At 64.5% G+C, this 55982-nt stretch carries 56 protein-coding genes (1 of these 56 running past the window's edge); 23 read left to right on the top strand and 33 right to left on the bottom strand.

Going from position 1 to position 55982, the window contains the following annotated elements; translation table 11 throughout:
• The 3 genes from NKI67_RS29040 to NKI67_RS29030 all read left to right on the top strand — a co-directional run.
• Window positions 1–164, top strand: partial view of a YggT family protein gene (locus tag NKI67_RS29040; protein ID WP_023678162.1) — the 3' portion only. 127 nt of this gene lie to the left of the window's left edge; the window shows 164 of its 291 coding nt (coding positions 128–291); its start codon lies off the left edge, out of view; it ends in the stop codon at window positions 162–164.
• Between the two features lie 13 nt (window positions 165–177).
• Window positions 178–498 carry a DUF167 family protein gene (locus NKI67_RS29035; protein ID WP_352470731.1) on the top strand — a complete coding sequence of 107 codons (321 nt, stop codon included), beginning with the start codon at window positions 178–180 and terminating at the stop codon, window positions 496–498.
• A 151-nt stretch (window positions 499–649) separates the two neighbouring features.
• Entirely contained in the window at window positions 650–1384 is a 735-nt protein-coding gene (locus NKI67_RS29030) for a haloacid dehalogenase type II (RefSeq protein WP_352648140.1), read from the top strand.
• Between the two features lie 16 nt (window positions 1385–1400).
• On the opposite strand, the gene NKI67_RS29025 is transcribed toward NKI67_RS29030, so the two are convergent.
• The 7 genes from NKI67_RS29025 to NKI67_RS28995 form a co-directional block, all read right to left on the bottom strand.
• A complete protein-coding gene (locus NKI67_RS29025) occupies window positions 1401–2369 on the bottom strand; it encodes an ABC transporter ATP-binding protein (RefSeq protein ID WP_352648137.1) in 969 nt (322 codons plus the stop codon).
• A complete protein-coding gene (locus NKI67_RS29020; protein ID WP_352648149.1) occupies window positions 2369–3379 on the bottom strand; it encodes an ABC transporter ATP-binding protein in 1011 nt (336 codons plus the stop codon). The genes NKI67_RS29025 and NKI67_RS29020 overlap by 1 nt, the downstream gene beginning before the upstream one ends.
• Complete coding sequence (locus tag NKI67_RS29015; protein ID WP_352451273.1) at window positions 3376–4293, bottom strand: dihydrodipicolinate synthase family protein; 918 nt, start codon at window positions 4291–4293, stop codon at window positions 3376–3378. Before NKI67_RS29015 ends, NKI67_RS29020 begins: the two co-directional genes overlap by 4 nt.
• An 18-nt stretch (window positions 4294–4311) precedes the next feature.
• Window positions 4312–5217, bottom strand: a complete 906-nt coding sequence (locus tag NKI67_RS29010; protein ID WP_023678168.1) for an ABC transporter permease — start codon at window positions 5215–5217, stop codon at window positions 4312–4314.
• Window positions 5214–6173 (bottom strand): ABC transporter permease, encoded by a 960-nt coding sequence (locus NKI67_RS29005; RefSeq protein ID WP_023678169.1) that lies wholly within the window; start codon window positions 6171–6173, stop codon window positions 5214–5216. Before NKI67_RS29005 ends, NKI67_RS29010 begins: the two co-directional genes overlap by 4 nt.
• Window positions 6174–6239: 66 nt before the next feature.
• A complete protein-coding gene (locus NKI67_RS29000; RefSeq protein WP_023678170.1) occupies window positions 6240–7820 on the bottom strand; it encodes an ABC transporter substrate-binding protein in 1581 nt (526 codons plus the stop codon).
• Window positions 7821–7852: 32 nt separating this feature from the next.
• On the bottom strand, window positions 7853–8566 hold the full coding sequence (locus NKI67_RS28995; RefSeq protein WP_031212077.1) for a FadR/GntR family transcriptional regulator: 714 nt from the start codon (window positions 8564–8566) through the stop codon (window positions 7853–7855).
• A gap of 97 nt (window positions 8567–8663) precedes the next feature.
• On the opposite strand from NKI67_RS28995, the gene NKI67_RS28990 reads away from it, so the two are divergent.
• The 3 genes from NKI67_RS28990 to NKI67_RS28980 are packed head-to-tail and all read left to right on the top strand — an operon-like array spanning window position 8664 to window position 11567.
• Window positions 8664–9635: a Gfo/Idh/MocA family protein gene (locus NKI67_RS28990; protein ID WP_031212079.1), complete on the top strand. Its 972-nt coding sequence runs from the start codon at window positions 8664–8666 to the stop codon at window positions 9633–9635.
• Complete coding sequence (locus tag NKI67_RS28985) at window positions 9632–10627, top strand: Gfo/Idh/MocA family protein (RefSeq protein ID WP_352648135.1); 996 nt, start codon at window positions 9632–9634, stop codon at window positions 10625–10627. Before NKI67_RS28990 ends, NKI67_RS28985 begins: the two co-directional genes overlap by 4 nt.
• Window positions 10617–11567 carry a dihydrodipicolinate synthase family protein gene (locus NKI67_RS28980; protein WP_352648133.1) on the top strand — a complete coding sequence of 317 codons (951 nt, stop codon included), beginning with the start codon at window positions 10617–10619 and terminating at the stop codon, window positions 11565–11567. Before NKI67_RS28985 ends, NKI67_RS28980 begins: the two co-directional genes overlap by 11 nt.
• A 33-nt stretch (window positions 11568–11600) precedes the next feature.
• Here the strand turns inward: NKI67_RS28980 and NKI67_RS28975 are convergent, their stop codons facing one another.
• Window positions 11601–12548 (bottom strand): LLM class flavin-dependent oxidoreductase, encoded by a 948-nt coding sequence (locus NKI67_RS28975; RefSeq protein ID WP_352648131.1) that lies wholly within the window; start codon window positions 12546–12548, stop codon window positions 11601–11603.
• A 130-nt stretch (window positions 12549–12678) separates the two neighbouring features.
• Window positions 12679–12834 carry a hypothetical protein gene (locus tag NKI67_RS28970; protein ID WP_023678176.1) on the bottom strand — a complete coding sequence of 52 codons (156 nt, stop codon included), beginning with the start codon at window positions 12832–12834 and terminating at the stop codon, window positions 12679–12681.
• Window positions 12835–13098: 264 nt separating this feature from the next.
• Between NKI67_RS28970 and NKI67_RS28965 the strand changes: the two genes are divergently transcribed.
• Window positions 13099–13866, top strand: a complete 768-nt coding sequence (locus NKI67_RS28965) for an SDR family NAD(P)-dependent oxidoreductase (RefSeq protein ID WP_352470743.1) — start codon at window positions 13099–13101, stop codon at window positions 13864–13866.
• 14 nt (window positions 13867–13880) lie between these two features.
• Here the strand turns inward: NKI67_RS28965 and NKI67_RS28960 are convergent, their stop codons facing one another.
• The 10 genes from NKI67_RS28960 to NKI67_RS28915 form a co-directional block, all read right to left on the bottom strand.
• Complete coding sequence (locus NKI67_RS28960) at window positions 13881–14825, bottom strand: ABC transporter permease (protein WP_352574549.1); 945 nt, start codon at window positions 14823–14825, stop codon at window positions 13881–13883.
• Window positions 14822–15877, bottom strand: a complete 1056-nt coding sequence (locus NKI67_RS28955) for an ABC transporter permease (RefSeq protein ID WP_352636941.1) — start codon at window positions 15875–15877, stop codon at window positions 14822–14824. Before NKI67_RS28955 ends, NKI67_RS28960 begins: the two co-directional genes overlap by 4 nt.
• Window positions 15877–17367: an ABC transporter ATP-binding protein gene (locus NKI67_RS28950; protein WP_502897353.1), complete on the bottom strand. Its 1491-nt coding sequence runs from the start codon at window positions 17365–17367 to the stop codon at window positions 15877–15879. The genes NKI67_RS28955 and NKI67_RS28950 overlap by 1 nt, the downstream gene beginning before the upstream one ends.
• A 277-nt stretch (window positions 17368–17644) precedes the next feature.
• Entirely contained in the window at window positions 17645–18676 is a 1032-nt protein-coding gene (locus NKI67_RS28945) for a BMP family protein (RefSeq protein WP_352648129.1), read from the bottom strand.
• 152 nt (window positions 18677–18828) lie between these two features.
• On the bottom strand, window positions 18829–20034 hold the full coding sequence (gene pcaF, locus NKI67_RS28940) for a 3-oxoadipyl-CoA thiolase (RefSeq protein WP_352574544.1): 1206 nt from the start codon (window positions 20032–20034) through the stop codon (window positions 18829–18831).
• Between the two features lie 140 nt (window positions 20035–20174).
• Window positions 20175–20936, bottom strand: coding sequence for an SDR family NAD(P)-dependent oxidoreductase (locus NKI67_RS28935; protein ID WP_352574542.1), 762 nt, complete (start codon window positions 20934–20936; stop codon window positions 20175–20177).
• A gap of 11 nt (window positions 20937–20947) precedes the next feature.
• Window positions 20948–21760 (bottom strand): ABC transporter permease, encoded by an 813-nt coding sequence (locus tag NKI67_RS28930; protein WP_352648125.1) that lies wholly within the window; start codon window positions 21758–21760, stop codon window positions 20948–20950.
• A complete protein-coding gene (locus NKI67_RS28925; RefSeq protein WP_352648122.1) occupies window positions 21760–22623 on the bottom strand; it encodes an ABC transporter permease in 864 nt (287 codons plus the stop codon). Before NKI67_RS28925 ends, NKI67_RS28930 begins: the two co-directional genes overlap by 1 nt.
• A gap of 76 nt (window positions 22624–22699) precedes the next feature.
• Window positions 22700–23863 carry an ABC transporter substrate-binding protein gene (locus tag NKI67_RS28920; protein ID WP_352470751.1) on the bottom strand — a complete coding sequence of 388 codons (1164 nt, stop codon included), beginning with the start codon at window positions 23861–23863 and terminating at the stop codon, window positions 22700–22702.
• Window positions 23844–24974 (bottom strand): ABC transporter ATP-binding protein, encoded by a 1131-nt coding sequence (locus NKI67_RS28915; RefSeq protein WP_352648120.1) that lies wholly within the window; start codon window positions 24972–24974, stop codon window positions 23844–23846. Before NKI67_RS28915 ends, NKI67_RS28920 begins: the two co-directional genes overlap by 20 nt.
• Before the next feature lie 114 nt (window positions 24975–25088).
• Here NKI67_RS28915 and NKI67_RS28910 point away from each other — a divergent pair, with 114 nt between their 5' ends.
• Complete coding sequence (locus NKI67_RS28910; RefSeq protein ID WP_292657193.1) at window positions 25089–25901, top strand: helix-turn-helix domain-containing protein; 813 nt, start codon at window positions 25089–25091, stop codon at window positions 25899–25901.
• A gap of 8 nt (window positions 25902–25909) precedes the next feature.
• On the opposite strand, the gene NKI67_RS28905 is transcribed toward NKI67_RS28910, so the two are convergent.
• The 5 genes from NKI67_RS28905 to NKI67_RS28885 form a co-directional block, all read right to left on the bottom strand.
• Window positions 25910–27979 (bottom strand): 3-hydroxyacyl-CoA dehydrogenase NAD-binding domain-containing protein, encoded by a 2070-nt coding sequence (locus tag NKI67_RS28905; protein ID WP_352648118.1) that lies wholly within the window; start codon window positions 27977–27979, stop codon window positions 25910–25912.
• Between the two features lie 121 nt (window positions 27980–28100).
• Entirely contained in the window at window positions 28101–29048 is a 948-nt protein-coding gene (locus tag NKI67_RS28900) for an ABC transporter permease (protein WP_352456288.1), read from the bottom strand.
• Between the two features lie 2 nt (window positions 29049–29050).
• Window positions 29051–30025 (bottom strand): ABC transporter permease, encoded by a 975-nt coding sequence (locus NKI67_RS28895; protein ID WP_023678190.1) that lies wholly within the window; start codon window positions 30023–30025, stop codon window positions 29051–29053.
• Window position 30026: 1 nt separating this feature from the next.
• On the bottom strand, window positions 30027–31520 hold the full coding sequence (locus NKI67_RS28890; protein WP_352456362.1) for a sugar ABC transporter ATP-binding protein: 1494 nt from the start codon (window positions 31518–31520) through the stop codon (window positions 30027–30029).
• 74 nt (window positions 31521–31594) lie between these two features.
• Window positions 31595–32608, bottom strand: coding sequence for an ABC transporter substrate-binding protein (locus NKI67_RS28885; RefSeq protein WP_023678192.1), 1014 nt, complete (start codon window positions 32606–32608; stop codon window positions 31595–31597).
• Window positions 32609–32826: 218 nt separating this feature from the next.
• On the opposite strand from NKI67_RS28885, the gene NKI67_RS28880 reads away from it, so the two are divergent.
• The 6 genes from NKI67_RS28880 to NKI67_RS28855 all read left to right on the top strand — a co-directional run bounded on the left by NKI67_RS28880 (window position 32827) and on the right by NKI67_RS28855 (window position 40806).
• Window positions 32827–35238 carry a glucan 1,4-alpha-glucosidase gene (locus NKI67_RS28880; RefSeq protein ID WP_352648115.1) on the top strand — a complete coding sequence of 804 codons (2412 nt, stop codon included), beginning with the start codon at window positions 32827–32829 and terminating at the stop codon, window positions 35236–35238.
• Window positions 35239–35338: 100 nt separating this feature from the next.
• On the top strand, window positions 35339–36355 hold the full coding sequence (gnd, locus tag NKI67_RS28875) for a phosphogluconate dehydrogenase (NAD(+)-dependent, decarboxylating) (protein WP_352648112.1): 1017 nt from the start codon (window positions 35339–35341) through the stop codon (window positions 36353–36355).
• A 22-nt stretch (window positions 36356–36377) separates the two neighbouring features.
• Complete coding sequence (gene zwf, locus NKI67_RS28870) at window positions 36378–37754, top strand: glucose-6-phosphate dehydrogenase (protein ID WP_352451309.1); 1377 nt, start codon at window positions 36378–36380, stop codon at window positions 37752–37754.
• A gap of 19 nt (window positions 37755–37773) precedes the next feature.
• Entirely contained in the window at window positions 37774–38478 is a 705-nt protein-coding gene (locus NKI67_RS28865; RefSeq protein ID WP_352623014.1) for an ROK family protein, read from the top strand.
• Window positions 38479–38642: 164 nt separating this feature from the next.
• Entirely contained in the window at window positions 38643–39107 is a 465-nt protein-coding gene (locus NKI67_RS28860; protein ID WP_023678197.1) for a Ros/MucR family transcriptional regulator, read from the top strand.
• A 457-nt stretch (window positions 39108–39564) separates the two neighbouring features.
• A complete protein-coding gene (locus tag NKI67_RS28855; RefSeq protein ID WP_023678198.1) occupies window positions 39565–40806 on the top strand; it encodes an MFS transporter in 1242 nt (413 codons plus the stop codon).
• On the opposite strand, the gene NKI67_RS28850 is transcribed toward NKI67_RS28855, so the two are convergent.
• The 6 genes from NKI67_RS28850 to hemC form a co-directional block, all read right to left on the bottom strand.
• Window positions 40807–41523 carry a glutamine amidotransferase gene (locus NKI67_RS28850; RefSeq protein ID WP_352648109.1) on the bottom strand — a complete coding sequence of 239 codons (717 nt, stop codon included), beginning with the start codon at window positions 41521–41523 and terminating at the stop codon, window positions 40807–40809. It lies immediately after the preceding gene.
• Window positions 41524–41541: 18 nt separating this feature from the next.
• Window positions 41542–42021 carry a tellurite resistance TerB family protein gene (locus tag NKI67_RS28845; RefSeq protein WP_023678200.1) on the bottom strand — a complete coding sequence of 160 codons (480 nt, stop codon included), beginning with the start codon at window positions 42019–42021 and terminating at the stop codon, window positions 41542–41544.
• A 39-nt stretch (window positions 42022–42060) separates the two neighbouring features.
• Window positions 42061–43668, bottom strand: coding sequence for a heme biosynthesis protein HemY (locus NKI67_RS28840; protein WP_023678201.1), 1608 nt, complete (start codon window positions 43666–43668; stop codon window positions 42061–42063).
• Between the two features lie 8 nt (window positions 43669–43676).
• Window positions 43677–45167: a COG4223 family protein gene (locus NKI67_RS28835; RefSeq protein ID WP_023678202.1), complete on the bottom strand. Its 1491-nt coding sequence runs from the start codon at window positions 45165–45167 to the stop codon at window positions 43677–43679.
• 502 nt (window positions 45168–45669) lie between these two features.
• Window positions 45670–46377: a uroporphyrinogen-III synthase gene (locus tag NKI67_RS28830; protein ID WP_023678203.1), complete on the bottom strand. Its 708-nt coding sequence runs from the start codon at window positions 46375–46377 to the stop codon at window positions 45670–45672.
• A gap of 1 nt (window position 46378) precedes the next feature.
• On the bottom strand, window positions 46379–47305 hold the full coding sequence (gene hemC, locus NKI67_RS28825; protein ID WP_023678204.1) for a hydroxymethylbilane synthase: 927 nt from the start codon (window positions 47303–47305) through the stop codon (window positions 46379–46381).
• Window positions 47306–47406: 101 nt separating this feature from the next.
• Between hemC and tsaD the strand changes: the two genes are divergently transcribed.
• From tsaD to NKI67_RS28795, 6 genes are all read left to right on the top strand, one after another.
• Entirely contained in the window at window positions 47407–48492 is a 1086-nt protein-coding gene (tsaD, locus tag NKI67_RS28820; RefSeq protein ID WP_031212083.1) for a tRNA (adenosine(37)-N6)-threonylcarbamoyltransferase complex transferase subunit TsaD, read from the top strand.
• Window positions 48489–49499: an NAD(P)H-dependent glycerol-3-phosphate dehydrogenase gene (locus NKI67_RS28815; RefSeq protein WP_352569453.1), complete on the top strand. Its 1011-nt coding sequence runs from the start codon at window positions 48489–48491 to the stop codon at window positions 49497–49499. Before tsaD ends, NKI67_RS28815 begins: the two co-directional genes overlap by 4 nt.
• A gap of 26 nt (window positions 49500–49525) precedes the next feature.
• The gene (locus tag NKI67_RS28810; RefSeq protein WP_023680472.1) at window positions 49526–49822 is read left to right on the top strand and encodes a YciI-like protein; all 297 of its coding nucleotides are present in this window, start codon (window positions 49526–49528) and stop codon (window positions 49820–49822) included.
• 135 nt (window positions 49823–49957) lie between these two features.
• Window positions 49958–50383 (top strand): EVE domain-containing protein, encoded by a 426-nt coding sequence (locus NKI67_RS28805; RefSeq protein WP_023680473.1) that lies wholly within the window; start codon window positions 49958–49960, stop codon window positions 50381–50383.
• Entirely contained in the window at window positions 50380–51036 is a 657-nt protein-coding gene (locus NKI67_RS28800; RefSeq protein ID WP_023680474.1) for a class I SAM-dependent methyltransferase, read from the top strand. Before NKI67_RS28805 ends, NKI67_RS28800 begins: the two co-directional genes overlap by 4 nt.
• A gap of 48 nt (window positions 51037–51084) precedes the next feature.
• Window positions 51085–51501: a DUF1761 domain-containing protein gene (locus NKI67_RS28795; RefSeq protein ID WP_023680475.1), complete on the top strand. Its 417-nt coding sequence runs from the start codon at window positions 51085–51087 to the stop codon at window positions 51499–51501.
• A 3-nt stretch (window positions 51502–51504) separates the two neighbouring features.
• Here NKI67_RS28795 and gcvA read toward each other — a convergent pair whose 3' ends face one another.
• Window positions 51505–52425 (bottom strand): transcriptional regulator GcvA, encoded by a 921-nt coding sequence (gene gcvA / locus NKI67_RS28790; RefSeq protein WP_023680476.1) that lies wholly within the window; start codon window positions 52423–52425, stop codon window positions 51505–51507.
• A 162-nt stretch (window positions 52426–52587) separates the two neighbouring features.
• On the opposite strand from gcvA, the gene NKI67_RS28785 reads away from it, so the two are divergent.
• Window positions 52588–52836 (top strand): hypothetical protein, encoded by a 249-nt coding sequence (locus NKI67_RS28785; protein WP_031213166.1) that lies wholly within the window; start codon window positions 52588–52590, stop codon window positions 52834–52836.
• 102 nt (window positions 52837–52938) lie between these two features.
• On the opposite strand, the gene NKI67_RS28780 is transcribed toward NKI67_RS28785, so the two are convergent.
• A complete protein-coding gene (locus NKI67_RS28780; RefSeq protein WP_245274862.1) occupies window positions 52939–53475 on the bottom strand; it encodes a L,D-transpeptidase family protein in 537 nt (178 codons plus the stop codon).
• A gap of 144 nt (window positions 53476–53619) precedes the next feature.
• Here NKI67_RS28780 and NKI67_RS28775 point away from each other — a divergent pair, with 144 nt between their 5' ends.
• Both NKI67_RS28775 and NKI67_RS28770 read left to right on the top strand, forming a co-directional pair.
• Window positions 53620–54303: a response regulator transcription factor gene (locus NKI67_RS28775; RefSeq protein ID WP_023680479.1), complete on the top strand. Its 684-nt coding sequence runs from the start codon at window positions 53620–53622 to the stop codon at window positions 54301–54303.
• Window positions 54304–54428: 125 nt separating this feature from the next.
• Complete coding sequence (locus tag NKI67_RS28770) at window positions 54429–54884, top strand: Crp/Fnr family transcriptional regulator (RefSeq protein ID WP_023680480.1); 456 nt, start codon at window positions 54429–54431, stop codon at window positions 54882–54884.
• Between the two features lie 15 nt (window positions 54885–54899).
• Here NKI67_RS28770 and NKI67_RS28765 read toward each other — a convergent pair whose 3' ends face one another.
• On the bottom strand, window positions 54900–55811 hold the full coding sequence (locus tag NKI67_RS28765) for a sugar phosphate isomerase/epimerase family protein (RefSeq protein WP_023680481.1): 912 nt from the start codon (window positions 55809–55811) through the stop codon (window positions 54900–54902).
• Between the last annotated feature and the right edge of the window lie 171 nt (window positions 55812–55982).

Here is a 55982-nt window from a genome sequence, read left to right as displayed (position 1 = left end):
CCATCAGCAACATGCTCTATCGGCTGACCGAGCCGGCGCTGCGGCCGATCCGCCGCTTCATGCCCGACCTCGGCGGCATCGACATCTCGCCGATCATCCTGCTGCTGATCCTGTTCTTCATCCGGCAGTTCCTGCTCACCACCGTGCTTTCGCTGGTCGTCTGAGCCCAGGGCGTCGATGAGTGCGCCGTTCCGCACGCGCGCCGACGGCATCGACCTGTTTGTCCGGCTGACGCCGAAATCAGCGATGGACAGGCTGGAAGGCATCGAAACATCGGCGGATGGACGAAGCCATCTGAAGGCTCGCGTCCGCGCCGTGCCGGAAAACGGAGCCGCCAATCGAGCGCTGGAAAGGCTGGTAGCCAAGGCGCTTGGCGTGCCGGCATCGGGCGTCTCGATCGCTGCCGGCGGCACAGCTCGGCTGAAGACGCTGCGCGTGCTTGGCGATCCCGCGGCGCTGGCGAAACGCATCGATACGCTGGGCACACCTGCGCCATGATCTCGGCTGGCTCACTTACCCGCAAAAAAAGGCCGGGCTGCAAAGCCCGGCCAGATGTGAAGGTCGAAAACCTTCAGAGGGGAACGCGCCGGACGAATGGGAGGAAACATCCGACGCGCATTGCATATGGGTTGGCGTCGGCGACGTTTCAATGAGGTCGGAGGAAAGCTCAATGACCACTACTCGAGTTCTATTCTTCGATGTTCTGGGAACCGTCGTTGACTGGCGCAGCGGTATCGCAAGAGAGGCCGGCGCCTTCCTCGCGCGAGTTGGTGCAGAGCAGGTCGATCCCGGTGAATTCGCCGATGCGTGGGCGTCGCGCTATGACGCCTCGACCGAGGCGGTGCGGACGGGGCACCGGCCTTTCGTGTCACTTGACGTGATCAACAGGGAGAATCTGGACGCCACCCTCGTCCAGTTCGGGCTGGCCCCGTCCGAGCTGCCGACCGCCGAACTTGAGGAACTCAACCTCGCCTGGCACCGGCTGGAGCCGTGGCCCGATTCGCTGAAAGGCCTTGCGAGGCTAAGGGAGCGCTTCATCATCGCGCCCTTGTCGGGAGGCAATACCCGGCTGTTGCTGGATATGGCCAAGCGCGCCGGCCTGCCTTGGGACACCGTCCTTGGCTCGGATGTGTTCGGCACCTACAAGCCTGCGCCGCAGGCTTATCTCCGCGCAGTGGAGATCCTGGGGGTGCGACCTGCGGAGGCCGTGTTAATCGCCGCGCACAATGACGACCTGGCCGCGGCACGAAGGTGCGGTATCGGAACCGCCTTTGTTGCTCGGCCAAAAGAGCATGGCCCGGCGCAGACGACCGATCTCTCGCCTCTTGAGAGCTGGGACTTTGTGGCCGACGACCTTGTCCATCTCGCCCAAGTTCTCCCGTAGGCCGAGGGCAGAAAACCTAAGCGATGTCGTCGCGAATGCAGGCCTTCAGATGGCCCTCGGCTGTCGCCCTCAGCGGCGGTACAGCCCCGGCGCAAGCTTCCAGCGCGAACGGGCAACGGGTTCGGAAAACGCAGCCCGACGGCGGGTTTGCCGGGCTTGGAATATCGCCTTTGAGCACCTGCCGGCTTTGCCTGGCCAGCGGATCGAGCGACGAAATGGCTGACAGCAGCGCGCGCGTGTAGGGATGCTGCGGCCGGGCATAAAGCTCGGCCGCCGGCGCAACCTCCATGATGCGCCCGAGATAGAGCACGATGACCATGTCGCAGATGTACTCGACGACAGCCAGATCGTGCGAAATGAACAGCATGGTCAGGCCGAGCCGGAGCTGCAGGTCGCGCAACAGATTGATGATTTGCGCCTGGATCGAGACGTCGAGTGCCGAGACCGGCTCGTCGGCAACGATGAATTCCGGCTCGAGCGTCAGCGCCCGGGCGATGCCGATGCGCTGGCGCTGGCCGCCCGAAAATTCATGGGCGTAGCGGTCATAGGCGTCGACCGGCAACTCGACCGCGGCAAGTGCCTTCTCGGCCTTCGCCCGCCGCTCGGACTTCTTGCCGATGCCTTGAATGTCCAGGCCTTCGGTGAGGATCTGCCCGATCGTCATGCGCGGCGACAGGCTGGCGAAGGGATCCTGGAAAATATACTGCATCTTGCGGCGCTGGCGGCGCAACTGGGCGGCACCCAGCCTGGTGATGTCGGTGCCGTCATAGTTGATTTGGCCGGATGTCGGCTCGATCAGACGCAGCACCGAGCGGCCGATCGTCGTCTTGCCGGAGCCGGATTCGCCGACCAGGCCGACCACCTGGCCACGCCCGATATCGAAAGAAATATCCTCCAACGCCCTTACGACGGGTCCGCGCGAGAACGCTGTCGGCGCAAAATGCTTGGTCAGGTTTTTGACAGCGAGGAAAGGGGCGTCGGCCATCAGAGTTCCTCCCAGCGCAGGCAGCGGCTTTGCTGGGTCGGCGTCGCCCCAAACAATGGAGGGACCGCAGCGCGGCAGGCAGCGATAGCCATCGGGCAACGCGGCGCGAAGGAACAGCCCTTGGGCAGCAAGGCGAGCGACGGAACATTTCCGGCAATGGTCGGCAGCGGCGTTCCCGCCGCCTTCAGCGCCGTGGCCTGGCCGAGCCGCGGCACCGAGCGCATCAACCCTGCCGTATAGGGATGACGCGGACGGGCGAACACTTCGCTCACCGGACCTGTTTCGACGATACGCCCGGCATACATCACCGCCACCCGGTCGGCGATTTCGGCGACGACGCCGAGATTGTGGGTGACGAACAGGATGCCCATGCCGCGCTGCGCCTGCAGGTCGGCCAAAAGATCGAGGATCTGGGCCTGGATGGTGACGTCCAATGCGGTTGTCGGCTCGTCGGCGATCAGCAAACCAGGATCGCAGGACAGGGCCATGGCAATGGTGGCGCGCTGGCGCATCCCGCCCGAAAGTTCGTGTGGATATTGCCGCGCCCGCTGCTTCGGATCGGGAATGCCGACCTGTTCCAGCAGCCGCACCGCGTCCGCTGCTGCCTCGCGGTGCGATTTGCCGAGATGGATGCGGATCGGTTCGGCGATCTGCTCGCCGATCGTGTAGACCGGGTTGAGGCTGGTCATCGGCTCCTGGAACACCATGCCGATCTCATTGCCGCGTATCTTGCGCAGCGACTCGGCATCGAGGCTGGTCAGCTCGGTGACCGTGCCGTTCTTGCGCCGCAGCGCGATCGATCCCTCGGCAATATGTCCGACCCTTTTCGGCAACAGGCCGATGATCGACAGGCTGGTGACGGATTTGCCGGATCCGGATTCGCCGACGAGCGCCACCGTCTCGCCGGAGCCGATCGTCAGGTCGACATCCGTTACCGCCGCGATGTCGCGCCCCGCGATGCGGAACACCGAGCGGAGGCCGGAAATCGAGAGGATCGGCGCGGCACTCAGCGGAGCAGCCCCACATCGCGAAGGATCATGTCGATCTTTGCGGTTTCCTCGTCGTTCAGGCTGCGCTGCGGCCGCGCCATGGTGTTCGAGGCGATGATGCCGAGGCTCTTCATCGCCGCCTTGAAGGCGCCGACGCCGGCCGAGCCGGCGCTGGTCCTGCCGAGCGAGATCCAGACGATCTCGAACAGTTTCAACAACCGCTCCTGCTCCAGGCGGGCTTCGGCATGCTGGCCCGCCTGCGTCAGCTTCCACAGCCTGACATAACCATGCGGGTCGACATTGGCGAGCCCCGGCACGACGCCATGCGCACCCATCGCCAGCACGCTATCGACCAGTATCTCGGAGCCGGTCATGCCGAAGAAGCCGGGGTCGTCGGCCATGTCCTTGAGCACGTAACGCAGATTGCCGTCATCGCCGCTGGAATCCTTGATGCCCGCGATGGCGCCTTCCCTGGCGAGGCCGACCGTGGTCTTGCGCTCCAGCTTGACGTGGACGCAGACCGGGATGTCGTAGGCGATGACCGGAATGTCGATCGCATCCTTGATATAGCGGAAGTGGTCGCCGATCTCCGGCTGGCTGGTGCGGGTATAAAACGGCGCGGTGACGACGATGGCGTCGGCGCCGGCCGATCTGGCGATCCGGGCGTGGTTGATGACGCGGTCGGTCGTCGGGTCGATGACCCCGGCGAAGATCGGAACCCGGCCGTTATTGACCTTGACCGCGTGCTCGAGGACGGCCCTGCGGCCCGCCTCGTCGTGGAAGACCACCTCGCTGGTCGAGCCGAGCACGAACAGCCCGTGAACGCCGCCGTCGAGCAGGTTCTCGATGGTGCGGGTGAACGACGGAAAGTCGATGCTGAAATCGGCATTGAGCGGGGTGACGACAGGTGGCACGACGCCGGTAAACAGGGGCATTTTGATGAACCTTTGAGGTCAGTTGAGATCGGAGCGGGGGTCGAATGCGTCGCGCAAGCCGTCGCCGATGAAGTTGATGGCGAGCACGGTGAGCACCAGTGCGGCGCCCGGGAACATCCATTGCCAGGGGTAATTTTCAAGCACAACGGTGGAGCGGGCGAGATTGAGCATGTTGCCCCAGCTGGCTTCGGGCGGTGCGATGCCGAGGCCGAGGAAGGACAGGCCGGCCTCGAGCAGGATGGCGTTGGCGATCTGCAAGGTGGCGTAGACGACCAGGATATCGATGCAATTGGGCAGGCCGTGCCGGAACAGCAGATGCGGCAGCCCTGCCCCCATGCCGCGGGCGGCAACGACGAAATCGCGCTCGCGCAGTTCGAGCAGCCGGGCGCGCACCATGCGCGACAGCACCGGCCAGGAGAGCAGCGAGATCACCAGTATGGTCGGCGCGATGCCGGTGCCGGCGATCGAAGCCAGCACCAGCAGGAAGATCACCGGCGGCAGCGTCATCGCCAGATCGACCAGGCGCATCACCGTGCCGTCGACGAGGCGCCCGCCAAAGCTGGCGACGGCGCCGACCAGGAAGCCGATGACGGTGGAGATGGCGACCGAGCTGACGGCAACCAGCAATGAGATCCGCCCGCCTTGCAGCAACCGGGCCATGACGTCGCGCCCGACGCCGTCGCTGCCCAGCCAATGAATGGCCGACGGCGCCTTGTTCATTGCTCGGAGGTCGATGGTGTTAGGACCGAACGGCCACCACAAAGGATACGTCGAAACCGCCAGCAGGATCGGGATGACGATCAAAAGCCCGGCACGCGCCGCGCGGTTTTCAAAAAAGCGGTCGAGCGCGCGGCGAAGCGGGCCTTTGGTTTGCGGCACGGCTGTCGGGTCAACTGTAGGATCTGGCGCCGTGATTGCCATCATGCCACCTGAATGCGCGGGTCGACGACGGCATAGACGACGTCGGTCAAGAGGTTGACCAGGATGACGCAAACGCCGATCACCAGGGTAGCGCCCATGATCACCGGGTAATCGCGGGTGCCGACGGCGTTGACCAGAAGCAGTCCCATGCCCGGCCAGTTGAACACGCTTTCCAGGAAGATGGCGCCGCCGATGGCGATGCCGACAGTCGAGCCGATCAAGGTAATGACCGGCAAGAGCGCATTGCGGGTTGCATGCTTGATGATCACCCAGAACTCGCGCACGCCCTTGGCACGCGCCGTCCGCACGTAATCCTGGTTGAGCACTTCCAGCAGCGAGGCGCGCATGTAACGCATGATCAGCGCGGCATGGCCGACGGACAGCAGGCAGGCGGGCAGGACGAGGTGCGCAAGCACATCCGTCGCCGAGAACGGCGCACCCGCGGTCTGCATGCCGCCGGACGGCGCCCAGCGCAGCAGCACCGAGAAGAAATAGAGACCGAGCAGCGCTGTCAGAAAAGCCGGGCTGGAGATACCGATAAACGACAGCACCGACAGCGCGATGTCGGATGGTTCGTTACGGCGCACCGCGCTGAAAATGCCGGCGGAAATGCCGAGCACGATGGCGATCGCCAGGCCCGTACCCATCAGCAGCGCCGTCGGGCCGATGCGTTCCATGACCAGTGGCAGCACGGCAACGCCGCTGCGCTGAATCGAATAGCCGAAGTCACCGCTCAGCGCCGCGCGCAGCCAGGCGAGATATTGCACGGGAAGCGGCCGATCGAGCCCGAGCCGTTCGCGCAGGCCCTCGAGGTCGGAAGCCGACATGGGGACCGATGGGTTGATATAGGCGTCGATCGGATCGCCCGGCGCCAGCCGCAACAGGATGAAGATGAGGACGCTGAGCGCGACCAGCATCAGCAATCCTGTGGCGCTGCGGCGGGCGATGAAGCTCAACATGGGCTTTCCGTGGCGGTGGCAGGCGGCGCCAAAGTGGTCCCGCCTGCTCGCTTGGTTGCGGGTTTCTTACTGGATGTCCCAGCGCTCGGGGTGAGCTGCGTAGGGGCCGCCGCCCGGCGCCGGCGTCCAGACGAAGTCATGCAGCTTGTTGGAGGCTACGCCATAGCGGTTGGCCACCCACAACGTGGCCCAGGGTAGCTCCTTGTTCATCACCTTGCAGACCCCCTGCCAGGATTGATCGAGCTTGGCCGGATCGGTTTGGCCTAGCGCGGCGTCCAATGCGGTGCTCAGATCGTCGAACTCGATGCGCATGGTGTTGAAGCCTGCCGGCGGGATCTGCGACTTGTTGAGGCCGGGATTGAGGCCGGCCGGGTTGGGGCCGTTCTGCAGGCCGGCATAGACCATCGGAAAGGCGTTCCAGTCCGGCGTGCCTTGCTTGTAGACGATGCCGTTGTAGGTCGGCGTATCGACGACCCGCGGCACCACATTGATGCCGACCTCGGCCAGCATCGACTGGACAGCGGCCATCACATTGGCCGCTTGCGGCGAGCCGTAATAGGTCAGCAAGGTGATCGGCTTGTCGCCGTTGATCTTGTCCCAGCCGGCCTCGCTCAGCAGCGCCTTGGCCTTTGCCGGATCGTAGGCATAGGGTTCGAGGCCTGCGGGAACGAGATGCGGCGCGACATAGCCGCAATTGGCTGGCTCGGCGGCACCGCCGTAGAGGCTGTCGATGATTGCGTTGCGATCGATCGCGTACATGATCGCCTGGCGGACACGGATATCCCTAAACAGGTCGACCTTCTGGTTCAGGCCGATATAGTTGACCACGTACGAGGCACCTTCGATCACCTTGAAATTGCTGTCGCTCTTGAACGATGCCGCATCGTCGGGCTCGACATAGGTGAACTGGATTTCGCCGGCACGGAGCGCGGCAACGGCCGCCGCCGGCGACTCGAAATAGCGGTTGATGAGCACGTCTACCTTCGGCTTGCCGCCGCGATAATCGTCATCGGCTGCCAGTTCGACATATTGGTCGGTCACGTAGCGCTTGAACTTGAACGGGCCGGTGCCGACCGGAGTGGTCGACCACCAGGTGCTTGTCGCCAGCGATTCCGGCGGCAGAGCGGCCAGGGCATGCTCCGGCAGGATCATCAGCTGCGAGAGGATGGATAGAAACGAGCCGTTCGGTTTCGATAGCTTCACCACTGCGGTGTGGTCATCCGGGGCATCGACCGAGGCGATGTTGGCGAGGCGGGCGGCAAACAGGCTGCCGGAGGCCTTGTTCTTGGCAAGCTCGAGGGTGAACTTGACGTCCTTCGAGGTGAACGGTTTGCCGTCATGCCAGGTCTCGTTGACCAGGTTGAACGTATAGCTCAGCTGGTCGTCGCTGATCTTGTAGTCCTTGGCGAGGTCGCCTTCGATATCGGCCAGCCCGGCATTGTAGATGACCAGCGGTTCAAAATAGGTGCTGAGCCAGGTGTAGCCGCCGGTCGCCACCAGCGGGTTGAAGTTCTTGGGAAAACCGCCGGGACCGACGTCGAAGCCGCCCGCAATGGTCTTGGCGCTTTGTGCCTGGACACTGGTCAATGGGGCAATGCTGGCGAGCAGCAGCCCGGCGACTGAGAATGCGATGGTCCTGATACGCATGGTTTCCTCCCTTGGCATAGTCAGGTTGTTCTTCAGCTTGTTCGGTTTTTTGCGATAACCTGCTGGATCCCCCGGTAATGGTCGTCGAGCCGCCGACGCGCCTGGTCGACGTCCTTGGCGGCGACAGCCTCGACGATCTCGTGATGGTCGCGCCATGTCGCCAGCGGCGTCGGATTATCGAGATTGGTGAAATTCGAGGCCTTGTTGAACGCCGTCCAGAAGATGTCGATCAGCGCGCTCAGCATGTGATTGTTCTGGCAGCGGAACAGCAGCTGATGGAATTGCTGGTCCTCTTCGGCGAAGCTCTCATGGCGCTCGGCACGTTGCCGCATGCGCTCGGTCAACTGGCGCAGCGCCTCGATGTCCTCGGCACTGATCATCTCGATCGTCTTGGCGATGAGGCCGGTTTCCAGCACGCGACGGATTTCGCGCAGCTCTTCGACATCGCGCAGCGAATCCTGCAAACCGTAGGCCAGGTTATCCAGCAGCGGCTTGAACGAGAACTCCTTGACGAACACGCCGATGCCGCGTCGCGTCTCCAGGATGCCGATCGATTCCAGCGCCTTGATGGCTTCCCGCACGGAGTTGCGGCCGACGCCGAGCCGCTGCGCCAGGAACGTCTCCGGCGGCAGGGGATCGCCTGCCTTGAGCTGGTTGCTTTCGATATAGGCCCTGAGGCTTTCCTGCACGGTGACGTGAAGCAGCGGCGGTCTGCTCAACGGTTCGATCGACTTCAGTTCCGCCATCCCACTGCCTTCATCATCCGCTGAAGCTTGCCCGCCGCTTGTCGTATAGCCACTTGTAGGATATCCTGCAAGCCCATAACAAAGCTGCTGCCTCCGAATGAAGATTACCCTCGCCGGCTCGAGCCATTGGCACGCCGAAATACACCTCGACGCCGCACGCTTTTACGGCACGGAGATCACCGGTATCTGGGACGAGGATCCTGGCCAAGCGCAAGCGTTCGCCGCGCATCACGACCTGCCGTTTATCGAAGATTTCAAGGAGATACTCTCCAGCCCGCCGGATGTGATCCTGTTGATGGGGCACCCTTCGATGGTGCCGGCGCGGGCACGTGCGATCATCGCGGCAAGGATACCGCTGATCCTGGAGAAGCCGGCGGCCAGCCATACGAGGGAACTGATGGCGCTGCGCGACCTTGCCAGGCAGCACCAGGCTTTTGTCGCTGTTCCCCTGCCCAACCGTTTCGGGCCGGCCGTTGCCGGCCTTGAACGGCTGCGCCGGCAAGGTCGCGCCGGCCCCGTGGCGCATTGCCAGTTCCGGCTGGTCAACGGCCCGCCGCAACGCTACATCGCCGACGGTGTCGCCTGGGTGCTCGACCCGGCGGTTGGTGGCGGGGGTGCGTTGAGGAATCTCGGCATACACGGCGTCGACGCGGCACTCAGCCTCGCAACCGGCAAGCTCGGCCTGAAAAGCGTTTCGATCGCGAACCGCATCCATCCCGGCCCGGTCGAGGATCACGCACTTCTGGTGCTGGAAGACGAGGCCGGCGCGCTGTTCATCGTCGAGGCCGGTTACACCTTTGCTTCGATGCGCCCCGGCGGTGACTTCGAGTGGCGCATCGTCAGTGCCAATGCCACCCTCATCGATCATGGCGACCATGTTATCTGCGCAACGCTCGACGACGCGGCAATCGTCGACTTGCCGGTCGAACTGCCGGCAACGCGCTATCGTCTGTTCATGCGCGATACGCTTGACCGGCTGGCCAGAAAGGCGCCTCCGCCGGTGTCCATCGAAGATTATGTTGCGGCGATGTCGCTGATCGACGCCGCTTATCAAAAGGCAGGACCATGATTGGAATAGGAATTATCGGCGCCGGCGATTTCGGCGCAGCCCATGCGCGGGCAATCCGCGAGGTTGGAAATATTCGCCTCGTCGCGTCCTGCCGGGGAAATACCGATGCGTTGGAGCGATTCACCGCCGAATATGGCGGCCGCGGCTACACTGATTGGCGCAAGCTGCTGGACGACAAGGAGGTGGATGCGGTCCTCATTGCCAGCCCGCACCATCTCCATGCCGAAATGGCCATCGGCGCGGCAAAGGCCGGCAAGCATATCCTGCTCGAAAAACCGATGGCGCCGACGGTGGCCGCCTGCGATGCGATCAACGCCGCCGTGGCCGATAGCGGCGTCAAGCTGATGGTCGCCCACCTTATGCATTTCGCCCTGCCCTGCATGGCGGCCAGGCAAATTCTGGAGGAAGGAGCGCTCGGCCGGCCGCTCGCCGGATCGAGCTGGATCATCAAGCTGTGGATGGAGCACAATCGCCGCGACTGGCATCTGCGCAAGGCGACCGGCGGCGGCATGCTGTTGACGGCCGGCATCCACGCGGTCGATCGCCTGGTCTGGCTGATGGATGACGATGTCGTGTCAGTGAGCGGCATGCTCGGCGCCAAGTTCCATGACCAGGAAGCAGACGACAGCGCTCTGCTCGGATTGCGCTTCGCCGGCGGCGGCATCGGCCAGGTGCAGAGCGTCGGCTATCGCACCGGCGCCACCACCTATGCCATGGATCTGGTCTGCGAGCGGGGAACGCTGCGCATCGACATGGACCGCGGCACCATGCTTGGCCGCGAGACGGTCTGGACCGAGCTGCCCGGTTCCTTTGAGCCGAACTGGATGCATAACGCGCTGGTGCGCGAATGGAGCGCAATGCGCGATGCCATTGCCGATGACACGCCGGTGCCGGTCGACGGCATCTATGCGCGCAAGATCGTCGCCATTATCGAGGCTGCCTTCGCGTCGAACGAAACCCGCCGCGAACACGAGATCGCCGGTGGACGCTGACCTCGACGACCATCTGGCCCGCTTGCCCGCACACGCACCGCGCGGCATCTGGGGCGCGGTGATGCTGGCCATCGACGATCGCGGAGCGATCGACTGGCAGGCGACGGAAGAGACGATCGCCCGGCTCTGCGCCTCAGGCGTCGACGGCGTCTATTCCAATGGAACGGCCTGCGAATTCCATTGCCAGACCGAGCCCGAATTTGACCGGCTTTGTGAGTTGGTCGCAACCATAGCCGGCCGCGCGCGCCTTCCTTTCCAGATCGGCATCAGCCAGTCCAATCCGCGCGTCGCGCTGGAGCGACTGACGCGGGTCGCCGGACTTCGCCCGGCGGCGGTGCAGTTCACGCTGCCCGACTGGTGGCCGCCCAGCGACGACGAGGTCATGCGCTTTGCCGGCGGCATGTGCGACGCCGCGCCTGAAACGCCGCTGGTGCTCTACAATCCGCCGCACGCCAAGCGCCACCTGACGCTCGACGGCATCGCCAGTCTGCGTGCGGCCGTGCCATCGCTGGTCGGCGCCAAGCTGCCGGGCGGCGACGCCGGCTGGTATGCCGACATGCGCCGCAAACTGGACGGATTTTCCGTCTTCGTCCCCGGCCACACGCTGGCAACAGGCTATGCTGGAGGGGCCCATGGCAGCTATTCCAACGTTGCCTGCCTCAACCCGAAGGGCGCGATGATGTGGTGGCAGATAATCCGCACCGACATGGCCGCCGCTGCCGAGGTCGAGGCCCGCATACAGGCCTTCCTCGCCGCAAATGTCCTACCGTTTCGCACCCGTTACAATGTCGGTGATGCAGCACTCGACAAGGCGATGGCGGCAGCCGGCGGCTGGGCGCCGCTCGGCCCGCGACTGCTCTGGCCCTACAGCTCCGTTCCCGATCAGGAAATACCGGCGCTGGCCAGGGCGGCTCACGCGGCTTTCCCGGAATGGTGGTAGACCCGTCACCAAGGCGCGGACGACGGAGGCGCTTCAGCAGCCGGCGCGTGCTCCCTGTATCGAGCGTGACGCAAACGCCCCCGGCTGAGGGACATCGGCCTCGCGCCGTGCCAGCGAATTGCGCAAGAGCGCGATCGCCTCGCGGCCGGCGGTCGCAATCTCGCGCGGCCTGTCGACGCCGACGATCATGAACTCCTTGATCCCCAAAGCGGCGTAAGAAAGCAGCGAAAGCGCGACCTGCGCCGGCGGCCCGGCAAGTTCGAGCGCCTTCTGGCAGGAAGCGGCCGGTTTGTCTTCCGTACGGATTTGGACCGGAAGCGCGAAACGCAGCTTGCCGGCCCGGCCGTGTTCGGCAGCAGCGCCGCGTACGCGCTCCATTGACTGGCGGATTTCTGCAAGCGAGCCAGGCGCCAGCTCGAACACGTCCGCATGCCTGCCCGCGACCCTGAGCGCAGTGCCCGACTGCCCGCCCATGCGGATGGTCACATCGGCACCATGCGGCCCCTTGCGCGGCACATAGCCGCCTTTGATGCTGTAAAAGGTGCCTTCATGGTCGAACGGCCTGTCGTTCGACCACAACCGCTTCAGCAGCACCAGATATTCGTCGATGCGTTGCCAGACCACCGTATGGCCGGCCGGACGTGCCTCGGCATCGTCGTCGCTCAGCGGCTCGCTGAGCATCCTGAGCGACAGCCGGCCACCGCTTCTCGCGTCGAGGGCAGCGAGCTGCCGCGCCGCCACGGTTGGTTCGATCACGCCTGCCCAATGCGTGAGCACGACCTCCAGGGACGAGGTCCGGTCCAGCGTCTGGGCGGCAAGGTCCATATTGGTCAGCAGCCCGGCCTGGTCGTCGATGACGATCTTCCGGAATCCGGCATCCTCGATCAGTGACAGCTTCGTCGCGGTCTCGACAAAGTCGTAGAAAAAGCTGGCGTTGGTGGCGTGGATCTTACCGGGAACATGCGTGAACTCGATTGGCATTGCCATCTCCTCCATCACGTTGGAATCAGGGCGCGCAAAAGCGCACCGACATTCGGTTCATCAACTCCGGAATTTCTGCAAACGGCAGGCCGCTATCCCGAGGAAGCCTCGATGATCAGAGCCTTGACAATCAGGGGATCAGCCCCAGTACCACTGCCCCGGTGAATACAAACGCAAGGGCAAAGACGAGATAGGCGAAAGCGCCGGCATAGGCCGGCCGCCACACCTGGTCGGAACCCAGCCTTTGGCCTTTGCGGGCAGTCTGAGCGTTCTGGCTATAGGACATATCGACCTCCGTCTCGGCGCTTAATCTATAAAATCAGTAGACTTTGTCGAGTGCTATTTTCGCGCGATCCTTAGAACAATTTTCTCCAAATGATAGACACATTAGTGCTTTTACTGCTTAGCGCTGCCTTTCGAGGCATGCCAGGGTGACGGCAGGAAACGTCAGGTCCATGTGTCTGTGGCTCCTTGGCCATCCAATGGATGAGGGATAGCATCGCTTCAGCGGAAAGCCGCGACGTCACGGCAAGGCAGCAGGGAGCAAACCATGGGCACAAGACTGGCCGGCAAGGTCGCCATCATTTCGGGCGGCGCGACGGGAATGGGCGGTGCGGCCTCGGAGCTTTTCGCGGCCGAGGGCGCCAAGGTGGCGATCGTCGACCGCAACGGCGAAGCGGCGGCGGCCACCGCAGCGGCGATCAGGCAACGCGGCCATGTCGCCGAGCACTGGGTCGCCGACGTATCGGATGAGGCGCAGGTCGAAGCGGCGGTGAAGGGCGCGACGGAAAAATTCGGCCCGGTCACGGTTCTGTTCAACCACGCCGGCACCCTCGTCATCAAACCCTTCCTGGAGACCACGCTGCAGGAATGGGACTGGCTGCATGCCGTCAATGTGCGTTCGATGTTCCTGATGACGCGTGCCGTGCTGCCCGGCATGATCGCCGCCGGCGGCGGTTCCATCGTCTGCACCTCGTCGATCTCGGCGGTGGCGGCGACGCCGATGGAGGTGCTTTACGACACCACCAAGGGCGCCTGCCATATGTTCGCGCGTGCCATCGCCGTCGAGTTCCGCGACCGCAACATCCGCTGCAATGCGGTCTGTCCAGGCTTCATCAGGACACCGCATGGCCTGCGCGAGGTCGCCGATCTCGACAAACTCGGCGTCGATGTCTCCGACGCGGCAATGGCGGCGCAACAAGGGCGGATCGGCGAGCCGGAAGAGGTCGCGAAGGCAGCCCTGTTCCTGGCCAGCGACGAGGCCAGCTTCGTCAACGGCGCCCATCTGTTCGTCGATAACGGCTTCACCGCGATGTGAAAGGCGAAGCGCCGCTACCGCTCTTCGCGCCGGAACGGCTTGAGCAGCGCCGACGGGGCCACCGCATTGCGCGACATCACCGCCATAGCGACGATGGTGAAGATGAACGGCAGCATCAGGAAGGCCTCGTAGGGGATATGGCCAAGCCCGCTCGCCTGCATGCGCAACTGCAGGGCATCGACGAAGGCAAACAGCAGTGCCGCGCCTGCCGATCGCCACGGATCCCAGCGGCCGAAAACGACGAGCGCGATTGCCACCCAGCCACGCCCCGAAACCACGCCGAAGGTGAAGGCGTTGAATTGCGCCATCGACAGGAAGGCACCGGCCAACCCCATCAAGGCACCGCCGAGGATCACCGCCTGGAAGCGTGTTGCAATGACGCTGACGCCGGCAGAATCGGCGGCACGCGGGTTTTCGCCGACCATGCGCACCGACAGGCCCCAAGGCGTGCGGTAGAGCACGAAGGCGGCCAGCGGTATGGCCAGCATCGCCATGTAGACCAGCGAGAACTGGTTGAACACCGCCGGCCCAAGCACCGGAATGCCGGACAGGATCGGGATCGGCAGCGTCTCGAATCCCTTGATGTTCGGCGGTACCGATTGCTGGCCGAAGATCAGCCGGTAGAGGAAATAGGCAAGGCCGGAGCTAAACAGCGTCACGCCGATGCCGCAGACATGCTGGCTGAGGCCGAGCGCTACAGTGAACAGCGCGTGCACGGCGCCCATCAGCGCCCCGGTCAGCACCGCCGCTAGCACGCCAAGCCAGAGGCTGCCGCTGAGGCTCGCCGCGGTGAAGCCGGTCATCGCCGACAAAAGCATGATGCCTTCGATGCCGAGATTGAGCACCCCGGCGCGCTCGGAGAACATCTCGCCCAGCGTCGCGAAGGCTAGCGGCGTGGCGATGCGGATGATCGCGGCAAGGAAGCCGACCTGGAAGATCTGTTCCAGCACCACGCTCATTTGGCTATTCCCACGCGACGGATGCGATAGGCGGTGAACAGCAGCGCCACCAGCATGGCGAGCAGCGCAGTTCCCTGGATGACATCGCTGAGGAAGGCCGGAACGCCGGTCGCCCGCGACATCGCCTCGGCGCCGGTCATGACGGCGGCAAGGAAGATCGCCGCCGGCACCACGCCGAGCGGATTGAGCCTCGCCAGCATGGCGACGACGATGCCGGAATAGCCATAGCCCGGCGAGATGTCGCTCATCACCTGGAAATGCACGCCGCCGACCTCGCCGACGCCCGCAAGGCCGGCCAATGCGCCAGACAGCAGCGCCGTCGAAATCAGCACCCGCTCGACATTGATGCCGCCATAGCGCGCCGCCTCGGGGTTTTCGCCGGTGACCCTGATGCGGAAGCCGAGCGTGGTGCGCGCGACCACGAACCAGATGACCGGTGCGGCGACCAGCGCCGCGACGACCCCGAGATGCAGCCGCGTGCCTTCGAGCAGCACTGGAAAATTGGCCGTATCCTCGATCGGCGGCGAGATCGGGTAGCCGCTGAAACTGTCCTTCCATGGCCCTTCGATCAGCGCCATCAGTGCGTAGAAAATGACCGAGTTGAGCAGCAGCGAGCTGACCACGTCATCGACCCTGAATTTTACCCGCAGCGTGGCGGGGATCAGGGCGACGGCCGCGCCGGCGGCGGCACCCGCCAGCGCCATCAGCAGCATGGCGAGCGGCCCCGGCATCTGGATTGCACCGACGGCACAGCTCGCCACCGCACCAGCCAGCAATTGCCCTTCGGCGCCGATATTCCAGAATTTGGCGCGGAAGGCGACTGCCACGGCAAGTCCCGTGAAGATCATCGGGGTGGCACGCACCAGCGTTTCGGTGACGGCGTAGCTGTCGCCCAGCGACGCCGAAAACATAACGCCATAAGCCTCGACGACGCCGGCGCCAGCCAGTGCAATGAGGCCGCTGCACAGGATCAGCGTCGCGCCGATGGCGAGCAGCGGCAGCGCCAGATTGAACCAGGCGGGCGTTGAGGTGCGGGCCTCGAGACGGAACATCAGGCATGGCCCTCCGCTCCGGTCATCATCAACCCGAGTCTGGCGATGCTGGCGTCGGCGCTGTTCAGCGTGCCGACGATGCGGCCCTCATACATCACCGCGATACGATCCGAGAGCATCAGCAACTCTTCCAGATCCTCGCCGATGACGACGATGCCGCAGCCCTTGGCGCGCATGTCGAGGAATTTTTCGTGGATGAAACGCGCGGCGCCGATGTCGAGGCCGCGAGTCGGCTGCGAAACGATCAGCACCTTCGGATCGAAGGCGAGTTCGCGCGCCAAAAGCGCCTTTTGCAGATTGCCGCCGGAAAGCGCCCCGGCGCGCGTCATCGGCCCGGGGCAACGTATATCGTAGGCTTTGATCTGTGCCTCGGCGAAGGCGCGGATCGCATCCGGCTTGAGCAGGCCGTTGCGGCTGAACGCCGCCGTGCCGATGCGCGGCAGCACCATCGAATCGGCGAGCGGCAGATTGGTGACCAGCCCTGTCGTCATACGGTCTTCCGGGATGCGGCCGAGGCCGAGCGCCTGCACTGTGCTCGGCGAGAACCGCGAAACCGTTTTGCCGGCTATGGTCATCTTCCCGGCATCGGGCGCACGCACGCCGGAGATGACCTCGGCAAGCGCGCGCTGGCCATTGCCGGAGACGCCGGCGATGCCAAGGATCTCGCCGCCACGAACCGACAGCGAAACATCGCGCAGCGCCATGCCGGAATGATGAGATGTCGAGATACCGTCGAGGGTCAGCACGGCCGCACCGGGCATCGACGGTCCTCTGGCCGGAGGCACGATCTCGTGGCCGCACATCAGCCGCGCCATCTCCGAGGACGTGGTGCTGGCCGGCGCATCGACGCGGCCGGCAACGCGCCCATGCCGGAGCACGACGCAGCGATGCGTCAGCGCTCGCACCTCGTTGAGCTTATGCGAGATGAAGATGATGCCGAGCCCTTGTGCCGCCATCGAGCGCAGCGCCGAAAACAGCCCGTCGACCTCGGTTGGTGCCAACACCGCCGTCGGCTCGTCGAGGATCAGCAGCCTTGCGCCGCGAAACAGCGCCTTGACGATTTCGAGCCGCTGTTGCTCGCCGACCGACAGCGCCGAGACGGGGAGGTCCGGGTCGAGCGTCAGCCCGTGCTGGCGGCCGATCTCGGCGAGCCGCGCCAGCCCGCCGGCGCGGTCGATCCGGCCCGATCTGCCGGGAATGCCGATCAAGAGGTTCTCCAGCACCGAAAGCCGCGGTGCGAGATGAAAATGCTGGTGCACCATGCCGATGCCGGCGGCCAGCGCATCGGCCGAACTGTTGATCGCCACCGACCGGCCCTGCACCAGGATCTCGCCGGCATCGGGCGCATAGGCGCCGAACAGCACGTTCATCAGCGTCGTCTTGCCGGCACCGTTTTCGCCGAGCAGCCCGAGGATTTCACCCGGCGCGACGCTGAGATCGACGGCTTCGTTCGCCTTGACGGCGCCAAAGCTCTTGGAGATGCCGCGCATTTCGATGAGAGGGGCAGGCGTTGACAAGGGTGCTCCCGATCGGAATTGGCTTACGATTCAGCTTGGACCTGCGGGTGGCGCTCGTCGCACCCCCCTCTGGCCTGCCGGCCATCTCCCCCTCAAGGGGGGAGATCGGATGTCACTTCTGCTTTCGCAAATCGTCAACGCTGAAGAGGAGGGCGCTGTCGGCGAAGCTGCTAATCTCCCCCCTTGAGGGGGAGATGGCCGGCAGGCCAGAGGGGGGGTGCGACAAGCACCAACCCCAAAAGACAGAGCCCTAATCCGAGACCGGCGTATTCTCATCGACGTCGACGCGGAAATTGCCGTCGAGGATCTCTGCCTTCTTCTTCTCGACCAGTTCCTTGACCTCGGCCGGCAGCGTCTTGTCGAACTTGTGGTAGGGCGCGAGGTAGGAGCCGCCCTTGGCCATGCGCGAGAAATCGCCGTAATCCTGCGCGGTGAAGACGCCGGCCTTGACCAGCTTGATCGCCTGCTCGACGGTCGGATACATGTCCCAGACCGGCCCGGTGATCACCGTGTCGGGGCCGAGGCTCGACTGGTCCGACATGTTGGAGATGGCGAGGATCTTCTTCTCCGCCGCCGCTTCGATGACGCCGAAGCGCTCGGCATAGATGACGTCGACGCCGGCATCGATCTGGGCGACGGCCGCTTCCTTTGCTTTTGGCGGATCGAAGAACGAGCCGATGAAGGCGACCTTCTTCTTGATGTCGGGATTGACCTCCCTGGCGCCGGCAAAGAAGGCGTTGACCAGCCGGTTCACTTCCGGAATGCCCATCGCCGCGACGGCGCCGACCGTGCCTGACTTCGACATTTTTCCGGCGATCATCCCGGACAGATAGGCCGGCTCGTGAATCCAGTTGTCGAAAACGCCGAAATTCGGCTCGGCCGGCCCGGCGCCGGAGCCGAACAGGAAGGCGGTCTTCGGGAACTGCTTGGCGGTCCTACGCGATTCGCGCTCGGCGGCGAAGGCATCGCCCAGCACCAGCTCATAGCCGCCCTGCGCATATTCGCGCATGACGCGGCTGAAATCGGCCGTCTGCACCTTCTCCGACCATTTGTATTCGATGCCGAGTTCCTTCTCGGCCTTCTGCAGGGCAACGTGGATCTGGTTGTCCCACGGCTCCTCGATCGGCGTGGCGAAGATCGCCGCCACTTTCAGCTTCTTGGTCTTGGCAAAGGCGCTGCCCGGCAGCATCGCCGCCGCCAGGCCGAGCGCGCCCAGCTCCAGCACGTTGCGTCGCGAAAGCCCTTCGCGTTTCGATTGGATTCTGCTCTTCCCGTTGTCCATTGCATGCCCCTCTGATTGGCGCCGTGTCGAGCCGGCTCTCTTCTCCGGAATATCGGCGAAGGAACTATGGAGCGGTGCCCGGCTTTTGTCCACATGGTCAAATTTGAGTGGGCGGAACGCGCCATTAGATGGCCCGGCAAATCGACGCTTGCTCACAATCTCTCCAGCGCCACCGCGATCCCCTGGCCGACCCCGATGCACATGGTGGCAAGTGCATAGCGGGCGCTACGTTCGCGCAGCTCCAGCGCCGCCGTGCCGGTGATGCGCGCGCCGGACATGCCGAGCGGATGGCCGAGCGCGATGGCGCCACCATTCGGGTTGACGTGCTCCGCATCCTCGGCAATGCCGAGCTGGCGCAGCACGGCGATGCCTTGCGAGGCGAAGGCCTCGTTGAGCTCGACGACGTCGAATTGCTGCGGCGTCAGGCCGAGCCGGGCACACAGCTTTTGCGTGGCCGGCACAGGGCCGATACCCATGATGTGCGGCGCCACGCCGGCGGTGGCACCGCCCAGAACACGGGCGATCGGCGTCAGCCCATATCTTTTCGCGGCTGCTTCCGAGGCGACGATCAGCGCCGCCGCGCCGTCATTGACGCCCGAGGCATTGCCGGCCGTAACCGTGCCGCCTTGTCGGAACGGCGTCGGCAACTTGGCCAACGCTTCGATCGACGTGCCCCCGCGGGGATGCTCATCTCTGTCGACAACGACCGGATCGCCCTTGCGCTGCGCGATCGTCACCGGCGTGATTTCCTTTGCCAGCCGGCCATTGGCTTGTGCGGCTACAGCCTTGTCCTGGCTGCGCACGGCAAATGCGTCCTGGTCGGCGCGGGAGACAGCGAACTCTTCCGCCACGTTCTCGCCGGTCTCCGGCATCGAATCGACGCCGTATTGCTTCTTCATCAGCGGATTGATGAAGCGCCAGCCGATCGTGGTGTCGTAAATCTCGGCATTGCGCGAAAAGGCGGTCTCTGCCTTCGGCAGCACGAACGGAGCGCGGCTCATCGATTCGACGCCGCCTGATATCATCAGCTCCGCCTCGCCGGCCTTGATGGCGCGGGCAGCAATTATCACCGCATCCATGCCCGAACCGCAGAGACGGTTGACGGTCGAGCCCGAAACCTCCTTGGGCAGGCCGGCCAGCAGCAGCGCCATGCGCGCCAAATTACGATTGTCCTCGCCGGCCTGGTTGGCGCAGCCATAGACGACATCGTCGATAGCAGCCCAATCAATGCCTGGATTACGCTCGACCAGCGCCCTCAGAGGTATCGCGCCGAGATCGTCGGCACGGACCGCCGACAGCGAGCCGCCGAAGCGCCCGATCGGCGTGCGGATGTAGTCGCAGATATACGCCTCGGCCATTATGCCGCCTCTCTCTTGCACTGACGATTTCTGCTCCCGGCCCGCCATCTTGGCCGCATTCTCCTTGAGACGAAAGCACATCTCGCTGCCGGCCGTTAGGCCAACGAGAATTTCAGCTGCCGCCCGCCGGGAGCGGCGGATCAGCCGATGCTTTCTCCACCGTCGATCACCAGCGCCTGACCGGTCATGAAGGACGAGCGGTCGGAGACGAGGAACAGGATCGCTTCGGCGATTTCCTCCGCGCTGGCCCAGCGCTGCATGGGAATTTTGGTGCGGACATAGTTCTCGATCGCCGCCCGCCCGCCCATCTGCGCGATGAACGGCTCGTTGAAGGGCGTATCGACCCAGCCGGGGCACAGCGCGTTGATGCGGACATTGTGTTTGGCATAGTCGAGCGACATCTGCCGGGTCATCGCCACCACTGCATGTTTTGACGTTGCGTAGGCGATCATTTCGCGGTCGTAGAACACACCCGAATTCGAGGCGGTATTCAGGATCACCCCGCCGCCTTGCGCGATCATCGACGGCATGACCAGCCTGGCCGCGAGGAACTGCGCCCGCACATTGATCCGCCAGGAGGCATCCATGCCGTCGGCGCCGACTTCGGTCAGCGTGCCGCCGACCTGGATCCCGGCATGATTGTGCAGGATGTCGATCCGCCGATGCCGCCCCAGCGTTCCCGCAATGAGCTGCTCGACCGCCGCATCCTCGCCGACGTCGGTGGCGACGGCCTCGGCCCGACCGCCGGCCGCACGAACGTCGGAAGCGGTTGCTTCCCCCGCCGCCTGGTCCCTGTCGGCGATCACCACGAGCGCGCCTTCCCTGGCCATCATCATGGCGCCGGCACGCCCGATCCCCGACCCGGCACCCGTCACCACGGCGATGCGATCTCTCAGAATCATGTTTTTGTCTTTCAGTGTGATGGTTTTCGTTGCCGCAGTTGCCATTGGGCAAGCACAACGAGCAGAACGGAGGCGACGAGCACGATCGTCGCGACGGCATTGATCTCCGGCGTGACCCCGCGCCGGATCGAGGCGAAGACATAGATCGGCAATGTCGTCTGTGCGCCGGCGACGAAGAAAGCGACGATGAAATCGTCGAAGGAGAATGTGAAGGCGAGCAGGAAGCCGGCGATCACCGCCGGCATGATCTGCGGCAACACGATGCTGCGGAACGTCGTCAGCGGGGTAGCGTAAAGATCGCTCGAGGCCTCGACCAGATTGCGGTCGAGGCTGCCGAGGCGCGTGCCGACAATCATCGCCACCAGCGCCATCGAAAACAGCCCGTGCGCGGCGATGATCGAGCCATAGCCGAGCGCCAGGCGCGGTGGCTGGTCGTTCGGCCACAGCGAAGCGACAAACGGGTTGACCACCCCGAATAGCTGGACCAGCGCGACCAGCGTCGAGATGCCGATGACGACGCCAGGAACGACGATCGCAGCACCCAAAAGCGCATCGAAGACGGCTCGCGTCCGCGCGCCGACACGCGCCAGGCCAAGCGCGGCCGCCATGCCGCACAGCGCCGCCAGCAAGGCGCTGGTCGTGGCGATGAACAGGCTGTTCTTCAGCGCTTCGACCAGGAACGGGTTTGCCAGGGCCTTGCCGTACCATTGCATCGAGAAGCCAGTGAACTCGCTGGCGTGGTGGCCGGCGTTGAACGAAAACAGCACCACCAGCGTGATCGGCAGGTAGAGAAAGGCAAAGACCGCAACGACGAAGGCACGCATCAGATCAGGTCCACCCGGCGGGCACCCGAAAGCCGGGTCGAAATGCGGTTCGCGGCAAGCAGCACGACCACTGAAACCGCCACAAGTGTGATGGCGATTGCCGATCCGAATGGCCAGTTGCGCGATTGCAGGAACAGATCGACCAGCGCGTTGCCGATGAAGAAGACCTTGCCGCCGCCGAGTAGCGTCGGGATCAGATATTCGCCGAGCAGCAGGATCATGACCAGCGAGAAGCCGGTCATCACACCTGGCAGCGACAGCCGCAGCGTCACGCCGAGGAATGTCGAGATCGGCGTCGCGCCGAGATCGGCGGAGGCCTCCAGCAGCCGGCGGTCGAGCCGCTCGAGGCTGACATAGATCGGCAGGATCATCAGCGGCAGATAACCATAGACGATGCCGAGCAGAACCGCTCCCGGCGTGTTGATCAGCCGCACGTCCTCCAGCCCGACATAGGCCAGCAGAGCTGGGATGCCGCGCCCGCCAAGCACATACATCCAGGCATAGGTTCGCATCAGCAGGCTGGTCCAGAACGGGATGACGACAAGCGCCAGCAGGATCAGCCGCCACCGTTCCGGCGCGCGCAAAGCGAGGTAATAGGCGACCGGATAGGCAACGAGAAGACAGGCCAGTGCGCCCGCCGGCGCCAGCATCATGGTGTTCCAGAAGGCGGTCGCCCGCGCCGGAAGATTGGCATACTGCGCCAAGGTGAAAGCGGCCTGATAGCCGCCTTCCGGCGCCCGCTCGCCGACGCTGAAAACGGCGATCGCCACGAACGGCAAAACTAAAAACACCACCAGCCACGCCGTTGCTGGACCGAGCAGCAGGGCGGTCAGGAGATTGTGACGAAGGACGTTGCTGCGCATTGAAAAAACCGCCCCGGTGCCGGCGGACATCTGTCCGCCGGGGAGTTGCCTGCATCGAGCCTGTGGCCTGCCCGGTTCAAGCCGACTTGAAGCGTGCCATCAATTCGGCCCGGCCCGGATCGGTTAGCGTCGCAGCCGCACCGAATTCGAGCGGCTTCAGCAGATCCGCCGCCGGATAGAGGATCGGATTGTCCAGCACCTCCTTGGGCAGCAGCGCATTGACCCGCGCATCGGTGGAAGGCGCACCGTTGGCCAGGTGCTCCTTGACGGCGACTTTCGGGTTCATCAAATAGTTGAGCAAGGCATAGCCGGCAGGCTTGTTCGGCGCATCCTTGGGTATTGCGTAGAAGTCGGTCCAGATCTCGCCGCCTTCCTTGCCAAGCACGTAGGCGATTTCGGGGATGTCGCGGTGGAGCTGCGCCCCGTCATTGGTCCAGCACATTGTCATCCAGGCGTCACCGGCACGCATCGACGGCTGGTAGTCGCTGGAGACCGCGAACAGATGCGGCTTGACCTTCAGCAGCAATTCCTCCGCCTTGGCGAGTTCGTCCGGCTTCAGCGAGTTGAACGAGAAGCCGAAATATTTCAGCGCGTTGCCGATCGTGGTCAGCTGGTAATCATGAACCATGGTCCGGCCGTCGCCCTCCGCCATGGCCGTGTCCCAGAATTCCTTCCAGCTCGTCATCGGCTTGGTCAGTTTCTTGGTGTTGACGGCAAATCCGGTGGTGCCCCAATTCTTCGGCACCGCGTAGGTCACCCCGTCGATGGTGCCTTCCCCAGTGAAGCGCGGGTCTTCTTGCGAGCCGTCATAATTGGCAAGCTTGGCCATATCCAGCGCTTCGATGATGCCAAGCTTCTTGTAAGTCGAGATCGTGTAGTTGGTCGGAACGAAAAGGCTCCAGCCCGAGGCGCCGGCCTGCAGCTTGGCCAGCATCTCCTCGTTTGACCCAAACACGTTCACCTCGACGGCAACGCCGGTTTCGGCCTTGAAATTCTCGAACGTCGCCGGATCGTGATAATTGGGCCAGGTGGCAATCGACATGCGGTCGCCAAGCCCCTCCTGGGCGAAGGCTGGCGAGGGCATGATGCCGAGTTCGCGGGCCATTACTGCCGTTGCGATGCCTAGGCCGGTGAGGCCAAGGAACTCGCGGCGGCCGATGGAACCGCGCTTGAGGCGCATCAACTGGTCGACGAATTTTTCAGGGCTTATCGGCAGTCCGTCACGATACGATTTCGACATTTTTGTTTTCCCTCTGGTTGGTCCCGTTATTCTCCGGAAACGCCAGCGGCGTTCCGGTTGTAAAGCCGACGGCGACGGGTTCACCCGGCTTGAAGAGATTTCCACCGCCAACCAGATGATCGGCCTTGGCGAGCAGTGTCCCGATGCCCTGGACCTCGATTGCATATTCCGCGGTGGAACCGAGAAAGATCCGGTTGCGGACAAGCCCGTTCAGCCGGCCGCTTCCGGGCGCGCCGAGACTTAGGGATTCTGGACGCAGGCTGACCGAGACGGCTTCGCCCTGGGCTAGCGAAGTGCGCTTGCGCGCGGCGATGACGGTGCCGTCGGCAAGCGCTACCTCGACGAGCTTGCCCGAGAGCCCGACGACCTTGCCGCTCAAGAGATTGGTCTTGCCGACGAAATCGGCGACGAAGAGGTCGGCGGGTTCGTCGTAGATTTCGCTCGGCTGCCCAAGCTGGACGATGCGCCCGCCATTCATGACGCAGACGAAATCGCTCATCGACAGTGCCTCTTCCTGATCGTGGGTGACCAGGACGAAGGTGATGCCGATCTCGCGCTGCAGGTTCTGCAGCTCTATCTGCATGTCGGTGCGCAGCTTCTTGTCGAGCGCCGCCAGGGGCTCGTCGAGCAGCAGCACCGCCGGCTTGTTGACCAGCGCGCGCGCCAGGGCGACACGCTGCTGCTGGCCGCCGGAAAGCTCATGGATCTTGCGGCGTCCATAGCCGGCAAGCCGAACCATGGCGAGCGCCTCGCCTGCCTTCAGGCTGATCTCCCGCGACGACAGGCGCGGCCGCGCCTGGCGTAGGCCATAGGCGACGTTGTCCGCCACATCCAGATGCGGAAACAACGCATATTGCTGGAACACCATGTTGACCGGCCGCCGATAGGTCGGCGTGCCGGCCATGTCGCGGCCACGGATGAATACCACACCTTCGCTCGGCTGTTCGAAGCCGCCGATCATGCGCAAACAGGTTGTCTTGCCGCAGCCGGACGGCCCGAGCAACGCAACAAAGGCAGACGGCGGGATGGCAAGATCGATGCCGCTGACCGCGATCACGCTGCCGTAGCGTTTGGTGACCCCGCGAAACTCGATGTCGGGCACTGCGGTCAAAGCTGCGGGCTCCAGCGGCTAGTTGGTCTCGAAACGCTATCAGAGCCAATGGCGGCTAGTATATACCTCCCAGGTGGTATATTTCGTCTATTTTCTCGTTTGGAGGGGTATGAATTGGGCGTTTCACGCAGCGATGAATACAGCCGGCTCGCTGCGCTCATCGCAGCGACGCGGGAGACGAGCGGCGAGCTTTTCGGCAAGGCGATGGTCGCCTGGCTCCGCCAGCATGTCAGCTTCGATCATTGCGTGATCTTCGGCTATCGCGGCGCCTCACGCCCGCCGCTGCTGTTCGAGACATTCTCGCCGGCCGAAAGCCACGTCTTCGTCGCGCTCTATCAGGAAGGGCCTTATCTGCTCGATCCGTTCCACCATGCGGCAGTCGAGCGCAAGGAAGGCTTTTGGCGCATGCGCGAATTGGCGCCGGATCGCTTCTATGCCAGCGAATATTACCGCTCCTATTACAGCCAGACCAGGCTTGCGGAGGAGGTCGGCTTTTTCGTGCCGCTGCCGGGAAAGGACGCGCTGGTGGTCTCGCTAATGCGATTGCGCGCTTCGGGGCCGTTCGGAACCGCCGATGCCAGGTTGCTGCGCGACATGGCGCCTGCGGTGATCAGCCTCGTCAGGCTGCGCTGGCCTACCCTTCCGGCTGACGGACCGGTTGGGACGAAGCAAGACGAGGCGATTGCTCCGGTCAGTGAGTTCGAACGTGCTCACATCTGGAAGAGCCTTTCGCTCACGCCGCGCGAACAGCATGTTGTCGATCTGGTGCTTCAGGGCCATTCCACGGAATCGATTGCCAGGGCGATGCGCATCGTGCCGGGAACCGTAAAAGTTCATCGCCGCAACATTTACCGCAAGCTCAAGATAAAGTCGCAGGCGGGTCTGTTCGCGCGTTTTGTCGAGATCATGGACGCACGGATTCGGTAGTCCCGAGTTCAGCCGGCAGCGCCGTCCCAGGAACCGGTTTCGGCCATCTGCCTGAGCCCGGGTGCCACTCGAAAGACACCCTTGCCGGTCTGCTGGTGCCAGTGATCCAGCCGCCGGATGATCTTGTCCACGCCTTCGAGGCTCGCCCAGAACATCGGCCCGCCCTTGCCGACCGGGAAGCCGTAGCCGTTGACCCAGACGACGTCGATATCGGAGGCGCGGGCGGCAATCTTTTCCTTGAGGATTTTGGCGCCCTCGTTGATCATCGGATAGAGCGTCCGCTCGATGATCTCCTCGGCGCCGATCGCGCGCGGTGCAATACCGCGCTCGGCAGCCTTGTTGCGGATCAGCGCCTCGACATCGGGATCGGGCAGCGGCGTGCGCGAACCGCCTTCGTAGCGATAGAAGCCGCTGCCGGTCTTCTGGCCGAAATGTCCCTGTTCGCACAACGCATCGGCGATCACGGCCGTCTGGCCACGCGCCTTGCGGTTGCGCCAGCCTATGTCGAGGCCGGCGAGATCGCTCATCTCGAACGGCCCCATCGGCCAGCCGAAATCGGTGAACACCTGGTCGACCTGGCGCGGCATTGCGCCTTCCAGCAGAAGCGTCTCCAGCTCCGCACCGCGCGCCGCCAGCATGCGGTTGCCGACGAAGCCGTGGCAGACGCCGACAACGACCGGCACCTTGCCGATCCGCCGTGCCAGATCGACGATGGTCGCCAGCACGTCGGGCGAAGTCTTGTCGGCGCGGACGATTTCCAAAAGCTTCATGACGTTAGCCGGCGAAAAGAAATGCATGCCGAGGATATCTTGCGGCCGCGACGTCGAAGCGGAGATTTCGTTGACGTCGAGATAGGAGGTGTTGGTGGCGAGGATCGCGCCCGGTTTGGCCACGGCATCGAGCCTGCCGAAGACATCCTTCTTGACCGCCATCTCCTCGAACACGGCCTCGACGATCAGGTCGCAATCGGCAAGATCGGCATAGTCGGTGGAACCCTTGAACAACCCAAGCCGTTGGCGCTTGGCGTCTTCGCTCAGCGAGCCGCGGATGACGGAAACGGCATAATTCTTGTTGATCGTCGCCAGCCCGCGCTGCAAGGCCTCGTGTGTCGCTTCCAGCAAGGTCACGGGGACGCCGCCGTTGGCGAACGCCATGGCGATGCCGCCGCCCATCGTGCCGGCGCCGATGACGCCGACCCGGGCGATCTTGCGCCTGACGACGTCCTTGCCGGCAATCTTTGCCGCCTCACGTTCAGCGAAGAACAAATGCCGCTGCGCGCGTGATTGGTCCCCGGCGACAAGCTTGACGAACAGGTCGCGCTCCGCCGCCAGCGCTTCGTCGAAGGGCAGCGTCAGGGCGTTGCGGATCGACTGCGCACAGGCGATCGGCGCCTCGAGGCCGCGTGCTTTGCCGGCAAGCACTGCCGCTTCCTTGTCGAACGCCGGCAAGTCGGCCTGGTCGAGGCGATCATTGCGGTCGCGCACCGGCGTGAACGGACCGCCTTTCGCGGCCGTTTCGTTGGCGAAATTCACCGCTTGCGCGGTCAGGTCGCCATCGAAGACGGCATCCATCAGGCCGGCGGCGAGCGCCTCGGCCGCACCGATCGGCGTTCCCGAAACGATCATGCTGAGTGCCTTCAGCGGACCAACCAAGCGCGGCAGGCGAACCGTGCCGCCGCCGCCCGGCAGCAGGCCGAGCTTGACTTCCGGCAGGCCGAGCCTTGCCGTTCGGTCGGCAACACGGAAATGGCAGCCGAGCGCCAGTTCCAGGCCGCCGCCGAGCGCAGTGCCGTGAATGGCCGCGACCGTCGGCTTGGCGATGGTTTCCAGCATGGCGACTAGGGCGCCCAGGTCCGGTTGCCGCGCCGGCTTGCCGAATTCGGTGATGTCGGCGCCGGCGACGAAGGTCCGCCCGGCACATGCTATCACGATTGCTCGGACCGACGGCTCGTCGCGCAGGGAAACGAGCGCCTGCATCAGCGGCTCGCGCACATGGAAGCTCAGCGCGTTGACCGGCGGATTGTCGATGCTCACCACCGCGACGTTGCCGTGCCTTGTAGTGCTGACGAAATCGGACACGCAAACCTCACGCAATGATGTTGGCCAATAGCGCGACGGGATTTACAGCGCTGGCATGCGGATGGGAACCACGTGTTTTGCGGGCCGGATCGATATCCCCTCGCCGCCGGGTGGCCTTGCCTTAGCGCAGCGCCTTCTGCCCACCGGCGGCGGTGATGACGCCGACGATGATCAGCCCTGTCAGCACCAGGCGGACGCCGACGCTGACGCCGAATGTGTTGAGCATGGTCAACAGCAGCACCAGGAACAGCGCCGCGCCCCAGACCCCCGGCACATTGGCCTTGCCGCCCGCCACCGACGTGCCGCCGATGACGACGACCGCGATCGAGGCCAGCAGATACTCATTGCCGATATCGACATTGGCGCCGCGGAAATAGCCGGCGAGCAGTGCGCCGTCGAGGCCGCCGAGCGCGCCCGACAGCGTGTAGGTGAGGAAGCGGGTGCGGCCGACATTGACGCCGGCCAGCCAGGCAGCGCGGATGTTTTGGCCGATCGCCAGCACCGAGCGTCCGTAGATCATGCGCTGCAAAACGATGCCGGCGCCGATGGTGAACAGCACGGTGAGGATCGCCAGCACCGGGATGCCGAAGATCTGCCAGTTGGTGAAATCGGCAAAGCCCGGCGGCGGCTTGATCTGCAGGCCCCGCCCATAGCTGATATCGACCGACTGGATGACGAAGCTGGCCGACAGCGTCGCGATGATCGGCGGAATGCGCAGCGCCCAGATCAGCAGATAGTTGACGGCGCCGATCGCCATGCCGCAGGCAAGCGCTGCCAGCAGGCCGACCGCGATCATCGCATCATTGCCGTCCATGACCTTCATGGCGACGGCGCTGGCAAGGCCGATATTGGCCGGCAGCGACAGGTCGACATTGCCCGGCCCGAGCGTGATGACGAACATCTGCCCGACGCCGACGATGACCGTGAAGACGGCGAGCGACAGCGCCGCCGTGATCATGCCGCCGCCGCCATAGCCGCCGGTGAAGGCGATGGTCGCCAGCCACACCAGCAGCGCCCCGAAGAACGACCAGATCCAGGGTCTGGCAAGCAGTGTCCGCAGCGATGCCATGCTCACCTCTCCCTGCGGCTGATCAGCACCCGCGCCGCCAGCACGATGATCAGGATGGCGCCATTGGCGGCGACCTGCCAGTCGGGCGGAATGTGCATGAACGTCAAGAGGGGCGATGCCGCCAGCGCCAGCGTCAGCGCGCCGATGACGGCGCCGATCGGCGACACCCGGCCGCCGACGAACTCACCGCCGCCGAGGATGACGCCGGCGATCGAAAGCAGCGTATAGCCATTGCCGATATTGGCATCGGCCGAGGTGGTGATGCCGATCAGCGCCATGCCGGACAAAACGCCGAACAGGCCGGTCAGCGCAAACAGCGCGATCTTGGTGCGCAGCAGCGACCAGCCGGCGCGCTTGAGTGCGGCTGAATTGCCGCCCGATCCACGCAGGATGACGCCGTAGGAGGTGCGCATCAGGCCAAAGTGGACGACGGCTGCGATCAGCAATGCCGCGATGATCGGGAACGGAATGAAGGGTGGCTTGAAGGCCATCAGCGCCAGCAGCCAGTCCGGCGCCTTGCCGCCGGGCTTGGGCAGGATGAGGATGGCCATGCCCTGCCAGACAAAACTCATGCCGAGCGTCACCACGATAGAGGGCAGGTTGCGCAGATGGATCAGCGCGCCGAGCAGCGCGTAGACGCCGATCGACCCGAGCAGGATGACGACGCCGAGCAGCGGCGCGTCCTTCAGCCATGTCGCCGTCACGCAGCCGACGAAGCCGACAAAGGTGCCAATCGACAGATCGAGCTCGTTGCCGGCGATGACGAACATCTGCGCGATCGTCGCCAGAGCGATCGGGATCGCCAGATTGAGCATCAGGCTGAAACCGAAATAGCTGATGGCGCGCGGGTTGAGCCAGGCGATGGCGATGAGCACCAGCGCCAGCGACAGTGCCGGCAGCAGGCTGCGCAGCATGCGCGCCCGCCTCGTGGCGCGAGCCGAAGATTTTAGCCCATTCTCGACGGATACCGCTGTCATCTCAGGCCGCATCGCCGAACGAGGACTGGATGATCTTTTCCTCCGTCAGTTCGTCGCGACGAAGATTGGCGACGATCCGGCCGTTCTTGAACACATAGATGTGGTCGCAATTGTCGAGCTCTTCGGTTTCGGTGGTGTACCAGAGGAAGGTGCGGCCATGGCGAGCCTCTTCGCGCACCAGGTCGTAGACTTCGAGCTTGGTGCCGATGTCGACGCCGCGCATCGGATCGTCCATCAGCACGATCTTGGCGTCGGAGCCGAGCGCCCGCGCGAACAGCGCCTTCTGCTGGTTGCCGCCGGACAGCGAGAAGATGTTGTTGTTCATGTCGGGCGTACGGATGCCGATTTTCCGCTGCCACAACTCCGCGAGCTCGGCTTCGCGCTGCGGCGAGATCAAGAGGCCGTTGCGCAATCGCGCCAGCGAACGGATGCCAATGTTCTCGGCAATCGACCATTGCGGAAAAATCCCGTCCGACTGGCGGTCGCCGGCAACCAGCGCCACCGGCGCGGTGACCTCGATGCCGGTCTTGGCACGGGAAGCCGCAGCAAAGATAGCCAGCAAAAGATCGGTCTGCCCATGCCCGGCAAGTCCGGCAAGGCCGATGATCTCACCGGCACGGGCGACGAGCTCGTTGCCGTCCTGCTGTCGCGCCGGGCGCGCCCGGACCCGCAGCGGGCCGGGCTCCGGCTTGCCGCTCGCAATTTCTGCGGCGGTCTTCTCGCGCGCCTCCGCTCCGCCCATCGCCGTCACCAGGCTGTCGCGGTCGAAGGCGTCGGCCTGCCCGGCGGCGACCACCTTGCCGTCGCGCATCACCACGATGCGGTCGGCATTTCCGAGCACTTCGCCCAACACATGCGAGATCAGGATGCAGCTCTTGCCGGCGGCGATGAAGCGGCGCACGAACGCCAGCAGCTGGCCGGCGGTATGCGCGTCGAGCGAGGATGTCGGCTCGTCGAGGATAACCAGCTCGAGCGGCTCCTGCGTGACCGTGAAGGCGCGCGCCACCTCCACCATCTGCCGGCTGGTGATGGAAAGATCACCGACGATGTCGGATGCCGAGATGCTGTGGCCGGGGAAGATCTCGTCGAGCTTGGCGGCGATCAGATCGGCCGCCTTGCGCCGCCAGCCGAAGCCATGCAGCGACGCGTGGTTGATCCGCGTGTTCTCGGCGACGCTGAGGTTCGGGCAGAGCGACAGCTCCTGGAACACACAGCGTATGCCGAGCTGCTGCGCGCGCGGCACCGAATAACTTGCCTCGACACCGCCGCGGACCGCGATCTGCCCGCTGTCGGGGGCAAGCGTGCCCGCCACCATATGCATGAGCGTCGATTTTCCGGCGCCGTTATGGCCGACGAGACCGACACATTCTCCGGCACGAACGCTGAAATCGACACCGGCGAGCGCCCTGACGGCGCCGAAATGTTTTTCGGCTCCGTCCAGTCTTATGATGTCCAAACTGACGGCGCCGAAAAGCTTTTCGGCGCCGTCCGGCATGATGATGTCTGCATTGGCCTCGGGCATCCCTCAACGATACCCGGTTATCCGTGGCGGCAACAATAGTGCCATGCTCACTTGATGTTGGCCTTGATCGCCGCGACGGCGTCTTCCTGCGTGTATTCGTGGCTGGCGACGCCGCCCTTCGGAATCTTCGGCAGCGCGGCCTCGAAATCGTCCTGGGTGAAGGCAAGATAGGGCACCAGCAGGTCGTGCGGCACGTCGGTGCGGCCGTCGAGCACCTGCTGCGCCACCCAGAAGGCAAGCGTCGATACGCCCGGTGCGATCGATGCCGACCAGGTCTTGTAACCGTCCTTTTCCTTCTGCTCCTTCCACCACTGCAACTCGTCCTGGCGATTGCCCATGATGATGGTCGGGCGTGGCTTGCCGGCGGCGGCGAAAGCCTGCGCCGCGCCGTAGCCGTCACCGCCCTGGTCGACGACCCCGACAACATCCGGCAGCGAAGGCAGGATCGTCGCTACGGCTTTCTGTGCCGTGGTCTGGTCCCAGTCGCCGGTCACCGAGCCGACGATCTTGAACTCGGGATGGGCAGCGACGCCTTCGAGGATGCCGGCATGGATGGCATCGTCGATCGAGGTGCCGGCGAGGCCGCGGATTTCCAGCAGGTTGCCGCCCTTGGGCTGGAACTTGGCCATCTGCTCGACCTCCTGCTTGCCCATGTCCTTGAAGTCGACAACGACGCGGTAGGCGCAGGGTTCGGTGACGATGCCGTCGAAGGAGACGACGACGATGCCGGCGTCGCAGGCCTGCTTGATGGCGCCGTTGAGCGCATCCGGAGACGCCGCGTTGATGACGATCGCGTCATAGCCCTGCAGGATCAGGTTCTGCACCTGGGCTGCTTGCGTCGGCACTTCCTTGTCGGCCGTCGTGAAGACGTCCGCGGCGCCGACCACCTTGTCGGCAACCGCCTTCTTGGTAACGATGGCGTAGCTGTCCAGCATCGCCTGCCGCCAGGAATTGCCGGCGTAATTGTTGGAGAAGGCGATTTTCTTGCCGCTGGTGTCGGCAAGCGCTGTACCTGCGGCGAGCATCGCCGCAAGAGCCCCCAAAACGAATATTTTCCTCATGTCATACTCCTCCCGTGAGTTGCTGTCTTACTGGTGGTTAATGGCTGGCTGGTGGGTATTGGCTGATACGCTCACAATCTTGTTTTTTATCTATTATCAGACAAATGCAGATAGGCGGCAAGCTGTCAACAGCAATCCATGGCCGGCGATCAACTTGCGGTGCAATCATTGAAACCGGTTCGACTCCTGGTCTAGGGATGGCACTGGAGACCGATTGAATGGCGACGAACCTTGCTCCGGGTGCACCCGGCATTCCGGCGCGCTGGACCTCGAGCGCCAAGAGCGGCGTCGGCACCGCGCTCTCGCCGGCCTGCCCGATCTGGTTCACCATCAGCCACGGTATCCTCAACGAGATCTACTACCCGCGCCTCGACAGCGCCTGCACCCGCGATCTGGGGCTGATCGTCACCGGACCCGACGGCTATTTCTCGGAAGAAAAACGCGACGCCGAACACAGTATCGAACCCCTGGCGGACGGGGTGCCTGCCTACCGGCTGGTCAACACCGCAAGCGATGGAACCTACAGGATCGAAAAGCGCATCCTGACGGATCCGGAACGTCCCGTCTTGCTGCAGGAGATTATGTTCACGCCGCTCAAAGGCGCGGCCGCCGACTACCGCGTCTACGCGCTGCTGGCACCGCACCTCGTCAACGCCGGCATGGGCAACACCGCCTGGATCGACGACCATGAAGGACAGCCTGTCCTGTTTGCATCGGGACGCGGCACCTGCCTGGCGCTCGCCTCGTCGCTGCCGTGGAAGGTGTGCTCGGCCGGCTATGTCGGCGTCTCCGACGGCTGGCAGCAGCTTCGTCAAGGCGGCCGGCTCGATCCGGCCTGCCGCAGGGCCGAGGACGGCAATGTCGCGCTGACCGGCGAGATCGCCTTTTCGGCTGCGAACCCAAAAATATTGCTGGCACTGGGCTTCGGCGCGACGCCGCAACAGGCGGCGGAAACTGCTTTCGCCAGCCTGAGGCAAGGTTTTGAGCCCGCGGCCAGATCCTACATCGAAAAATGGCGCAAATGGCAGGCCGGCCTGCTGCCGCTGGACCGGCACGCGGCGTCCGGCCTCAATCCCTACCGCCTCAGCACGGCGGTGCTGGCGACACATCGGTCGTCTGCCGGAGCAGCCGTCGCCAGCCTGTCGATCCCGTGGGGCTTCAACAAGGGCGACGACGACCTCGGCGGCTATCACCTGGTCTGGCCGCGCGATCTGGTCGAAACCGCCGGCGGCTTCCTCGCCGCCGGCGACCCGGCGGAAGCCTTGCGCATCCTTGGCTATCTGCGCGCGATCCAGGAGCCGGACGGCCGTTGGCCGCAGAACGCCTGGCTCGACGGATCGGCCTATTGGCCGGGCATCCAGATGGACGAATGCGCCTTCCCGCTGCTGCTTGCCGACGCACTGCGCCGCGCCGGCCATTTGCCGCCTGCCGCACTCTCCTCCTTCATGCCGATGATCGAGCGCGCTGCCGCCTATGTCGTGCGCAACGGTCCGGTCACCGGCGAGGACCGCTGGGAGGAAGACGCCGGCTACAGCCCGTTCACGCTTGCCGTCGAGATCGCCGCATTGCTAGCGGCTGCGGACATCTTCGATGCCGCCGGCAAAACAGAGCCGGCAAACTATCTGCGCGAAACCGCCGATGTCTGGAACGATCAGATCGAACGCTGGACCTACGTCGCCGGTAGCTCCTCAGGCGATGAAGCCGGCGTCGAGGGCCACTATGTCCGCATTGCGCCGCCCGACAAAGCCGGCGCGGCATCGCCGAAAGACGGCTACGTCCCGATCAAGAACCGCCCGCCGGCGGATACGGACCGGCCGGCCAAGGCGATCGTCAGCCCCGATGCGCTGGCGCTGGTCCGCTTCGGCTTGCGGGCAGCCGACGATCCGCGCATCCTCGACACGGTCAAGGTCATCGACGCGCAATTGCGCTGCGAACTGCCGCAGGGCCCGCTCTGGTACCGCTACAATGGCGATGGCTATGGCGAGCATGCCGACGGCGCGCCCTTCGATGGAACCGGCCGGGGCCGGCCCTGGCCGCTGCTGGTCGGCGAGCGCGCTCATTACGAGCTGGCGGCAGGCCGCAGGGATAGTGCGGCAAGCCTGCTCAGGACGTTCGAGAACTCTGCCGGATCGGGCGGCCTGCTACCGGAGCAGGTCTGGGACGGTCCCGACATGCCGGAGCGCGAATTGCGGCATGGCGGGCCCTCCGGCAGCGCCAAGCCGCTGGTCTGGGCGCATTCCGAGCACATCAAGTTGCTGCGGTCGCTGCGCGACGGCACGGTGTTCGACATGCCGCCGCAAGGCGTCAAGCGCTATATCGAGGGCAGGACGGTGTCGCGCTTCAGGGCATGGCGCTTCAACCACAAGATCCGTACCATCCCGCCAGGCAAGGCGCTGCGCATCGAACTTCTGGCCCGGGCGGTGGTTCATTGGAGCAGCGACAATTGGGCAACCGTCCATGACACCGAGACCACCGCGAATGCTTTCGGCATCCATCTTGCGGAATTGCAGGTTGCCGAGATTGCTCCGGGCAATAGCCCGGGCAATAGCATTGTCTTCACTTTCTTCTGGCCCGATAGCGGCCATTGGGAGAATGCTGACTTTTCTGTCGGCATCGGCGATACCGGATAGAGCATGATCCCGCAAAGTGGAGACCGGTTTTCGGAAAAGATCATGCTTCAATCACAGCGCCACTAGATCATCGATCCCTCAAGTAAGGCAGGACGAGACCATGCAGATAGGAATGATGGGACTGGGCCGGATGGGCGCCAACATGGTTCGGCGCCTGCTGCGCGATGGCCACGAATGCGTCGTCTACGACATCAACTCGGCGAGCGTCGCCGCGCTTGTGAGCGCCGGCGCGGTCGGAGCCGCCTCGATGGAGGAGTTCGTCGGCAAGCTGGCGAAGCCGCGCAGCGCCTGGCTGATGCTGCCGGCGGCGATCACCGGCAAGATCGTCGACCAGGTGGCTGCCCTGATGGAGCCGGGCGACATCATCATCGACGGCGGCAATTCCTATTATCACGAGGCCGTCGACCACGCCGCGCGCCTCGCCTTGAAAGGCTTGAGCTATGTCGATGTCGGCACCAGCGGCGGCGTCTGGGGCCTCGAGCGCGGCTACTGCCTGATGATCGGCGGCCCCGACAGCGCGGTCCAGCATCTCGATCCGGTCTTCGCAACGCTGGCGCCGGGCGCCGACGCCGCTTCGCCCGCCCCTGCCAAGGATGCCGGAACCGCTCCCTTCGGCTATCTCCACTGCGGACCAAGCGGCGCCGGCCATTTCGTCAAGATGGTCCATAACGGTATCGAATATGGCGTTATGGCCGCCTATGCCGAAGGCATGAACATCCTGAAGTCGGCGAATGCCGGCAAACGGCAGCGCACCGCCGATGCCGAAACCAGCCCGCTGGAAAACCCGCAATATTACCAGTTCGACATCGACATCGCTGAAGTGGCCGAGGTCTGGCGGCACGGCAGCGTCATCGGCTCGTGGCTGCTCGACCTGACGGCCGGCGTATTGAAGGCCGATTCGTCGCTGACGCAGTTCGGCGGGCGGGTCTCGGATTCCGGCGAAGGCCGCTGGACGCTGAAGGCGGCGATCGACACCGGCGTGCCGGCGCCGGTGCTGTCCTCGGCGCTGTTCGACAGGTTCTCCTCGCAAGGCGAATCCGAATTCGCCGACAAGCTTCTGTCCGCCATGCGCTATGCCTTTGGCGGCCATGTCGAAAAGCCCAAGGCCGGCTCGTGACGGGCGACAGGGAGGCACGCCCATGAGCCAGGAACGATCGGACACGCTGGTGCTTTTCGGCGCCACCGGCGATCTCGCCCACAAGAAGATCTTCCCCGCCCTTTACGCCATGGTGGCCAAGGGAACGCTGAACGAGCCGGTGATCGGCGTCGCCTTCGACCCCTGGGACCTCGCCAAGCTGCAGGCGCGCGCCCGCGACGGCATCGTCAACGCCTTGGGCAGCATCGACGACAAGATCTTTGCCAGGCTTGCATCGCTGCTGCGCTATGTCAGCGGCGACTATCGGGCGCCTGCGACCTTCGAGAAGCTGAAGACCGCGCTCGGCAGCGCTGAGCGGCCGCTGCACTATCTGGCGGTGCCGCCGGCGATGTTCGAGGTGGTCGTCCAGGGGCTGGAGCAGTCGGGCGCCGCCCAGGGCGCGCGCCTGATGGTGGAAAAGCCGTTTGGCCACGATCTGCAATCGGCGCGCTGGCTGAACCGGGTGCTGCATCTGGTCTTCGACGAGAAGTCGATCTTCCGCATCGACCATTATCTCGGCAAGGAGGCGATCCAGAACCTGCTCTATTTCCGCTTCGCCAATTCCTTCCTCGAGCCGATCTGGAACCGCAATTACGTCGAGAGCGTGCAGATCACCATGGCCGAGGATTTCGGCGTCGAGGGCCGCGGCCGCTTCTATGACGAGGTCGGCTGCATTCGCGACGTCATCGAAAACCATCTGCTCAACATCCTCTTGCTGCTCGCCATGGAACCGCCGGTCGGCCGCTCGGCCGACGATCTCATCGACGAGAAGGTGCAGGTCCTGCGGGCGATCCGGACGCTGACCAGGGACGATGTGGTGCGCGGCCAGTTCGACGGCTATCTCAACGAGCCGGGCGTGGCGCCGAACTCGCCGGTCGAGACCTTCGCGGCGGTGCGCTTTTTCGTCGATACCTGGCGCTGGCAGGATGTGCCGTTCTTCATTCGCGCCGGCAAATCCCTGCCGGTGCACGCCACCGAGGTCATCGTGCGGCTGAAGCGGCCGCCGCTCGACGTCTTCGATCCGATCAAGCCCGGCGACTGCAATCACGTGCGCTTCCGCATCGATCCGCAGGTGGCGATCTCGATCGGCGCCCGGCGCAAGGCACCCGGCGATGACATGGTCGGTGAGCAGGTCGAGCTCACCGCGCTCGACGATTCGAAGGGCGACATGCCGCCTTACGAGCGGTTGATCGGCGACGCCATGAACGGCAACGGCCAGCTGTTCACCCGCCAGGACGCCAGCGAGCTCGCCTGGCGCATCGTCGGCCCGGTGCTCGGCGACACCACGCCGCCCCCTGTCTACGCGCCAAAGACGTGGGGGCCGGCCGAAGCCATGGCTGGATTCGGGCCGCCGAACGGCTGGATCAATCCAGCGAAATGATTTCTGGGAGGCGAAAGCGATGGCCAAGGCGGTGAAGCAACCGGCATCGGAGGAAGAAAAGATCGTGCTTGCGATCGATATCGGCGGCTCGCACGTCAAGATCCGCACCAGCGCCGGCGGCGACGAGCGCAAGACCGCTTCCGGACCGGAGCTTACGCCGCAGCAGATGGTCGCGGCGGTGAAGACGCTCGCCGAAGGGCTGCACTACGATGTCGTCTCGATGGGCTATCCGGGCCCGGTGCACCACAACCGGCCGCTGACCGAACCCGCCAATCTCGGCAAGGGCTGGGTCGGCTGCGATTTCGCCGCCGAGTTCGGCAAACCGGTCAAGGTCGTTAACGATGCGCTCATGCAGGCCATCGGCAGTTATGAGGGCGGCCGCATGCTGTTCCTTGGCCTCGGCACCGGCCTGGGGGCCGCGATGATCGTTGATAACGTTGCCCAGCCGATGGAGCTTGCCCATCTTCCCTACAAGAAGCGCGGCAGTTTCGAAGACTATGTCGGCGAACGCGGCCTGCAAAAGCGCGGCAAGAAGAAATGGCGCAAACACGTCTTCGACGTGGTCGACCGGCTTCGCGCCGCCATGCAGCCGGATTACGTGGTCATCGGCGGCGGCAATGTCGACGAACTCACCGACTTGCCCGCCGATTGCAGACGCGGCGACAACACACGCGCCTTCGAGGGCGGATTTCGACTATGGCGCGACAAATCCCTGATTATTTGATATTGCTGATTGTCTGATATTATCGAGCACCGGCTCAGGGTTGTTAATCCCGCGCTGCCGTTAGTATTATTATTCAAAATAATGTGTGACGTGGTGCGGCGTCATTGCATTGCGCAGATTTGCCGACTAGGAATTTCTGCGACCCCCATGGACGGAGAGATAGATTGACCGACGACAACAACAACGCTCGCAAACACATCGACCTGCTCGAGCTGACCGCCCATATCGTCTCCGCATACGTCGAGAAGAACCGCTTGCCGGCTTCCGGCCTCGGCGATCTCATCGCCAGCGTCAGCGCTTCCATAGGCGGCCTCGGGCAACCGGCTGTGCCGGTCGCCGCGCCGCTGACGCCTGCCGTCAATCCCAAGAAATCGGTGACGCCGGACTACATCATCTGTCTCGAGGACGGCAAGAAGTTCAAATCCTTGAAGCGCCATATCGGCGTTCATTTCGGGCTGACGCCCGACGCCTATCGCGCCAAATGGGGCCTGCCGTCGGACTACCCGATGGTCGCCCCCAACTACGCAGCCTCGCGTTCGCAGCTGGCCAAGGCGATCGGCCTCGGCCGCAAAGCCCCCCCGCCCACGCCCGTCAAGGGCCGGGGCAGGAAGGCTAAGGCGACGGCCTAAAGCATCGTTCGAAGCCCTGCAAACGCAAGCCTCGAAGATTGGCGGGACAGCGCCCCCCTCTGTCCTGCCGGACATCTCCCCCTCAAGGGGGGAGATCAGCTGCCTCGCCGATGGCGCTACTCTTTAAACGTACAAATCTTTGAACGTACAAATTGCCTTCGAAGCCGGAGACTGGCGAAGGACGTCGCGACGTCCGATCTCCCCCTTTGAGGGGGAGATGTCCGGCAGGACAGAGGGGGGCGCGAAGGAACTCGACCTGCGCGCCAAATAACCCTCTCCATCTCCGCCGAGCGTGGTTGCCGCCTGCAATTGGTATGGCAGCCTGAAAAAAGCTGGAGCCAGGCCGGATTTTTGCGCGCGCCTCCGGCCGAACTGCGCTAAAGGCTCTTTTGGCCGGACCAGCGCCCATCGTGGAAGTGCCCCGCCGGCCGACATCGCCGCCACGGGGCCTTATTCCATGACCACAGAATCCCAAGTACCATCCGACCAGCGCTATGCCGCCTTTCGCCACCGGCCGTTCCTGAGCTACTGGGCGGCGCGCTTCCTCTCGACATTCTCCACCCAGATCGTGTCGGTCGCCGTCGGCTGGCAGATCTACGATCTCACCCGCGACCCGTTCGACCTCGGCCTTGTCGGCATCGTTCAGTTCCTGCCTTCGCTGCTGCTGGTGCTGGTCACCGGCGACGTTGCCGATCGTTTCGGGCGCCGGCTGATCATGGCGCTGGCGGTGCTGGTCGAGGCGGGCTGCGCCTTGGCCCTGCTGCTGCTGACGCTACGCGGCCTCTCCGGGCCGATGCCGGTCTTCATCGTGCTCGCCATGTTCGGCATCGCGCGCGCCTTCTTCGGGCCGGCCTCCTCATCGCTGTTCGCCAATCTGGTGCCGCCCGAGGATTTCGCCAACGCCATCGCCTGGAACTCGTCCGCCTGGCAGACGGCAACCATCGTCGGGCCGGTCGCCGGCGGCCTGCTCTACGGGCTTTCAGCCGAAGCCGCGTACACCACCGCCGCCGTGCTGATGCTGGTTGCCGCCGTGCTGATCTTCACCATCCCTAAGCCTGCCCAGCGCAGCCGGACCGACAGGCCGACGGTACAGACCCTGTTCGCCGGCTTCGGCTATATCTGGAGCGAAAAGATCGTGCTCGGCGCGATTTCGCTCGATCTGTTTGCGGTGCTCCTGTCCGGCGCCTCGGCGCTGCTGCCGGTCTACGCGCGCGATATCCTCGAACTCGGCCCATGGGGGCTCGGCCTGTTGCGCTCGGCGCCCGGCGTCGGCGCCATCTGCGTCGCCATCTGGCTGGCCGGACACCCGATCCGCAACCATGCCGGCCTTGTCATGCTCGGCTTCGTCGCGCTGTTCGGCGCGTTCACGGTTCTGTTCGGCCTCTCGACCATCACCTGGCTGTCGATTGCGGCCCTTGCGCTGCTCGGCGCCACCGACATGTTCAGCGTCTATATCCGCGAGACGCTGATCCAGCTGTGGACGCCGGACGACGTTCGCGGCCGCGTCAACGCTGTCAACCAGGTGTTTGTCGGCGCTTCCAATGAGCTCGGCGAATTCCGCGCCGGTACCATGGCGGCGTTGATCGGCACGGTTCCGGCCGTGGTGGTCGGGGGTGTCGGGGCGATCGCTGTTGCCGGCCTATGGGCGGTGCTGTTCCCGCAGCTGCGCAAGGTGCGTCATCTCAGGGGGCGAAACTGATTACCGCAGCGCCGGCTTGCCGAAAATCATCGGCAGGAACTCGCCGAGCCAGCGCTTGAGGTGGATGTCCCAGATCAGCCGGCCGCCGAGATGGTCGCGGCCGGGCTGCGCGCCGGGCAGTTCGAAGCGGTGCGCGCCGCGCGCCACCCAGCGCTGCATCATCGCCCGGGTCAATTCGCCATGGAACTGAATGCCCCAGGCATTGTCGCCATAGCGGAAGGCCTGGTTGGGATAGGTTTCGGCCGTCGCCAAAAGCGTCGCGTCCTTCGGCAGCGAAAACCCTTCGCGATGGAACTGATAGACCATCTCCGGCCAATGCATCAGCCTGCTGCCCGCTTCGGTCGCCTTCAGCGGATACCAGCCGATTTCGACGAGGCCCTCGCCATGGCCCTCGACCCTGCCGCCAAGATGCTTGACCAGCATTTGCGCGCCGAGGCAGATGCCAAGCAGCGGCCGGTTCTCGTTGAGCGGAATTTTGAGCCAGTCGGTCTCGCGGCGGACGAACTCGTCGCCGTCATTGGCGCTCATCGGCCCGCCGAACACCACGGCGCCGGCATGGCCATCCAGCGTCTGCGGCAAGGCCTCGCCGAGCGGCGGTCGGCGGATGTCGAGGTCGAAGCCTTCCTCGATAAGCATATGGCCGACCCGTCCGGGGCTCGAATGCTCCTGATGCAGCACGATCAGGATCTTTGGTCTCGGACTTGGCTTGGGCGGCATTGGAAGGCGGGATCCTGTCTATTCGTCGCTTGAGGTTCCGGCGGCACCAGGAGCCGCGGCGGCCGCCTTGAGGCGCGCCTCGACACGGTCGCGACGTTCGACGCCGATCAGCTCGGCGACCCGCCACACGGTATTGTCCTCGAGCTCGTGCAGCTCGCCATCGGCATAGACGATCTCCCACATCAGGCCGATGAAGGCCTTTCGCGCCTCGGCGTCGAGATGGCGCTTGAGCACGCTGGTGAAAGCGTAGAGGTCGATCGCCTCATTGTCGGCCCGCTCGCCGGCAGCCGCCAATGCGTCGAGTTCGTCGCCGCTGATCGAGTAGCTTTCAGCCAGCACCTTCTTGAACCGTTCCCATTCGGTATCCTGTCGCACCCCGTCGGCGTTCATCACGTGGAAAAGCAGGGCGGACGCGGCAATGCGCGGATCGTCGGCGCTGGGGCTGGCGCCACCACCGGACGGCAGATCCCTTAGAAACGACAAAACGCGTTCGAACATCAAATCATTCCCAATAAGCCCGGGTCCACTTGACCCTGATCAGAACAAACGAAACCGGCGCGTCGATTTATCCGCCGCGTCGTCTGGATCGACGCCGGGGTCGTCGGGCAGCCGCGTCAGCTCCTGCGCCGGCTCGACGGCCTCGGCATCTTCCGGCACTTGGGCAAACGCCGCCGCGGTGATTGGTGTCACATGATCCTCGCCGGCACGGTCGTCCGTCTTCTCCTCGGTCGCTGTGCCCGGTGTCTCCGCCGTGTGCTCGATCGTCCCGGCTCTTTCCTGTACCGGCCTGGCTGGAGCCGCGATGGCCGGCACCGGCGCCTCCGGCGTATCCTCATGACCGTCGATCAACTGTCCGAGCCGCTCCATCGGCGCCCGCCATTCGAATGCGTCGAGCCTGCCGGTGATCGGCGATATCGGAGCCCAGCGCTCGGAGACGACGCCGTCGGCGACCCAAGCCGGGTCGCGCGGCGCTCTCACCGCTTTCGACAGCAACTGCCGCACCTTGCCCTGGTCGGCGGTTTCGGCCTCCTCGATATCGGCCAGCAGCAGATAAGCGCCTTCGCGGCGATCGATGCGGATGGCGGCTTCAGCCTCCCGGCGGGCGGTTGAAAACTCCTGCGCATCTAGCGCGGCGCGCGCCACGGCAAGCGAGGACTCGGCATGGTTCTTCTTCAGCTCCTGCAGCTTCTTTGCCCGGTTCAGCCGGTCGAGCACGGCATCGCCCGGCCTGGCATGGCTGTAGAGCTCGGCGATCTCCGGATGGGGCTCGGCCTTCCACGCCGCCTCGAGGATTTTCGAGCCTTTGCGCACGTCGTTCTGCCTAAACAGCAATTTCGCCGCGACGACCGCCGCCGGTGCAAAATCCGGCCGCAGCCGGTTGGCTTCGAGCGCCGCCGCCCTTGCGGCATTGGCATCGCTGTCGATCAGCGCCTGCGCCTTGGCGGTCAGCAGCACGGCGCGGCGCCGGTTGGCGGCGTCACGCTCGATCTGCCGGGTCGACTTCTGGGCGTCGACCAGTTTCAGCGCGCCATCCCAGTCGCCGCGTCCGGTCAGGTCTTCCAGCGTCGATTCGGCCGCCCAGGCCAGTTGCGGCGCCACCGCCGCGGCACGGCCGGCATAGTGGCGGGCTGCGTTGCGGTCGCCGAGCCGCTCGGCCTCGAGATAAAGTCCGCGCAGGCCGAGCAGCCGCATTTCGGGATCATCGAGCATGGTCTCGAACTTTTCGCGGGCGCCTTCATGGTCGCCTTCGAGCAGCGAGGCCTGCGCGTCGAGCAGCTGGATCAGTGGCTCCTGATCGGAGCGGATCAGCTTTGCCGCTTCCTTGGTCTTCTTGCGGGCGAGCGCGCCGTCACCGGCGCCGGCGGCGATCATCCCGGTCGACAGCGCCTGGTAGCCGCGGTCGCGGCGACGCACGCGGAAATAGCGCGAGATCGTATAGGGGCTGTTCCACAGCGCCTTGACCAGCCACCAGACGATCATCACCGCGGCAACCACGGCAACGACCGCCACCGCCGCGACCATCAGGCTGACCTGGTATTGATAGCCGTTGAAGGTGACGAGCATTTCGCCCGGCCGGTCGGCCAGCCAGGCGAAGCCGAGCCCGAGCGCAAAGACGACGGCAAGGAAGGCGAGGATGCGGATCATTGGGTTCCTCACGCCTTCATCGCGCCGGCGATGAGCGAATCGATCTGCGTCTCGACCTCCATCCGCGCTTTCAGCTTGCCGGCAAAGTCGGCGCCGGCGGCCTTGGCCGCCTCAGGCAGGGTTTCGTATTCGCTGAGCGCCTTGGCGTAGTCGCCCTGGTTGACCGCGACCTCCATGCGCGCGACGGTTTCCGGAACGCCGGTGCCTTCGACGGCGCCGATCGGCCTGACCTTGACCAGCGATTCGGCGCTGGACAGCAGCTTCTGCAGGATGCCGGCATTCTGGTCGATGGGCGTCGCGGCAGCGACCATCGCGTTGGCGGCGCCGTCCGCTTCGGCGGCGATCTCGGAGCGCATCGGGACGCCCTTTTCGGCATAGGTGCGCAACGTCGCGATCTCGGGCGCATCGGGTGAGATCGCGGCAAAGGTTTCGAGCTCGGCGCCGAACGGTGCACCACGGTCGAGCGCTGCCTTGAGCGCCGAAGCGGCAATGGCCAGTGCGATCTTCGGCTGCGAAGCCTGTGCATCGACCTTGCCCGAGATCTGTGAAACCGACTGTTCCAGGGCCGCAAGCCGGCTGTCCTGCGCCTTTGTCGTCTCGCCGGCCGATTTCACCAGCGCATCGAGCGCGGCCAGCCTTTCGTTGAGCGGGCCGAGATCGACCGGCGCCGTACCGCCGGCCTTGCCGAGGGCCGCAACCGCCGTCTCGATCTGCCTTACCTTGTCGCCAAGTGCTGCCAGGCCGGCATTGCCGCCGGCACCGCCTTGCTCGACGGCCGACTTCAACGTCGCAACGTCCGCCCTTACCTGATCCAGCGCCGACGACAGCCCGTCCACCTTGGCCGATGCGTCATTGTTGGCGCCGGCCTGTCTGAGGTCCGCGACCTCGCGTTTCAGCGAAACGATCTCACCATTGACCGCGTCGAGCGACACGCCGCCCGACCCCGGCGCACCGAGCAGGCCGGCAAATTGCAGCCCGCCGGCCGCGGCGAGGGCGATGACGCCGCCGATAATACCGGCGGCGATGCCGTTGATGCCGCTTCGCTTCGGCTGCGCTGCCATATGGTCGTCCCTCGTCTCAGCTGTCTTCTCGCCGGAACCTGGGATCCCCGGTTCGTTGGCCCCGGTTCCGCTGGATGCATCTTCGAAACTGTAGTCGGAAACCGTGGAGCGCCCGGCCGGCGCATCCGAACCGGCGGGATAAGGGGTTTCCGCTTCCCTGGCAGAATCGACGCCGGCATCCGCCGGCTCTTGCGTGCCGGCCGGCGCGGCTGCGTCGGCATGTTCCCATGGCTCGAGATCGGTCTGGTCCGCATGCACCGGCTCTTCAGGTGGCTCCGGCTGCGAGGCGTTCGCCGCTTCCTCGGCCCGCGCCTCGTCGGTCTGCGAGGTCACGGCATCCTGTTCGTCGGCGACTCGCGAGACGGCGCCAGGCTCAAGCTCGATGGTCACCGGCTCACGGCGGCTCTTGGAATGCCGCATCTTCGGCGTCTTGACCATGCTCGGGCTCCGCAAAATTCGCTTCGGGATGGTTTGAAGGGTCTAGCACATCACCAAGCGGTGAAAAGGGGCGGCGTGATGACGCCACGGCCTGGAGTTCAGTTTTGGCAAAACGCCGCAGGGCCGAATCCACGTTTCAAGCCAAGGCCCATGCTCGGCACACAAAAAACCCGCCTCGGCGGGCGGGTCGTTGGAGCCAATTAGCACCATAACTAGATTAGTAGCATAGCTGCCGGCACAAAGCAAGAACAAAATGTGCCCGAGCGCAGTCATCCACGTTGGCACTGCCCCTCATCACCCTGCCGGGCACTTCTCCCCGTATAGTGACGGGGAGAAGGGCTCTCACGAGTCCAGACGCTTCTTCTGCAACGCTGGAGGTTGGCGAAATCCTCGGCGAAGGCACCCTCTCCCCGTCACTATACGGGGAGACGATGCCGGCAGGCAGGTGAGGGGCGGCGCCAACCTTTGGAACAAGCTGGCACAGAGCAGCGGCGGATGCCGGTCAGCGCGACGCCTGCAAAAGTCCCAGCAGCGCGTCCTCGCTGGGCTCAGGCGCAATCCGGATCTCGGCGACATCGCCCAAGGCCGCGGCGATGCGCCCCGATAATCCGAAAAAGCGCGTTTTTTCAAAAACACCGCGCAGCACCGGCCGGCTAGCCAGGGCCTGCATAGCGGTGGCCGCCTTGGCCGAATAGAGCAGCACCGCCTCGACCGGCCGGGCGGACAGGCGCGCAAGAACGGCCTCATCGGAGTAATCCAGGACAACGGTGTCGTAGGTCTCGACGGCGCGGACCTGAACGCCCGACGCCAACAGCCCTTCCTCGAAGCCGGGAAATCGCACCCGCCCGCAGAGATAGACGATCGTCTGCCCCGCGTAACCGCCAGCAAGCGCATCGGCCAGCGCCTCGGCATTGCCCGGGCCTTCGCTGACCGACAGAAACCCGGCAGCGCGGGCGGCTTCCGCCGTCATCCTGCCGACGGCGTGGCACGGCAAGCCGGCGAACGCCGCGATGACCTCTTTCGGCGCATGGCGAACGGCATTGGCGCTGGTGACCGCGACCGCCGCGGCGTCAGCGAGCGCGCCGGCATCGACCGGCAGCGCCACGGTTCCGGTCAATGGCAGCAGGATCGGCTGAAAGCCGGCATCCGCAAGCCGGCGCCCCGTGCGCGACGCGCCTGGTTCGGGCCTCGTCACAAGGACGCGGAGCATGTCAGGTCCAGCCATCGAAGAATGTTTCGCCGGCCTTGGCCCGAACGGTCGCCGCGGCTTCCGCGCCAATGCGCGCCGCCTCCTGCGCCGGCCCTTGCAGCCTGACTTCATGCGACTGCGTGCCATCGGGCGAGATGATCAGCCCGGCAAAGGAAACCGTTCCGCCCGATATCGTCGCATGTCCGGCGATCGGCGTGCGGCAGGACCCGTCGAGCGCCGCCAGGAAGGCGCGCTCGCAGGCCAGCGCCTCGCCGGTCGGCCCGTCGTGGATCGCTGCCAGCATCTGTTCCACGTCGCGGTCTCCGATGCGGCTTTCGATGCAGATCGCGCCTTGCCCCGGCGCCGGCGGAAAGACCTCGAGCGGCATCAGGTCGGTGACGACGTCTTCGAGCCCGAGCCGCTTCAGCCCGGCATAGGCGAGGATGGTGCCGTCGGCGATGCCGTCGTCGAGCTTGCGCAGCCGCGTCTGCACATTGCCGCGAAACATCACCACTTCGACGTCCGGCCGCATCCGCCGGATCAGCGCCTGGCGCCGCAGCGACGACGAACCGATCCTGGCGCCTTGCGGCAGGCCGGCAATCGTTCGCGCCGCCTTGCCGATGAAGGCATCGCGCGCGTCCTCGCGCGGCAGGAACGCGGACAGTTCCAGCCCCTCGGGCAACAGCGTCGGCATGTCCTTCGACGAATGCACGGCGATGTCGATGCGGCGCGCCAGCAGCGCCTCCTCGATCTCCTTGGTGAACAGGCCCTTGCCGCCGGCTTCCGACAGCGGTCGGTCCTGGATGCGGTCGCCGCTGGTCGAGATGACGACCACCTCGAAAGCTTCCGCCGGCATGCCATGCGCCGCCATCAGTCGCGCCTGCGTTTCATGCGCCTGCGCCAGCGCCAGCGGGCTGCCGCGTGTTCCGATTTTCAAGGTTGTTTGCATGACGCGCCGTCCGTGATAACCCCCGGCAGGTTTTCGGGTTTTCTCCTATCGGGGAAAGGCCGACAGTACAATCTGTACGATTTTTGGACAGCGACGAATTGATCCGCGTTCTGGGCATCGAGACGAGTTGCGACGAGACCGCCGCCAGCGTGGTGACGCTGGACGGTCGCAGCACGCCGCAAATCCTGTCGAACATCGTGCTCAGCCAGATCGAGGAGCATGCTGCTTTCGGCGGCGTCGTGCCGGAGATCGCCGCGCGCGCCCATGTCGAGGCGCTCGACGGCATCATCGAGGCAGCGCTCGCCGATTCCGGCGTCGACCTCGCCGACATCGATGCGATTGCCGCCACCGCCGGTCCCGGTCTTGTCGGCGGGCTGATCGTCGGCCTGATGACGGCAAAAGCAATCGCCGCGGCAGCCAAAAAACCGCTGATCGCCATCAACCATCTCGAAGGCCACGCGCTGACGGCCAGATTGACCGATGGGCTCGACTTTCCCTACCTCTTGCTGCTGGTCTCCGGCGGCCATACCCAGATCGTCGCCGTACGCGGCGTCGGCGACTACCAGCGCTGGGCGACGACGATCGATGACGCGCTTGGCGAGGCCTTCGACAAGACGGCCAAGATGCTCGGCCTGCCCTATCCGGGCGGACCGAATGTCGAGAAGGCGGCGGCAAATGGCGATGCGGCCCGTTTTGCCTTTCCGCGCCCGATGAAGGGCTCGGTGCAGCCCGATTTTTCCTTCTCCGGCCTCAAGACCGCGGTCCGCCAGGCAGCCACCGCGATCGCCCCGCTGAGCGACCAGGATGTTGCCGATATCTGCGCCTCGTTCCAGGCGGCGGTGGCGGATGCGCTGGGCGACCGTGTTGCGCGGGCGCTGACCCGGTTCCGTCAGCAATTCCCGGACAAGGCCGAGCCTGCATTGGTTGTCGCCGGCGGCGTGGCCGCCAATCGGACCATCAAGGCGACATTGCAGGGCCTGTGCGAGCAGGCCGGGTTCAGCTTCGTCGCGCCGCCGCTCAACCTCTGCACCGACAATGCGGCGATGATCGCCTGGGCCGGCATCGAGCGCTTGCGCGCCGGCATATCAGGTGAAAACGCCGCCGATTTCGTGCCGCGCTCGCGCTGGCCGCTGGACAGCGTCTCGGCCCCGATGGTCGGCTCGGGCCGGCGTGGGGCCAAGGCATGACCGGCAGCGGGCACAAGGCGCCAAGCGGCTGGCGCGTCGCCGTGCTCGGCGGCGGCGCCTGGGGCACGGCGCTGGCGCTGGCCACGCTGCGCGCCGGTCATTTCGTCCGCCTCTACGCGCGCGACCCGGAGACCGTCGCGGCGGTCGACCGTGGCGAAAATCCGCGCTATCTGCCGGGCATCGCGCTCGATCCCGGCATCGTGGCGACGAGCGACATCGAGGCGGCGCTCGACGGTGCCGACTGCGTTCTGGCGGTAGCGCCGGCGCAATCGTTGCGGATTATGCTGACGGCCGCGTCCAGCCATATGCCGAAAGGCATCCCGCTGGTCCTCTGCGCCAAGGGCATCGAGCGCGACACCGGCGCGCTGCTATCGTCCATCACCGAGGAAATACTGCCGGCAAATCCGGTCGCCGCTTTGTCCGGCCCAAGCTTTGCCACCGACGTCGCCAGGGGCCTGCCGACGGCCGTCGTGGTCGCCGCCCGCGACGAGGCTCTGGCCACCGACCTTGCCGCCCGCTTTTCGGCGGAAAATCTGCGCTGTTATTCGAGCGACGATCTAATCGGCGTCGAGATCGGCGGCGCGCTGAAGAACGTCTTTGCCATTGCCGCGGGTGCCGTCACCGGCGCCGGGCTCGGTGCCAGCGCCCAGGCGGCGATGGTGACGCGCGGCTTCGTCGAATTGCGCCGCATCGGCGCCGCCTTTGGCGCCAAGCCGGAGACGCTGATGGGGCTTTCCGGCCTCGGCGACCTGCTGCTCACCTGCTCGTCCGCGCAGTCGCGCAATTTCGCCTATGGGCTGGCGCTGGGGCAAGGCAAGCCGCTTGCCGGCCTGCCTTTGGCCGAAGGCGTGCCGACGGCGGCAATCGCCGCCCGCATCGCCGGCGAGCGCCGGATCGACGCGCCGATCATCGCCGCCGTCGCCGCCATACTGGACGGCACCATAACCATAGACCAGGCTGTGTCGGCGTTGATGACAAGGCCACTCAAGACCGAAACCGACATGTAATCGCGAACGATTGCGGAGATGGAAAGATGCTGTTTGCGTTGATTTGCAAGGACAAGCCAGGAAGGCTGCAGGTGCGGCTCGATACGCGGCCCAAGCACCTTGCCTTCCTGGAAGGGCTGAACGGCGACAAGAAATTGGCCTTCGCCGGCCCGTTCCTCGACGCCGACGGCAAGCCGAACGGCACTCTCGCCGTTGTCGAGGCGCCCGATCTGGCTGCGGCAAGAGCCCTGTCGGCGTCCGATCCCTATACCAAGGCAGGGCTGTTCGAAAGCGTCGAAATCCGGCAGTGGAACTGGAGCTTCAACAAGCCGGCGGATATCTGATGCATGTCGCGCAAAAGTGTGCAGCGGTTTTGTGATAACGACATGCATACAACAAGAACCTAAAGCGCGTCGCATGAGGCCGGTCGAACGCGACGCGCTTTTAGTCGCGGCGGCACCCTGAGGAGGAGCAACACAATGAACTACTGGCTGTTCAAATCCGAACCTTCGGTCTTCTCCTTCGAGGACCTCAAGGCCAAGGGCAAGGCCGGCACGCAATGGGACGGCGTGCGCAATTATGCGGCGCGCAACAACATGAAGGCGATGCAGATCGGCGATCTCGGCTTCTTCTACCATTCCAATGACGGGCTGGACATCGTCGGCATCGCCGAAGTCTGCGCTCTGGCCCATCAGGACAGCACCACCGACGATCCCCGCTGGGAGTGCGTCGACATCCGCGCCTTCAAGGCCATGCCGAAGCCGGTGACGCTGGAGCAAGCCAAGGCCAATCCAAAGCTGGCCGACATGGCGCTGGTGCGGCTCGGGCGGCTGTCTGTGCAGCCGGTGACGCCGGCCGAATGGCAAGAGGTTTGCCGCATGGGCGGCCTGACGCCGGCGCCATGACGGCGCTGACGCCGGACAGCGCCAGGAAATTCATCCTCGACAACACGGCGCTGATGGCGCCGCCGCATGTGCCGGAGATCCGCCTGCACCTGGCCGACGAGGCACATGAACTATGGCAGCGGACCGAGGACGAGCTGACCGAAATCGGCCTGCCGCCGCCCTTCTGGGCTTTTGCCTGGGCCGGCGGCCAAGGCCTTGCCCGCTACATCCTCGACAATCCGGCGGCGGTGCGCGGCAAGCGCGTGCTGGACTTCGCCTCCGGCTCCGGCCTTGTCGCCATTGCCGCGGTGAAGGCCGGAGCTGCCGAGGTGATCGCCGCCGATATCGACCCATTCTGCGCGACCGCGATCCGCCTCAATGCCGAGGCAAATGGGACCGAGATAAAATTCCTCATCGGCGACTGCATCGGCAGCGATGCCGGCTGGGACTTGGTGCTGGCCGGCGACGTCTTCTACGACAAAACTTTCGCCGACAGGCTGATGCCGTGGTTCGTCGCGCTGAAGGCGCGCGGCGGCGACATTCTCGTCGGCGATCCCGGCCGTTCCTATCTGCCGAAGACCGGGCTGGAGCCGCTTGCCGTCTATGAAGTGGCGGTGACCCGGGCGCTGGAGGACGCCGAGGTCAAGCGCACCACCGTCTGGCGCCTTGCTTGACGGCATCGCCGAACAGGCGTTCCATCGCGCAATCGACCGGAGGGAACCATGGATTTTTCAGCAATCAATTGGCTGGCGGTAATCGTTGCTGCCGTCGTGGCGTGGCTGTTCGGCGCGGCCTGGTACATGGGCTTGAGCAAGCCGTGGCTGAAGGCCGCCAAGCTTGATCCGGCGACGATGAGTAAATCGATGCTACCCTTCGTCGTCTCCTTCATCGCGGAGCTCGTCATGGCGCTGGTCATGTCGCTGATCATCGGCGCCGTAACCGGCGGCGAGCCGAGCCTGCTTGCCGGGGTGATCTTCGGCTTCGTTCTCTGGCTGGGGTTCGTCGCCACCACGCTTTCGGTCAACCATCGCTACGAAGGTTTCGGCTGGGATCTGACGCTCATCGATGTTGGTCACTGGCTCGGCGTGCTGCTTCTCATCGGCGCGGTGATCGGCTGGTTCGGCGCGGCGGCGGGCTGACCGTCAGCTCGGCGTCTTGGCGATTTCCTCGAGAAGCCAATCGCGAAAGGCGACGATGCGCGGATCATTCGCCGCGGTCTCCGGATAGACCAGGAAATAGGCGAATTCAGGCGCCACCTTGATGCCGAGTTCGAACGGCCGGATCAGCCTGCCTTCGGACAGGTCGTTTGCCACCATGGCGAAATCGGCGAGCGCGACCGCGTTGCCGTCGAGCGCGGCCTGGACGGCATCGGTCGAGTTGCCGAACACGATGGTCCGGCTGCCGTCGAAATCGTCGACGCCCGCCGCCGCCATCCACATGCTCCAGTTGGGCCAGGTGACGCCCTGGCGCGACCACTCGATATGGGCCAGCGTATGATGAAACAGGTCGCGCGGCTCTTTCAGCCGCGGCCCCCCCCGCAGCAAGGCCGGGCTGCAGACGGGGATGATGACGTTTTCGAACAGCCGGTGCGAGCGAAGCCCCGGATATTTGCCGGTGCCGAAACGGATGCCGAGATCGACGTCGTCGCGATCGAAGTCGCGCACCTCGTAACTGATGTCGAAACGCAGCTCGATTGCCGGATGCTGCTTGCGAAAATCGTCGACGCGCCGCATCAGCCACTTCGTCGCGAATTGCGCATCGAGGGTGACCTTCAGCAGCGCCGATCCGCGCGCCGTCTTCTGCGCCCGTGAGACGGCCCGGCCAAGCAGGTCGAGCGCATCGGTCGAAGCTTCGAACAGCACCGCGCCCGCCTCGGTCAGCCGGATCGTGCGGCTGGTGCGTGTGAACAGCACGATGCCGAGCTGATCCTCGATTTCCTTGATCTGATGGCTGACCGCTGCCGGCGTCAGGCCGAGCTCGTCGGCGGCGCGGGTGAAATTGAGGTGCCGCGCCGCTGCCTCCAGCGTCCGCAGCGCACGGGTTCCAGGCAGCAGGCGCGCCATCAGTGCCAGACGAGGAGGGTTCGGTCGAGCATTCCAACCCTCAAACAAAACTTGAAGATGCAGAAAAAACTACTCGTTTCCCGTTTGAATTTCAATCCGCCATGATCTGAGCATCGAAGAAACATCAAACCGGATTTGATGTCCGGAGAAGCGGATTGCATCATGTCTGACATCGCCTTGCGCTCGGTAACCCTCCGCTCGGCCTGGCTGCGCGCCATGCTTGACTGGCTTCGGCATGCAAAAATCGCGGTCAATCTTCCCTACGAGAATGTCGAGGATCTCGCCGATCGCCAGCTTCGCGACATCGGCGGCGAACGCAAGGACATCGCACGCGCCATGGACCGCGAACTCGGCCGGCTCGGCCTTCTCGACATCGGTTGGCAGAGGCCGAGGAAGCGGATAGGGCAGTAGTGAATGGTGAATGGTGAATGGTGAATGGTGAATGGGAAGCTAGGCGGTGCGCCTGCACATGTCCCTACCGATCGCTTCTCACCACTCACTATTCACTATTCACTACCTCACCACCCTTACCACCGTCCGCTCCGACAGCAGCGGCAGCAGCCGTGCCATGGTGCGGGCCGTTACCGCGACGCAGCCTTGCGTCGGCGTGAAGCCGGGGCGCGCCAGGTGGAAGAAGATGGCGCTGCCGCGCCCGCGCCGGCGCGGCACAATGTTCCAGTCCAGCACCAGGCAGGCGTCATAGAGATCGTCGGTGCGCAGCATCCGCTCATGGCTGGCGCCATAGGGGATTTTGACCGGGCGGTTGTAGTTGCGGTCCCCAGGCACTTCGCACCAGCCGAGGTCGCGGCCGATCGGCGTCATCGCCAGCCGCGTCCGGCGGCCGCCGGCAAAACGGTCGCCGCGAAAATATCCCGACAATATCCGCATCGAGGCAAGCGGCGTGGCGCCGTCGCCCTCGCGCTTGCCGGCCGAGATGCCGCCATGCCCCAGCGCACATGGAAACACCAGTTTGCCGGCCTGCAGAAAGCCCTGGCTGGGTTGGCCGGGGCGCGCGCGCACGGTGAGCACGGTGAGCCCTTTCGGCAAAATTGCGCCGACTGCATTGCGATCGTGTTTTTTCTTGTATGATCGTGCCACGGAACAAATCACTGTGAACGGCTGTTGTGCCGGTCAGCTTCCGCATAAACAGGCAGCGGTCAACTGAAATCTCTTTTCAAAACAACGGATTGATCCATGACTTCACGCACCATTCTGATCGTCGACGACGATGACGACCTGCGCGGCACCCTTGTCGAGCAATTGTCGCTTTATGAGGAATTCGATGTCCTGCAGGAAGCGACCGCCGCCAAAGGCGTCGCCACGGCGCGTGGCGGGCTCATCGACCTGCTCATCATGGATGTCGGCCTGCCCGACATGGATGGCCGCGAGGCGGTAAAGATATTGCGCAAGGGCGGCTACAAGGCGCCGATCATCATGCTGACCGGCCATGATACCGATTCCGACACCATCCTTGGCCTCGAGGCCGGCGCCAACGACTATGTGACGAAGCCGTTCCGTTTTGCCGTGCTGCTGGCCCGCATCCGCGCGCAGTTGCGCCAGCACGAACAGAGCGAGGACGCCACTTTCTCGGTCGGCCCCTACACGTTCAAGCCCAGCCAGAAGCTTCTGATCGACCCGCGCGGCGCCAAGGTGCGGCTGACCGAAAAGGAAGCCTCGATCATCAAATATCTCTACCGTGCCGACCAGAAGGTGGTGACCCGCGACGTGCTGCTGGAGGAAGTCTGGGGCTACAATTCCGGCGTCACCACGCATACGCTCGAAACTCACGTCTACCGGCTGCGCCAGAAGATCGAGCGCGATCCTTCCAACGCGGAAATTCTCGTGACAGAAAGCGGCGGCTACAAGCTGGTTCCTTAAACATTTCATTATTCAAATAAGCGATCCGGGCGGGGCGCTTTTCGGGTACGGTCCTGAGGCTGGAGGTGGTTTTGGATCGGCCTCGTAGGGGAGGAGTCGGACTGACGGTTCGGGGACATAGCTAGATGGCGCTGGATGACGACATCCGCATCCTGTCCACCGTGAGGCTCTTCGAGGGCTTTACGCAGGAACAGCTGCGTCTGCTCGCCTTCGGCGCCGAAACCACCATGTTGAAAGCCGACCACAAGCTTTACCGCGAGGACGACGAGGCTGATTCGGCCTACATCGTGGTCAGCGGCCGCATCGTGCTCTACCGCGAGCACGACGGCGAGCGCATCCCGATCGGCACCGCCGGCCCCGGCACCATACTCAGCGAACTGGCGCTGATCGCCGACACCAACCGGCTGACCAGCGCCTCCGCCGAAATCGATTCGGAAGTGCTGCGGCTCAGCCGCAAGATGTTCCGCCGCATCCTCGAGGAATACCCGGAACTGGCGGTTCACTTGCACCAGCGCATCTTGGAGGATTTCCAGGCGATGATCCGCCGCATCGAGGAACTTGGGCCGCGTTTTGCCGGCTAATATAGCGCCTCTGGCCTAACCAGATCGATTTCGGAACTGCGGGTGCGTTGCGGAAACAAGCTCGGCCTTGCGCCGTGCCGTCTCCAGTCCGAGCGCAATGAAGCGGCGCGCATGTTTGGCCAGCTCCATATTGTCGGTCCACAGATTGCGCCAGATCGCGGTTTTCCGCGACAGGTTCTCGTCGACGATTTCCGAGGAGAAGGATTCGAAGCTGAGGTCGTCGCTGTAGCCGATGGCGGTCAGCGCATCGAATATCGCGGCAAAATCGATATTGCCGGTGCCGAGGAAACCGCGATGGCTCTCGCCGATATGGACATAGCCGATCTTCCCGACCGCATTGCGAATGGCCAAGCCGACATCGGCCTCCTCGATGTTCATGTGGAAGCTGTCGAGATGCAGGAAGATATTGTCGGAGCCGCTGTCCGCGATGAAGGCCATGCCTTGCGCGGCGGTGTTGAGCAGATTGCTTTCGAAGCGGTTGACGATTTCGAGGTTGAGGGTGACGCCGGCTGATTTTGCCGTGTCCGCCACCTCGGCCAGCGTGCCGGCGCTGCGGTTCCACTGGTCACGCGTCGGCGCCTCGCTCTGCAAGCCGTGGCTGGTGCTGAGGATGCCGGCAACCTTCTGGCCGCCGAGATCGCGGGTCAGCGCGATCGTACGTTCCAGGATTTCGACGCCGTGCGCGGCAATCGTTTTGTCGGCGCTCGAAATATCGCCGTCGGCCGGCAGTCCAATGCTGATCGCAACGCCGAGGCCGAGATCGGCGATCCGCTTGGCCAAGCCGTCAATGTCGACATTGGCGGGGTCGAGATAGGAGAATTCGATCAGGTCGAAGCCGGCTTCCCTGGTGTTGGCCAGCGTCCGCTCGAGGTCGCCCTGCGCCGAGCTCGCCGACCAGACGAATGAGTGGATTCCGATGCGCGACATGATTGTCTCCGGTCATTCCAGGAGTAGCGGACCCAAGGCCAAAGCGGTTTTGGCAATCCGCTGCTCGGACAAAAAAGGTGGGGCCGGGGATCCCCGCCCCCCCCCGCTTGGGGGGCGTAGCGGGCCCCGGGCCCGGCCTAGTTATCAAGCAAATTTTAGGGCGGGGTAACA

Origin of the sequence: Mesorhizobium sp. M0408 (genome assembly GCF_040321495.1) — a bacterium.
Taxonomy (GTDB): Bacteria; Pseudomonadota; Alphaproteobacteria; order Rhizobiales; family Rhizobiaceae; genus Mesorhizobium.
Note: the sequence above shows the minus strand (reverse complement) of the source record. Positions and strands in the feature narration are given on the sequence as shown.

Coding starts and splice junctions, on each gene's coding strand:
- NKI67_RS28810 (WP_023680472.1), top strand. CDS start 49,526: ATGCTGTTTGCGTTGATTTGCAAGGACAAGCCAGGAAGGCTGCAGGTG.
- NKI67_RS29005 (WP_023678169.1), bottom strand. CDS start 6,173: ATGTTGAGCTTCATCGCCCGCCGCAGCGCCACAGGATTGCTGATGCTG.
- NKI67_RS28925 (WP_352648122.1), bottom strand. CDS start 22,623: ATGCGCAGCAACGTCCTTCGTCACAATCTCCTGACCGCCCTGCTGCTC.
- NKI67_RS28775 (WP_023680479.1), top strand. CDS start 53,620: ATGACTTCACGCACCATTCTGATCGTCGACGACGATGACGACCTGCGC.
- NKI67_RS28840 (WP_023678201.1), bottom strand. CDS start 43,668: ATGATCCGCATCCTCGCCTTCCTTGCCGTCGTCTTTGCGCTCGGGCTC.
- NKI67_RS28865 (WP_352623014.1), top strand. CDS start 37,774: ATGGCCAAGGCGGTGAAGCAACCGGCATCGGAGGAAGAAAAGATCGTG.
- NKI67_RS28970 (WP_023678176.1), bottom strand. CDS start 12,834: ATGTCCTATAGCCAGAACGCTCAGACTGCCCGCAAAGGCCAAAGGCTG.
- NKI67_RS29015 (WP_352451273.1), bottom strand. CDS start 4,293: ATGCCCCTGTTTACCGGCGTCGTGCCACCTGTCGTCACCCCGCTCAAT.
- NKI67_RS28945 (WP_352648129.1), bottom strand. CDS start 18,676: ATGGACAACGGGAAGAGCAGAATCCAATCGAAACGCGAAGGGCTTTCG.
- NKI67_RS28950 (WP_502897353.1), bottom strand. CDS start 17,367: ATGCGCGGCATCTCCAAGAGCTTTGGCGCCGTCAAGGCGAACGAAGCC.
- NKI67_RS29010 (WP_023678168.1), bottom strand. CDS start 5,217: ATGATGGCAATCACGGCGCCAGATCCTACAGTTGACCCGACAGCCGTG.
- NKI67_RS28990 (WP_031212079.1), top strand. CDS start 8,664: ATGAAGATTACCCTCGCCGGCTCGAGCCATTGGCACGCCGAAATACAC.
- NKI67_RS28770 (WP_023680480.1), top strand. CDS start 54,429: ATGGCGCTGGATGACGACATCCGCATCCTGTCCACCGTGAGGCTCTTC.
- NKI67_RS28890 (WP_352456362.1), bottom strand. CDS start 31,520: ATGCCGGACGGCGCCGAAAAGCTTTTCGGCGCCGTCAGTTTGGACATC.
- NKI67_RS28960 (WP_352574549.1), bottom strand. CDS start 14,825: ATGAGCGTGGTGCTGGAACAGATCTTCCAGGTCGGCTTCCTTGCCGCG.
- NKI67_RS28795 (WP_023680475.1), top strand. CDS start 51,085: ATGGATTTTTCAGCAATCAATTGGCTGGCGGTAATCGTTGCTGCCGTC.
- NKI67_RS28985 (WP_352648135.1), top strand. CDS start 9,632: ATGATTGGAATAGGAATTATCGGCGCCGGCGATTTCGGCGCAGCCCAT.
- NKI67_RS28965 (WP_352470743.1), top strand. CDS start 13,099: ATGGGCACAAGACTGGCCGGCAAGGTCGCCATCATTTCGGGCGGCGCG.
- NKI67_RS29030 (WP_352648140.1), top strand. CDS start 650: ATGAGGTCGGAGGAAAGCTCAATGACCACTACTCGAGTTCTATTCTTC.
- NKI67_RS28975 (WP_352648131.1), bottom strand. CDS start 12,548: ATGCCAATCGAGTTCACGCATGTTCCCGGTAAGATCCACGCCACCAAC.
- NKI67_RS29035 (WP_352470731.1), top strand. CDS start 178: ATGAGTGCGCCGTTCCGCACGCGCGCCGACGGCATCGACCTGTTTGTC.
- NKI67_RS28900 (WP_352456288.1), bottom strand. CDS start 29,048: ATGGCATCGCTGCGGACACTGCTTGCCAGACCCTGGATCTGGTCGTTC.
- NKI67_RS28920 (WP_352470751.1), bottom strand. CDS start 23,863: ATGTCGAAATCGTATCGTGACGGACTGCCGATAAGCCCTGAAAAATTC.
- NKI67_RS28830 (WP_023678203.1), bottom strand. CDS start 46,377: ATGCTCCGCGTCCTTGTGACGAGGCCCGAACCAGGCGCGTCGCGCACG.
- NKI67_RS28930 (WP_352648125.1), bottom strand. CDS start 21,760: ATGCGTGCCTTCGTCGTTGCGGTCTTTGCCTTTCTCTACCTGCCGATC.
- NKI67_RS28785 (WP_031213166.1), top strand. CDS start 52,588: ATGTCTGACATCGCCTTGCGCTCGGTAACCCTCCGCTCGGCCTGGCTG.
- NKI67_RS28805 (WP_023680473.1), top strand. CDS start 49,958: ATGAACTACTGGCTGTTCAAATCCGAACCTTCGGTCTTCTCCTTCGAG.
- NKI67_RS28815 (WP_352569453.1), top strand. CDS start 48,489: ATGACCGGCAGCGGGCACAAGGCGCCAAGCGGCTGGCGCGTCGCCGTG.
- NKI67_RS28800 (WP_023680474.1), top strand. CDS start 50,380: ATGACGGCGCTGACGCCGGACAGCGCCAGGAAATTCATCCTCGACAAC.
- NKI67_RS29025 (WP_352648137.1), bottom strand. CDS start 2,369: ATGGCCGACGCCCCTTTCCTCGCTGTCAAAAACCTGACCAAGCATTTT.
- NKI67_RS28885 (WP_023678192.1), bottom strand. CDS start 32,608: ATGAGGAAAATATTCGTTTTGGGGGCTCTTGCGGCGATGCTCGCCGCA.
- NKI67_RS28880 (WP_352648115.1), top strand. CDS start 32,827: ATGGCGACGAACCTTGCTCCGGGTGCACCCGGCATTCCGGCGCGCTGG.
- NKI67_RS28895 (WP_023678190.1), bottom strand. CDS start 30,025: ATGACAGCGGTATCCGTCGAGAATGGGCTAAAATCTTCGGCTCGCGCC.
- NKI67_RS28850 (WP_352648109.1), bottom strand. CDS start 41,523: ATGCCGCCCAAGCCAAGTCCGAGACCAAAGATCCTGATCGTGCTGCAT.
- gcvA (WP_023680476.1), bottom strand. CDS start 52,425: ATGGCGCGCCTGCTGCCTGGAACCCGTGCGCTGCGGACGCTGGAGGCA.
- hemC (WP_023678204.1), bottom strand. CDS start 47,305: ATGCAAACAACCTTGAAAATCGGAACACGCGGCAGCCCGCTGGCGCTG.
- zwf (WP_352451309.1), top strand. CDS start 36,378: ATGAGCCAGGAACGATCGGACACGCTGGTGCTTTTCGGCGCCACCGGC.
- gnd (WP_352648112.1), top strand. CDS start 35,339: ATGCAGATAGGAATGATGGGACTGGGCCGGATGGGCGCCAACATGGTT.
- NKI67_RS28835 (WP_023678202.1), bottom strand. CDS start 45,167: ATGGTCAAGACGCCGAAGATGCGGCATTCCAAGAGCCGCCGTGAGCCG.
- NKI67_RS28845 (WP_023678200.1), bottom strand. CDS start 42,021: ATGTTCGAACGCGTTTTGTCGTTTCTAAGGGATCTGCCGTCCGGTGGT.
- NKI67_RS28955 (WP_352636941.1), bottom strand. CDS start 15,877: ATGTTCCGTCTCGAGGCCCGCACCTCAACGCCCGCCTGGTTCAATCTG.
- NKI67_RS28995 (WP_031212077.1), bottom strand. CDS start 8,566: ATGGCGGAACTGAAGTCGATCGAACCGTTGAGCAGACCGCCGCTGCTT.
- NKI67_RS28765 (WP_023680481.1), bottom strand. CDS start 55,811: ATGTCGCGCATCGGAATCCACTCATTCGTCTGGTCGGCGAGCTCGGCG.
- NKI67_RS29000 (WP_023678170.1), bottom strand. CDS start 7,820: ATGCGTATCAGGACCATCGCATTCTCAGTCGCCGGGCTGCTGCTCGCC.
- NKI67_RS28855 (WP_023678198.1), top strand. CDS start 39,565: ATGACCACAGAATCCCAAGTACCATCCGACCAGCGCTATGCCGCCTTT.
- pcaF (WP_352574544.1), bottom strand. CDS start 20,034: ATGGCCGAGGCGTATATCTGCGACTACATCCGCACGCCGATCGGGCGC.
- NKI67_RS28935 (WP_352574542.1), bottom strand. CDS start 20,936: ATGATTCTGAGAGATCGCATCGCCGTGGTGACGGGTGCCGGGTCGGGG.